Source organism: Cryobacterium cheniae (genome assembly GCF_004403395.1).
In the GTDB taxonomy this organism is placed as follows: domain Bacteria; phylum Actinomycetota; class Actinomycetes; order Actinomycetales; family Microbacteriaceae; genus Cryobacterium; species Cryobacterium cheniae.
In genome coordinates this window covers 56,361-112,932 of sequence record NZ_SOGN01000041.1, presented here as the reverse complement: position 1 = coordinate 112,932, position 56,572 = coordinate 56,361, and the positions used below count along the sequence as shown (strand labels likewise).

General features: G+C 69.3%; 52 protein-coding genes (1 of these 52 running past the window's edge). 30 read left to right on the top strand and 22 right to left on the bottom strand.

The window, feature by feature from the left end; translation table 11 throughout:
• Nucleotides 1–57 precede the first annotated feature (57 nt).
• The 3 genes from E3T23_RS09195 (at nt 58) to secA (ending at nt 4,453) form a co-directional block, all read left to right on the top strand.
• Nucleotides 58–738 carry a ComF family protein gene (locus E3T23_RS09195; RefSeq protein WP_134370072.1) on the top strand — a complete coding sequence of 227 codons (681 nt, stop codon included), beginning with the start codon at nt 58–60 and terminating at the stop codon, nt 736–738.
• 99 nt (nt 739–837) lie between these two features.
• Entirely contained in the window at nt 838–1,542 is a 705-nt protein-coding gene (hpf, locus tag E3T23_RS09190) for a ribosome hibernation-promoting factor, HPF/YfiA family (protein WP_134370071.1), read from the top strand.
• 100 nt (nt 1,543–1,642) lie between these two features.
• Nucleotides 1,643–4,453, top strand: a complete 2,811-nt coding sequence (secA, locus tag E3T23_RS09185) for a preprotein translocase subunit SecA (RefSeq protein ID WP_134370070.1) — start codon at nt 1,643–1,645, stop codon at nt 4,451–4,453.
• Nucleotides 4,454–4,465: 12 nt separating this feature from the next.
• Here the strand turns inward: secA and E3T23_RS09180 are convergent, their stop codons facing one another.
• Entirely contained in the window at nt 4,466–4,906 is a 441-nt protein-coding gene (locus E3T23_RS09180; RefSeq protein ID WP_241977799.1) for an Rv3235 family protein, read from the bottom strand.
• Nucleotides 4,907–5,147: 241 nt separating this feature from the next.
• Here E3T23_RS09180 and E3T23_RS09175 point away from each other — a divergent pair, with 241 nt between their 5' ends.
• Nucleotides 5,148–5,738, top strand: coding sequence for a hypothetical protein (locus E3T23_RS09175; RefSeq protein ID WP_134370069.1), 591 nt, complete (start codon nt 5,148–5,150; stop codon nt 5,736–5,738).
• A 35-nt stretch (nt 5,739–5,773) separates the two neighbouring features.
• On the opposite strand, the gene E3T23_RS09170 is transcribed toward E3T23_RS09175, so the two are convergent.
• Nucleotides 5,774–6,106 carry a helix-turn-helix domain-containing protein gene (locus E3T23_RS09170; RefSeq protein WP_134370068.1) on the bottom strand — a complete coding sequence of 111 codons (333 nt, stop codon included), beginning with the start codon at nt 6,104–6,106 and terminating at the stop codon, nt 5,774–5,776.
• Between the two features lie 172 nt (nt 6,107–6,278).
• On the opposite strand from E3T23_RS09170, the gene E3T23_RS09165 reads away from it, so the two are divergent.
• Together E3T23_RS09165 and E3T23_RS09160 are read left to right on the top strand one after the other, a co-directional pair.
• Nucleotides 6,279–6,911, top strand: coding sequence for a hypothetical protein (locus E3T23_RS09165; protein WP_134370067.1), 633 nt, complete (start codon nt 6,279–6,281; stop codon nt 6,909–6,911).
• 2 nt (nt 6,912–6,913) lie between these two features.
• Nucleotides 6,914–8,170: a CpaE/TadZ family protein gene (locus E3T23_RS09160; protein WP_174843864.1), complete on the top strand. Its 1,257-nt coding sequence runs from the start codon at nt 6,914–6,916 to the stop codon at nt 8,168–8,170.
• A gap of 17 nt (nt 8,171–8,187) precedes the next feature.
• On the opposite strand, the gene E3T23_RS09155 is transcribed toward E3T23_RS09160, so the two are convergent.
• Both E3T23_RS09155 and E3T23_RS09150 read right to left on the bottom strand, forming a co-directional pair.
• Nucleotides 8,188–9,948 carry a DUF5671 domain-containing protein gene (locus E3T23_RS09155; protein WP_241977797.1) on the bottom strand — a complete coding sequence of 587 codons (1,761 nt, stop codon included), beginning with the start codon at nt 9,946–9,948 and terminating at the stop codon, nt 8,188–8,190.
• Nucleotides 9,885–10,349, bottom strand: coding sequence for an LpqB family beta-propeller domain-containing protein (locus E3T23_RS09150; RefSeq protein WP_134370066.1), 465 nt, complete (start codon nt 10,347–10,349; stop codon nt 9,885–9,887). Before E3T23_RS09150 ends, E3T23_RS09155 begins: the two co-directional genes overlap by 64 nt.
• Before the next feature lie 65 nt (nt 10,350–10,414).
• Here E3T23_RS09150 and E3T23_RS09145 point away from each other — a divergent pair, with 65 nt between their 5' ends.
• On the top strand, nt 10,415–11,908 hold the full coding sequence (locus tag E3T23_RS09145) for a sensor histidine kinase (RefSeq protein WP_134370065.1): 1,494 nt from the start codon (nt 10,415–10,417) through the stop codon (nt 11,906–11,908).
• A gap of 81 nt (nt 11,909–11,989) precedes the next feature.
• On the opposite strand, the gene E3T23_RS09140 is transcribed toward E3T23_RS09145, so the two are convergent.
• Nucleotides 11,990–12,238 carry a WhiB family transcriptional regulator gene (locus E3T23_RS09140; protein WP_035837005.1) on the bottom strand — a complete coding sequence of 83 codons (249 nt, stop codon included), beginning with the start codon at nt 12,236–12,238 and terminating at the stop codon, nt 11,990–11,992.
• Nucleotides 12,239–12,422: 184 nt separating this feature from the next.
• Here E3T23_RS09140 and E3T23_RS09135 point away from each other — a divergent pair, with 184 nt between their 5' ends.
• Nucleotides 12,423–12,875 (top strand): hypothetical protein, encoded by a 453-nt coding sequence (locus tag E3T23_RS09135; protein WP_241977796.1) that lies wholly within the window; start codon nt 12,423–12,425, stop codon nt 12,873–12,875.
• 135 nt (nt 12,876–13,010) lie between these two features.
• Here E3T23_RS09135 and bcp read toward each other — a convergent pair whose 3' ends face one another.
• The 3 genes from bcp to aroA are packed head-to-tail and all read right to left on the bottom strand — an operon-like array spanning nt 13,011 to nt 15,905.
• Nucleotides 13,011–13,490 (bottom strand): thioredoxin-dependent thiol peroxidase, encoded by a 480-nt coding sequence (gene bcp / locus E3T23_RS09130; RefSeq protein ID WP_134370064.1) that lies wholly within the window; start codon nt 13,488–13,490, stop codon nt 13,011–13,013.
• 10 nt (nt 13,491–13,500) lie between these two features.
• Nucleotides 13,501–14,550 carry a ribosome small subunit-dependent GTPase A gene (rsgA, locus tag E3T23_RS09125; RefSeq protein ID WP_134370063.1) on the bottom strand — a complete coding sequence of 350 codons (1,050 nt, stop codon included), beginning with the start codon at nt 14,548–14,550 and terminating at the stop codon, nt 13,501–13,503.
• Nucleotides 14,547–15,905: a 3-phosphoshikimate 1-carboxyvinyltransferase gene (aroA, locus tag E3T23_RS09120; RefSeq protein WP_134370062.1), complete on the bottom strand. Its 1,359-nt coding sequence runs from the start codon at nt 15,903–15,905 to the stop codon at nt 14,547–14,549. Before aroA ends, rsgA begins: the two co-directional genes overlap by 4 nt.
• 110 nt (nt 15,906–16,015) lie before the next feature.
• On the opposite strand from aroA, the gene E3T23_RS09115 reads away from it, so the two are divergent.
• Together E3T23_RS09115 and E3T23_RS09110 are read left to right on the top strand one after the other, a co-directional pair.
• Complete coding sequence (locus E3T23_RS09115; protein ID WP_194085927.1) at nt 16,016–16,624, top strand: sigma-70 family RNA polymerase sigma factor; 609 nt, start codon at nt 16,016–16,018, stop codon at nt 16,622–16,624.
• Complete coding sequence (locus E3T23_RS09110) at nt 16,621–16,863, top strand: zf-HC2 domain-containing protein (protein ID WP_134370061.1); 243 nt, start codon at nt 16,621–16,623, stop codon at nt 16,861–16,863. Before E3T23_RS09115 ends, E3T23_RS09110 begins: the two co-directional genes overlap by 4 nt.
• Here E3T23_RS09110 and E3T23_RS09105 read toward each other — a convergent pair.
• The gene (locus tag E3T23_RS09105) at nt 16,860–17,705 is read right to left on the bottom strand and encodes a VOC family protein (RefSeq protein ID WP_134370060.1); all 846 of its coding nucleotides are present in this window, start codon (nt 17,703–17,705) and stop codon (nt 16,860–16,862) included. The genes E3T23_RS09110 and E3T23_RS09105 overlap by 4 nt on opposite strands.
• Before the next feature lie 157 nt (nt 17,706–17,862).
• On the bottom strand, nt 17,863–21,672 hold the full coding sequence (locus E3T23_RS09100; protein WP_134370059.1) for a multifunctional oxoglutarate decarboxylase/oxoglutarate dehydrogenase thiamine pyrophosphate-binding subunit/dihydrolipoyllysine-residue succinyltransferase subunit: 3,810 nt from the start codon (nt 21,670–21,672) through the stop codon (nt 17,863–17,865).
• A gap of 130 nt (nt 21,673–21,802) precedes the next feature.
• Here E3T23_RS09100 and guaB1 point away from each other — a divergent pair, with 130 nt between their 5' ends.
• The 6 genes from guaB1 (at nt 21,803) to E3T23_RS09070 (ending at nt 28,542) form a co-directional block, all read left to right on the top strand.
• Nucleotides 21,803–23,242 (top strand): GMP reductase, encoded by a 1,440-nt coding sequence (gene guaB1 / locus E3T23_RS09095; protein WP_134370058.1) that lies wholly within the window; start codon nt 21,803–21,805, stop codon nt 23,240–23,242.
• Nucleotides 23,243–23,420: 178 nt separating this feature from the next.
• Nucleotides 23,421–24,878, top strand: a complete 1,458-nt coding sequence (locus E3T23_RS09090; RefSeq protein WP_134370057.1) for a hemolysin family protein — start codon at nt 23,421–23,423, stop codon at nt 24,876–24,878.
• A complete protein-coding gene (locus tag E3T23_RS09085; RefSeq protein WP_134370056.1) occupies nt 24,871–25,932 on the top strand; it encodes a hemolysin family protein in 1,062 nt (353 codons plus the stop codon). Before E3T23_RS09090 ends, E3T23_RS09085 begins: the two co-directional genes overlap by 8 nt.
• Nucleotides 25,933–26,052: 120 nt before the next feature.
• On the top strand, nt 26,053–26,913 hold the full coding sequence (locus E3T23_RS09080; RefSeq protein ID WP_134370055.1) for an ADP-dependent NAD(P)H-hydrate dehydratase: 861 nt from the start codon (nt 26,053–26,055) through the stop codon (nt 26,911–26,913).
• Between the two features lie 51 nt (nt 26,914–26,964).
• A complete protein-coding gene (locus E3T23_RS09075) occupies nt 26,965–28,203 on the top strand; it encodes a glycosyltransferase 87 family protein (RefSeq protein ID WP_166806260.1) in 1,239 nt (412 codons plus the stop codon).
• A gap of 3 nt (nt 28,204–28,206) precedes the next feature.
• Nucleotides 28,207–28,542 (top strand): thiamine-binding protein, encoded by a 336-nt coding sequence (locus E3T23_RS09070; RefSeq protein ID WP_134370053.1) that lies wholly within the window; start codon nt 28,207–28,209, stop codon nt 28,540–28,542.
• 70 nt (nt 28,543–28,612) lie between these two features.
• Here the strand turns inward: E3T23_RS09070 and E3T23_RS09065 are convergent, their stop codons facing one another.
• The 7 genes from E3T23_RS09065 to E3T23_RS09035 form a co-directional block, all read right to left on the bottom strand.
• Nucleotides 28,613–29,299, bottom strand: coding sequence for a response regulator transcription factor (locus E3T23_RS09065; protein ID WP_255570704.1), 687 nt, complete (start codon nt 29,297–29,299; stop codon nt 28,613–28,615).
• A gap of 51 nt (nt 29,300–29,350) precedes the next feature.
• Nucleotides 29,351–30,658, bottom strand: a complete 1,308-nt coding sequence (locus tag E3T23_RS09060) for a hypothetical protein (RefSeq protein WP_134370052.1) — start codon at nt 30,656–30,658, stop codon at nt 29,351–29,353.
• Nucleotides 30,655–31,824 (bottom strand): sensor histidine kinase, encoded by a 1,170-nt coding sequence (locus E3T23_RS09055; RefSeq protein WP_134370051.1) that lies wholly within the window; start codon nt 31,822–31,824, stop codon nt 30,655–30,657. The genes E3T23_RS09060 and E3T23_RS09055 overlap by 4 nt, the downstream gene beginning before the upstream one ends.
• Nucleotides 31,825–31,924: 100 nt before the next feature.
• On the bottom strand, nt 31,925–33,418 hold the full coding sequence (locus E3T23_RS09050; protein WP_134370050.1) for a DUF4389 domain-containing protein: 1,494 nt from the start codon (nt 33,416–33,418) through the stop codon (nt 31,925–31,927).
• A gap of 126 nt (nt 33,419–33,544) precedes the next feature.
• Nucleotides 33,545–34,771 carry a homoserine O-acetyltransferase MetX gene (gene metX / locus E3T23_RS09045; protein WP_134370049.1) on the bottom strand — a complete coding sequence of 409 codons (1,227 nt, stop codon included), beginning with the start codon at nt 34,769–34,771 and terminating at the stop codon, nt 33,545–33,547.
• 38 nt (nt 34,772–34,809) lie between these two features.
• Nucleotides 34,810–36,141, bottom strand: coding sequence for a bifunctional o-acetylhomoserine/o-acetylserine sulfhydrylase (locus E3T23_RS09040; RefSeq protein ID WP_134370048.1), 1,332 nt, complete (start codon nt 36,139–36,141; stop codon nt 34,810–34,812).
• A gap of 117 nt (nt 36,142–36,258) precedes the next feature.
• Nucleotides 36,259–37,428: an acyltransferase family protein gene (locus E3T23_RS09035; RefSeq protein WP_134370047.1), complete on the bottom strand. Its 1,170-nt coding sequence runs from the start codon at nt 37,426–37,428 to the stop codon at nt 36,259–36,261.
• 26 nt (nt 37,429–37,454) lie between these two features.
• On the opposite strand from E3T23_RS09035, the gene E3T23_RS09030 reads away from it, so the two are divergent.
• The gene (locus tag E3T23_RS09030; protein ID WP_134370046.1) at nt 37,455–38,234 is read left to right on the top strand and encodes an SDR family oxidoreductase; all 780 of its coding nucleotides are present in this window, start codon (nt 37,455–37,457) and stop codon (nt 38,232–38,234) included.
• A 79-nt stretch (nt 38,235–38,313) separates the two neighbouring features.
• Here E3T23_RS09030 and E3T23_RS09025 read toward each other — a convergent pair whose 3' ends face one another.
• The 3 genes from E3T23_RS09025 to E3T23_RS09015 all read right to left on the bottom strand — a co-directional run bounded on the left by E3T23_RS09025 (nt 38,314) and on the right by E3T23_RS09015 (nt 42,321).
• A complete protein-coding gene (locus E3T23_RS09025) occupies nt 38,314–39,957 on the bottom strand; it encodes a solute symporter family protein (RefSeq protein ID WP_134370045.1) in 1,644 nt (547 codons plus the stop codon).
• A complete protein-coding gene (locus E3T23_RS09020; protein WP_134370044.1) occupies nt 39,954–40,313 on the bottom strand; it encodes a DUF485 domain-containing protein in 360 nt (119 codons plus the stop codon). The genes E3T23_RS09025 and E3T23_RS09020 overlap by 4 nt, the downstream gene beginning before the upstream one ends.
• Before the next feature lie 73 nt (nt 40,314–40,386).
• Nucleotides 40,387–42,321, bottom strand: coding sequence for an AMP-binding protein (locus E3T23_RS09015; protein WP_134370043.1), 1,935 nt, complete (start codon nt 42,319–42,321; stop codon nt 40,387–40,389).
• Nucleotides 42,322–42,407: 86 nt separating this feature from the next.
• Between E3T23_RS09015 and E3T23_RS09010 the strand changes: the two genes are divergently transcribed.
• The 10 genes from E3T23_RS09010 to E3T23_RS08965 are packed head-to-tail and all read left to right on the top strand — an operon-like array spanning nt 42,408 to nt 51,302.
• Nucleotides 42,408–43,145: a GntR family transcriptional regulator gene (locus E3T23_RS09010; protein ID WP_134370042.1), complete on the top strand. Its 738-nt coding sequence runs from the start codon at nt 42,408–42,410 to the stop codon at nt 43,143–43,145.
• 24 nt (nt 43,146–43,169) lie between these two features.
• Complete coding sequence (locus E3T23_RS09005) at nt 43,170–44,705, top strand: MmgE/PrpD family protein (protein ID WP_134370041.1); 1,536 nt, start codon at nt 43,170–43,172, stop codon at nt 44,703–44,705.
• Nucleotides 44,705–45,616, top strand: coding sequence for a methylisocitrate lyase (gene prpB, locus E3T23_RS09000; protein ID WP_134370040.1), 912 nt, complete (start codon nt 44,705–44,707; stop codon nt 45,614–45,616). The genes E3T23_RS09005 and prpB overlap by 1 nt, the downstream gene beginning before the upstream one ends.
• Nucleotides 45,617–45,661: 45 nt before the next feature.
• Complete coding sequence (locus tag E3T23_RS08995) at nt 45,662–46,792, top strand: bifunctional 2-methylcitrate synthase/citrate synthase (RefSeq protein ID WP_134370039.1); 1,131 nt, start codon at nt 45,662–45,664, stop codon at nt 46,790–46,792.
• A gap of 36 nt (nt 46,793–46,828) precedes the next feature.
• Nucleotides 46,829–47,392, top strand: coding sequence for a phosphoribosyltransferase (locus E3T23_RS08990; RefSeq protein ID WP_134370038.1), 564 nt, complete (start codon nt 46,829–46,831; stop codon nt 47,390–47,392).
• The gene (locus E3T23_RS08985) at nt 47,389–48,108 is read left to right on the top strand and encodes a Type 1 glutamine amidotransferase-like domain-containing protein (RefSeq protein WP_134370037.1); all 720 of its coding nucleotides are present in this window, start codon (nt 47,389–47,391) and stop codon (nt 48,106–48,108) included. The genes E3T23_RS08990 and E3T23_RS08985 overlap by 4 nt, the downstream gene beginning before the upstream one ends.
• A 7-nt stretch (nt 48,109–48,115) precedes the next feature.
• Nucleotides 48,116–48,802: a uracil-DNA glycosylase gene (locus tag E3T23_RS08980; RefSeq protein WP_134370036.1), complete on the top strand. Its 687-nt coding sequence runs from the start codon at nt 48,116–48,118 to the stop codon at nt 48,800–48,802.
• Nucleotides 48,803–48,827: 25 nt separating this feature from the next.
• Nucleotides 48,828–49,406, top strand: a complete 579-nt coding sequence (locus E3T23_RS08975; protein WP_134370035.1) for a GNAT family N-acetyltransferase — start codon at nt 48,828–48,830, stop codon at nt 49,404–49,406.
• A gap of 55 nt (nt 49,407–49,461) precedes the next feature.
• Nucleotides 49,462–49,824, top strand: a complete 363-nt coding sequence (locus E3T23_RS08970) for a hypothetical protein (protein ID WP_134370034.1) — start codon at nt 49,462–49,464, stop codon at nt 49,822–49,824.
• Nucleotides 49,825–49,865: 41 nt separating this feature from the next.
• Complete coding sequence (locus tag E3T23_RS08965; RefSeq protein ID WP_134370033.1) at nt 49,866–51,302, top strand: amidase; 1,437 nt, start codon at nt 49,866–49,868, stop codon at nt 51,300–51,302.
• 60 nt (nt 51,303–51,362) lie between these two features.
• Here E3T23_RS08965 and E3T23_RS08960 read toward each other — a convergent pair whose 3' ends face one another.
• Nucleotides 51,363–53,429: an MMPL family transporter gene (locus E3T23_RS08960; RefSeq protein WP_134370032.1), complete on the bottom strand. Its 2,067-nt coding sequence runs from the start codon at nt 53,427–53,429 to the stop codon at nt 51,363–51,365.
• 61 nt (nt 53,430–53,490) lie between these two features.
• Between E3T23_RS08960 and E3T23_RS08955 the strand changes: the two genes are divergently transcribed.
• The 3 genes from E3T23_RS08955 to E3T23_RS08945 all read left to right on the top strand — a co-directional run bounded on the left by E3T23_RS08955 (nt 53,491) and on the right by E3T23_RS08945 (nt 56,094).
• On the top strand, nt 53,491–54,015 hold the full coding sequence (locus E3T23_RS08955) for a MarR family winged helix-turn-helix transcriptional regulator (protein ID WP_241977794.1): 525 nt from the start codon (nt 53,491–53,493) through the stop codon (nt 54,013–54,015).
• A gap of 76 nt (nt 54,016–54,091) precedes the next feature.
• Entirely contained in the window at nt 54,092–54,601 is a 510-nt protein-coding gene (locus E3T23_RS08950; protein ID WP_241977792.1) for a Fur family transcriptional regulator, read from the top strand.
• Nucleotides 54,598–56,094, top strand: a complete 1,497-nt coding sequence (locus E3T23_RS08945; protein WP_134370031.1) for a catalase — start codon at nt 54,598–54,600, stop codon at nt 56,092–56,094. Before E3T23_RS08950 ends, E3T23_RS08945 begins: the two co-directional genes overlap by 4 nt.
• Nucleotides 56,095–56,197: 103 nt before the next feature.
• Here E3T23_RS08945 and E3T23_RS08940 read toward each other — a convergent pair whose 3' ends face one another.
• Nucleotides 56,198–56,572 carry the 3' portion of a hypothetical protein gene (locus E3T23_RS08940; RefSeq protein WP_134370030.1) on the bottom strand. Its footprint extends 345 nt past the window's final position, so only the last 375 of its 720 coding nucleotides appear in the window; the start codon falls outside the window, past its right edge; its stop codon occupies nt 56,198–56,200.

Below are 56,572 nucleotides of genomic sequence, written 5' to 3'. Positions count from 1 at the left end.
GCACCGGTCTCCGCCTCGCGGCCGGGCCGGCCGGGCCTTGACCCCCACGATGGCGGGATGCGCCCGCCACATGGTCTCTCCCGAGCCGCCCTCGACGCGTGGGCGGTGGTGATGCCCACCGAGTGCAGCGGCTGCGGACTGCCCGACCGCGCCCTGTGCGGGGTCTGCCTGGCCGGGCTGGCACCTCAGGTGCACGGCTCCGAACGAGCGGGCGTGCTGGTGTGGTCTGCCCTGGACTATTCCGGGGTGGCCCGCCGCGTCCTGGGGGCGTTCAAGGACGGTGGCCGAACGGATGCCGCCGGCGCGCTGGCCGCTCCGCTCCGGGCCGCCGTGTCCGCGGCGCTGGAACCGGTCCTGGAGGGTGCCGGCGTGCACCTCGTGACCGTCCCCTCGTCCCGGCAGGCGTGGCGCATCCGGGGCTATCACCCGGTCAACCTGCTGCTCGGCCACTCCGGGCTCCGGGCGACCCCGGTGCTCCGGCCCGTGGGCCAGACGCAGGACCAGGTCGGCCTGGGCAGCGCGGAGCGGGGGCGGAACCGCACCGGTTCGCTGGTCGCTCTCCGTCCGCTCCACGGCTTCCGTGCGCTGGTGGTCGACGACATCCTGACCACCGGGGCCACGATCCTCGAGGTGCGACGCGCCGTGCTCGCTGCGGGCGGCGAAGTCGTCGGCGTGGCCACTCTGGCGGAAACACGGCGTCGTTTCCCCGTCGCCAGACGTTCATCGGAAACAGATTGACAAAAGGCTGTGACTTATCCCTCGCACACGGCTACGGTGGTCGTGAAGGCGCGTAATAATCGCCCAGATACGGGCGGTTCGCCAGATCTGGAGGTCGTCATGGAAACTAACATCGTTGGACGAAACCTAGGGATCACTGATCGTTTCCGGGAGTACGCCACCGAGAAGGCCGAGAAGGTCGCCGGCCTCGCCGACAAGGCGCTGGCTCTCGAGATCAAGCTGAGCCGCCACCGTGAGAAGAACGGTGCCACGGGCAACGACCGGGTCGAACTGACCCTGATCGGCAAGGGTCCGATCGTGCGGGCCGAAGCCGACGGCTCCGACAAGTACGCGGCGTTCGACGTCGCCCTGGGGCGGTTGCTCGAACGGGTGCGCCGCGCGAAGGACCGCCAGAAGCTGCACCGTGGCGGGGCCCACCGGCCCATCTCCCTGCACGACGCGGCATCCGTCGACTTCAGCGTGGTCGACATCACGCCGGCCGACGCCGAGGTCCTCGAGCGGGTGCGCACCGGTGCGATCCCCGTCGTGAAGTCTGAAGCGCCCGCGGCCGAAGAAACGGACGACGTCTACAACCCGGTCGTCATCCGGCGCAAGGTGTTCGCGGCGGCCCCGATGACCGTCGATGACGCCCTCTACTTCATGGAACTCGTCGGTCACGACTTCTACCTGTTCCAGGATGCCGTCACGAAGCGCCCGAGCGTCGTCTACCGCCGCAAGGGCTGGGACTACGGCGTGATCGAACTGGACGAGAACGCCGATGAGGCCGGGGAAGCCGTGCCGCCCTCCCGGGAGCGCAGCAACTGACCATCTAGCCTTGTTATAGTTGCCGCATGCCGGACGCTGTGAGCGTGCGGCAACGACGACAGGCGTGTGCACACGCCGTGACGACTAGTGGAGTGCATTCGTGGCCTCAATTCTGGAAAAAGTACTTCGTGTCGGTGAAGGACGCCTACTGCGTCGTCTCGAGCAGTATGCGAAGGCCACCAACGCGCTGGAAGATGATTTCAGCCACCTCACCGATGAGGAACTGAAGAACGAGACCGTGGTGCTGCGTGAGCGCTACTCGGGTGGTGAGTCGCTGGACGACTTGCTGCCCGAGGCGTTCGCCGCCGTGCGCGAAGCCTCGACCCGAACCCTGGGGCTGCGCCACTTCGACGTGCAGCTGATGGGCGGGGCGGCCCTGCACCTCGGCAACATCTCCGAGATGAAGACCGGCGAGGGCAAGACCCTCGTGGCCACGACGGCGGCATACCTGAACGCCATCACCAGCCGCGGCGTGCACATCATCACGGTCAACGACTACCTCGCCAGCTACCAGAGTGAGCTGATGGGGCGCGTGTTCCGCGCCCTCGGCATGACCACCGGCTGCATCCTGTCCGGGCAGACGCCCGCCCAACGCCACGAGCAGTACCTGGCCGACATCACCTACGGAACGAACAACGAGTTCGGCTTCGACTACCTGCGCGACAACATGGCCTGGCAGGCCTCCGACATGGTGCAGCGCGGCCACTACTTCGCCATCGTCGACGAGGTGGACTCGATCCTGATCGACGAGGCTCGCACGCCTCTGATCATCTCCGGTCCCGCATCCGGCGAGGCCAACCGCTGGTTCACCGAGTTCGCGAGCCTGTCGACCAAGCTGATCCCCGACGTCGACTTCGAGGTCGACGAGAAGAAGCGCACCGTGGGCGTGTTGGAACCCGGCATCGAAAAGGTCGAGGACTACCTCGGCATCGACAACCTGTACGAGTCCGCGAACACCCCGCTGATCTCCTTCCTGAACAATTCGATCAAGGCCAACGCCCTGTTCAAGAAAGACAAGGACTACGTCGTGATGAACGGCGAGGTGCTGATCGTCGATGAGCACACCGGGCGCATCCTGATGGGCCGTCGCTACAACGAGGGAATCCACCAGGCGATCGAAGCCAAGGAGGGTGTCGCGGTCAAGGCGGAGAACCAGACCCTGGCGACGGTCACCCTGCAGAACTACTTCCGGCTCTACTCGAAGCTGTCCGGCATGACCGGTACCGCGGAGACCGAGGCCGCCGAGTTCATGAGCACGTACAAGCTCGGAGTGGTGTCCATCCCCACGAACAAGCCGATGAAGCGCATCGACCAGTCCGATCTGATCTACAAGAACGAAGAGGCCAAGTTCGGCCAGGTCGTCGAGGACATCGTCGTCCGGCACGAGAAGGGCCAGCCGGTCCTGGTCGGTACGACGAGCGTCGAGAAGAGCGAATACCTGTCGCGACTGCTCGCCAAGAAGGGCGTGCGCCACGAGGTGCTCAACGCCAAGAATCACGCCAGGGAGGCCGCAATCGTCGCGCAGGCCGGACGCCTGGGCTCGGTGACCGTCGCCACCAACATGGCCGGTCGAGGCACCGACGTCATGCTCGGCGGCAACGCCGAGTTCCTCGCCGTCGCCCAGATGAACGCGAAGGGCCTGAGCCCGGTCGAAACCCCCGAAGAGTACGAGATCGCCTGGGACGACGTCTTCGACGCCGTCAAGGCGGAGGTCGCCGTGGAAGCCGCGAAGGTCGTCGATGCCGGAGGCCTCTACGTGCTCGGCACCGAACGGCACGAGTCCCGCCGCATCGACAACCAGCTGCGCGGTCGCAGCGGACGCCAGGGCGACCCGGGTGAGAGCCGCTTCTACCTGTCCCTGACCGATGACCTGATGCGACTCTTCAACGCGGGCGCCGCCGAAAGCCTGATGGGCCGCCAGGGGATTCCCGACGACATGGCGATCGAATCCAAGGTCGTCAGCCGGGCCATCCGCAGCGCGCAGGCGCAGGTCGAGGGCCGCAACGCCGAGATTCGCAAGAACGTGCTCAAGTATGACGACGTGCTGAACCGCCAGCGCGAGGCGATCTATGGCGACCGCCGCCACATCCTGGAGGGCGACGACCTGCACGAGCGCACGCAGCGCTTCCTGGAAGACGTCGTCGACGAGGTCCTCGAGGTGCACACGGGTGAGGGCAACGGCGACGACTGGGACTTCGACGCCCTGTGGACCGAGCTCAAGACGCTGTACCCGGTGGGACTGACCATCGACGAGGTTGTCGCCGAGGCCGGCAACCGCGGCAAGATCAACCGCGACTTCATGCGCCGTGAGATCCTCTCGGATGCCAAAGTCGCCTACCAGCACCGGGAAGAGTCGCTGGGTTCCCCGGCGATGCGTGAACTCGAGCGCCGCGTCGTCCTGTCGGTCATCGACCGCCGCTGGCGCGAGCACCTCTATGAGATGGATTATCTGAAGGACGGTATCGGCCTGCGCGCCATGGCCCAGCGCGACCCGCTGGTGGAGTACCAGCGCGAGGGTTTCGTCATGTTCCAGCAGATGATGGGTCAGATCCGCGAGGAAACCGTCGGCTTCCTGTTCAACCTCGAGGTTGAGGTCAGCCAGGCGCCGGGCGCCGTCGCCGGTCCCGTCGTCGCCGCCAAGGGGCTCGCCCCGTCCGCGGCCCCCGAGGAGAAGCTCAGCTACACCGCCCCGAGCGATTCGGGGGGCGTCGAGGTGCGCAACCAGCGCGGGCAGATCCAGCAGGCCGCCACGGACCGTGCCCGCCGGGCGAGCGCTCCGGACCCCGTCGATGAGGCGGAGCCGGACGTGGCGGCCGGACCGCCCCAGCGCGGGACATTCGGCCAGCGCGGTGACGCCGCGAAGCCCGCTCCGGCCAATCGCTCCGAGCGGCGCGCGCAGGGGAAGAAGTAGCGGGGCTGCCGGTCACAACACGTTGATGGCGCTCGCCCGCCAGCGCTGGTCCAAACCCTCCAGGCGCAGGGCCACGGCGCGCACGCGCACCTTGCTGTGCACCATCACCACGGCCTCGATCACACCGTCCCGGGGCTCGGAAATCGTGACCCGGCCGATCGTGAAAGCCGGGCGCTGGGCCCTCTGACCCTTGACGGAGCGCGCCCGAGCCGAGAGCACCACCCGTTTCAGCAGGTGCCGGTAAACGTCGTCACTGACCCACCGGGCGAGCTGGTCGAGCTCGCGGGCGCCGGCGAGCACCTCGATCACGCAGCGGGTGAGGTTGATCAGCAGCGGTTCCGGGTCCGGCAATTGGTCCCGGGTGCTGGGCTGGTGGCCGAAGAAATCGTCCTCGACGAACTTGTTGTCCCGTGAGCGGGGTTGGCGTGCCGGGGTGGCGGCTGGATCGCTCATGACTCCTCCGAGGTGCGTGAATCCGCTGTCAGTGGCAGACCTGCCGTGGCATGCGGGTGGCTCAAGGGTTCGGGTGGATCAGGGGTGCGGCGGAGCAGGTGACGGTGAGCCGGGGCACCCCCATCTGGGGGTGCCTGAACGCTGATCGACACTCAACCAGCCCGGGCCGGCGGTGTCGAGTGTTTATAAGGCCTGTGGATAACCCGGGCAGGGTCTCGGCGGGGCGGGCTAACTTCGGGATGTGCGCTGGGACAACCTGTTCGACGACCTCGAGGGGCAGCTCGAACACGAGTTGCGCGCCGAGGAGATCGACCTGCGCGCAGAGGAAGAGCGGCTGCGGCTGGGTCGGCTGTCCCTGCGCAACCGCTTGACCGGTCTCGCGCGTGCGCCCGGCACGGGAGTGCTGCGAATCGTGCTCGCGCTGGGGGAGACGATCACCGTGCGCCCGACCACCTTCGGGCGGGACTGGCTCGCGGGCGATCTGCTGGATTCCCCCTCCACCGGCTCCCAATGCGTGCTCCCGCTGTCCGCCGTGGCCGGGGTCGTCCTGCGCCGGGGGGAGATCCCCGTGTCGCTGGGCACCGAGCCGGAATCCGCCGCCCGGGTCGTGGACCGCATCGGCCTGGCATTCGTGCTGCGGGACCTCTGCCGGCGGCGTTCGAACGTGGAGGTGCACACCCGGGCCGGCGTGCTTCCCGGCACCATCGACCGGGTCGGACGGGACCATATCGACCTGGCCCTGCACGCTCCGGGCACCCTGCGGCGCGAAGCGGAGGTGCACCAGTACCGCATCGTGCCGGTGGCCGAGATCCAGCTCGTGCGGCTGCCCTGACAGCGGAAGCGCGGGCCACCGGCCCCTGGGCCGGGTCAGTCGTCGGGACGGATGATCGTGCCGCCGGACAGCTCGGGGATGTTTCCGAAGTCAGACTGCTGCCACAGCGACATGCGCCGGGCCTCCTCATACTTGGCCTCGATGAAGGACTCGAGCACGATGCGTTCGACCCGCCACACACCCGCGCCGCCGGCACCGATCGTGCCTGACTCGCCCGCCCGGGTGCTCTGGGTGCCGAGCCGGATGGCGGGCAGCTCGCCGGTGCGCACCAGCTCCAGCACCTCGGCCGCCGTCAGCGACAGGATCTCCGCGGTGTCGGCGAGGGTGAGGAACCGGCCCACGCCGGAGGCAGCCTCGGAATCGTTCATGAATCGATTATCCGTCGGTGGGCGGCCCCGCATCCGACTGGAATGAGGCTGTGGATAACTTTCCCGCGTGGGGGCGGAGACGGTCACGATGGAGTTCGAGACGAACTCTCGAGCAACGAGTCAGTACCGACGAGGCAGCATCAACGACTGAGTACGGGGGAGGCAGGCGACCGTGAGCAAGCCGGCAAGGAACACACGACGCAGATTCTGGTTCGACCCCCGTTTCGCCATCGGGCTGGCGCTGGTGGTCGCTGCCGTCGGGGGCGTCTACCTGATCGTCTCCGCCAGCGACCAGACCACGGCGGTCTTCACCGCGCGCTCGGCGCTCGCCGTGGGGGACCGGGTGGAGGCGGCCGATCTGGTCCCCACGCAGGTGCGTCTCGGCGGAACGGGAGACCTGTACGTGACGCCCGACCGGCTGCCGGACGACGGGTTGGTCGTCACGCGCACGATCGCTGCGGGGGAACTCGTTCCGGCCTCGGCGGTCGGGCGCACCACCGGCACCGAGGTCACAAGCGTCGTGGTGGAGCTGACCAGTGGCCTGGCCGCGAACATCGGCCCCGGTTCCGTGGTCGATGTCTGGTCCGCACGCAAGACCGACCCGAACACGTTCGGGCCCCCGACGGTGCTCGTCGACCAGGCCGCGGTCGTGCGCCTGGTCGAGCCGACCGGTCTCGTGGCGGGAGGCGGCATCCGAACACTGGAGATTCTGGTGCCCAAGGACGCCGTCGCCGCGGTGCTCGAGTCCATCGCGAACCGCGACGCCATCGCCGTCGTGCCCGTCAACGAACCGCTGGAGCAGTGATCGTGGCCACCCTCGCGCTGGCTCTCGACCGGCACACGGAAGACCGGCTGCTGATTGACATCATCGAGCAGGGCCATGTGATCGTGGCGCGCTCGGCGACGGCGGGCGACGTGATCCTCGCCCTGCGGCAGAGCTCACCCGAGGTGGTGATCGTCGGTGCAGGCCGCGCCACGCTCACGGCCGAACTGATCACCGCCTGCGACGCCCACGGCGCCCGGGTGATCGCGCTCGCCGCGAACGACCAGGACCGGCGGAATGCGGCCGGGCTCGGGCTCTTCGACGTGGTGGACGCCGCCGCCGACTGGGCCGAAACCGAGGCGCTGATCGGCGCCGGGTTTGCCATTCCGCTGCGGGTCGGCGATCCCGCGGGCTCGCCCGGGGCGCGGCGGCAGGCCACGGTCATCGCCGTCTGGGGTCCCGCGGGAGCCCCGGGCCGCACCACCCTGGCGATCAACATCGCGGCGGAGATCGCCGCCGCCGGGCACACCGTCGCCCTGGCGGACATCGACACCTACAGCGGTTCGGTGGCGCCGAGCCTGGGGATGCTCGACGAGGCGCCGGGTTTCGCGGCCGCGTGCCGCCTGGCGGGCTCGGACAGCTTCACCCGCTCCGAGTTCGAGCGCATCGCCCAGCGCTACAACTCCCCGCAGGGAGCCTTCTGGGTGCTCACCGGCATCGGGCGGCCGTCCCGTTGGCCCGAGCTCTCCGGCGAGCGGGTGACGCGCACCATCGACGCACTGCGCAACTGGGTCGACTATGTCGTGCTCGACACCGGGTTCAGCCTCGAAAGCGACGAGGAGATCTCCAGCGACCTGTTCGCGCCACGCCGCAACGCCGCCACCCTCACGGGCCTCGGACTGGCCGACCACGTCGTCGCCTGCGGGCTCGCAGACCCGGTCGGGATGGCCCGGTTCCTGCGCGCCTGGGTGGACCTGGCCGATGTGGTCACGACCGCCCAGGTCAGCGTGGTGATGAACCGGGTGCGCCGGGGCGCGGTCGGGCTGGACCCGAACGGGCAGGTCGTGTCGGCGCTGCGGCGGTTCGGCGGCATCGAGTCACCGATCCTGGTGCCGCAGGACCAGCCGTCCACGGATGCGGCCATCGTCGCCGGGCGCACGCTGCGGGACGCCGCGCCGAAGTCCCCGGCGCGCACCAGCATCCGTCGCTTCGTGCGCACGGAACTGCTGCCGGTGCCCGCGCCCGCCACAGGGCGACGCCGCCGGGAATCACGATGGCGGCGGCCCGCCGTGGCCACCTGAGCGGGCCGGCGGTGACGCTAGTCCCGAAGCGGAATCACCTCGACCCGGTCGCCGGGGCCGGTGACGACCAGCACCCGTTTTCCGGTCACGCCGGTGAGGGCCCGGGTGAGCTGCTCCGGCGTTGCCGCGGAGCCGGCACCGTCGGCGCGCTTCAGCACGGAGACGGCCGCGCCGCCGGTGGCCGCGCCGATCGCCTGGCTCAAGGGTTCCGGGTCGGCATCCGTGACCAGGATCACCCGGCCGACGGTGCGCGCCGGCTGCGGGGCCGCCGCGCTCACCGAGCGGTCGCGTCGCCAGACGGCGAAGTGGTAGCCGGCAACGAGGCCGGTGGCCACCAGCAGGCCGAGCGGGGCCCGCACCCGGTCGACCAAGCTGTCCCCGGTGAAGTCGCCGAGGGCGAATTCGAAGAGCCGGTAGCCGATCACCAGGAGGGTCACGATCGCGACGACCGCGCTCACGCCGAACACCAGGATGAGATAGACCCTCCGCCCCGTGGAGTGGACCTCCGCGGGGGAGAGTTGCTGCGTCGGCTGCCAGGCCAGCCACCAGACCGGGCCGCCGACCACGAGGGCGCTGATGCCGCCGAGCAGGAGGGACCGGGCGTCCGAACCGGCGAGCGGGGTGGTGGTGGTGGCGAGGATGGCGTTCACCACCACGCCCAGCCCGGTGGCCGCGGACACGAGACCCACGCCGGAGGTCACCAGCTTCGTCGCCAGTCTCGTCGGTGGCGACCGGCCCAGGGTCAGTCCACGGTGGTAGCTCCAGACCAGCGCGCCGATCACGGCTGCGGAGATGCCGAAGCCGAGGAGGCCGACGATGTCGGTGACCGGGTCGGTGCGGTCGAAGGCCAGCCTGAGCAGCACGAACAGCACGGTTCCGGCCCCGCTCAGTGTCAGGATGGCCGCCCCGGCCACGCCCACGGCCACGAGCGCCAGATCGGCGAGGCCTCCGCGCAGATCGCGGGCCCGGCCCCGGATCCAGTGCCACCACCAGACGACCAGCCCGCCGGCGAACCAGATCAGCGCCTGGAGGGTCAACCGCCACCAGGGGTCGCCCTGGGTGAGGCTCGGCGCGAAGGCGTCCACGGCGGCGTCGAGCAGGGAGCTGATCGCCGTGACGGCGCCGCCCACCGCGATCACGAGACCGAAGACGGAACCGAGGATCGGGGCCACGGTGACGAGCCGGGTGGGACTCTTCTCCCGGTCCCGGGACATCCACACATGCCAGACCCACACGCCGGCCCAGACCACGCCGGTGGCGAAGAGACGCGGCCGCCAGTCCCCGCGCACGAGCACGGCCGCCGTGGTCAGCAGGGCGGTGCTGAAGGTGACCAGGGAGACCGTGGACATACCGGCCAGATAGAGGCCCCAGGCGATGGATGACCGTTCCGCACCATCCATCCGGCGCCACAGCACCCACCAGAGCACCGCGGCGAACGGGCCGGCGATGAGGGTGAACGCGAGCGAGCGGGCGAGCCCGGAGACGTCGCTGGAGGCGAGCGCGTTGCCGGCATCGAGGAGGCGCCCGAGCAGGCCGCTCACCCCGATGGCGGCGATCACGACCAGGGCGAACAGCAGGACGAACACGATCACCCGGCGCACCGTGGGCTGGGCCGCGCTCTCCCCGTGCGGGGACGATTTGCGCACCGCGATCACGATGCCGGCGATGCCGCCGCCGATCACCAGGACGGCGACCAGCAGCACCACGCCGACCATCAGGAGCCGGCCTTCGGGTTCGGGCAGAAGCTGAGCTCGTAGGGGGCGTCCTCGATCAGCCATGTGCCGTCGGCAAGAACCAGGTCGAAGACGCCCTGGGTCTCATACTCGTCGGCGCCGAAGGGGCCGCTGCCGTAGGAGGTGACGATGGACACCTTCACGTCGGCGGACTCGGCGCGAACGGTGGTCGAGACGAGGGTGACCCGCGGGTTGTCGGTGGGCCCCCGGTCGAAGTCCTCGCACCCCTCGAACGCGCCCTCGGTGAGGTACTCGCCGGCGGCCTGCTCGTCGCCGTCGATGATGGCCGCGGTGTAGGCCTGGACGACGCCTTCCGGGGTGTCCGGGTCCAGCTTCTCGGGTTCGCCGCCGGTGAAGACGACGAGGAGGGCGATGACGACCAGCGCTCCGATCACGGACAGAAGGACCACCAGGGTCCGATCGGGTTTCCCGCTTGCTGTGCTCATAGGCTCAGCTTGGCCCAATCCGCCTTGAGGCACCATCACGCGTGCGGGGGCCTAGGCTATGAACCGTGTCGACGCTCAGTAACCTCGTACTCGCCCAGGGCCGCAGCAGCGCGGAGGATGTGGATTGGCTCCATATGCTCGTCGCGGACGGCCAGCTCCTGGCGGACCTCGCCTTCGCCGACATCGTGGTCTGGGTGCCCAGCAGCACCGGCGGCTTCGTGGCCGTGGCCCATGCCCGGCCGTCGAGCGCCGCCACCCTTTTCTATCGGGACTTCGTCGGGCAGAGCATCAAGGTCGAGTGGCGCCAGCAGGTCACCGAGGCCTACGAGACGGCGAAGATCATCGACACCACGGCTCCCGACTGGTACGAGGAGACCCCCACCCGGGTGCGCGCGATCCCGGTGCGGCGGCGGCTCAGCTCCAGCGGCTCGCAGATCTCGGACACGCCGGTGGCGGTGCTCACCCGGCACACGAACCTGAGCGAGGCACGAACGCCGAGCCGGCAGGAACTGACCTTCAACGACTGCGCCAATGACCTCTTCGCCATGATCGCGTCCGGCGATTTCCCCGATCTGGGCGCGCCCACCGGCCCGAGGCGCGGCGCCCCGCGGGCCTCGGACGGGCTCATCCGTCTCGACGTCGACGGTGTGACCACCTTCGCCAGTCCGAATGCCCTCTCCGCTTTCAATCGGATGGGATTCGCCGACGAGCTCGAGGGCGAATCGCTCGCCGAGGTGACCACGAGCCTGCTCACCGGAACGGCGGTCGTCGACGAGACCCTGCCGCTCGTGGTCACGGGCCGGGCGCCGTGGCGCACCGACGTCGAGGCCAGGGGCGTGACGGTTTCGCTGCGCGCCATCCCGATCCGCAACCGGGGCCAACGGATCGGGGCCATCGTGCTCTGCCGGGATGTCACCGAGCTGCGACACCAGGAACGTGAGCTGATCACGAAGGATGCCACCATCCGGGAGATCCACCACCGGGTCAAGAACAACCTGCAGACGGTGGCCTCGCTCCTGCGGATCCAGGCCCGCCGCACGCATTCCGACACGGCCAGGGAAGCGCTCAACCAGGCGATGCGGCGCGTGGCCGCCATCGCCGTGGTGCACGACACGCTGTCCGAGGGGCTCAGTCAGAAGGTCGACTTCGACGTGGTGTTCGACCGGGTGCTGCTGTTGATCATGGAGGTGGCGTCCGCGCACAACACCACGGCGCATCCGAAATCGTCCGGCAGTTTCGGCATCCTTCCCAGCGCCTACGCGACCCCGCTCGCCCTCGCGCTGACCGAGCTCGTGACGAACGCCGTCGAGCATGGGCTGGCCGGTCGCGAGGGGGAGGTGTCGATCGAGGCCGAGCGCAACGAGGAGACCCTCACCGTGCGGGTGCGCGACAACGGCACGGGCCTGCCTGAGGGCAAGGTCGGGTCGGGACTCGGCACCCAGATCGTGCGCACCCTGATTCAGGGGGAGCTCAGCGGCAGCATCGATTGGCACACCATGATGGGCAGCGGCACCGAAGTGACCATCGAGATCCCGTTGCGGTACATGCGCGAGGCGTAGCACCGCGCCGGACCACACAGTGAAAGGCCCGGCTCTTCAGCCGGGCCTTTCACTGTGTTGCTGTGCCGCGGGGGCGCCGCGTCAGGACGCGCGCCGGGCGCGGGCCGCGCGGCGCTTGAGCGCGCGACGCTCGTCTTCGCTCAGTCCACCCCAGACTCCGGAGTCCTGCCCGGTTTCAAGGGCGTACTGCAGGCACACCTCGGTGACGTTGCAGCGAGCGCAGACCGACTTCGCCTTCTCGATCTGGTCCACGGCGGGTCCAGTGTTACCGACGGGGAAGAAAAGTTCCGGGTCAGCGGTGAGGCAGGCAGCTTTGTCGCGCCAGTCCATAGGGGGTGCTCCTTGATTGCGGGGATGCCTGGCCGATTGGCCGAAGATGAGAGGCTGCCGGTTGCAGGAAAGGTAATGGATCTACTTGTTCAGATCGACTCACGTCCCTGTGAGCGTCAACCGGGCCTCAAATATGGTCGCATAATGGTGGAGTCAAATCAATAGTTTTGAATGGGATATCTCTGTGAATGCACGGTCAGACCACAGCGGCGACGAGAATCGGGGCGGCACGGTGCGTCGGCCACGGGCCGTGCTGCTCCTCGCCGCAATCCTCTACGCGGAGGCCGCCCTCCTCTGGGCCGCGGTCCTCTGGCTCATTCTCGAGCTGCTGACCGCTACGCCGACCTCTCTGGCCACGGCTCTCGCCGTCCTGGTGCTGGTACTCATCGGCGCGTCCTGGGTGACCGCCATCGCGGTGAACTCGCTGCGGCGCCGGTCCTGGATCCGGGGCGCGGCCGTCACCTGGCAGCTGGTGCAGATCGCGGTTGCCGTCGGCTCCTTCCAGGGGCTCTATGCCCGGCCCGACCTCGGCTGGGCGCTTCTCCTGCCCTCGGTCGTGGTCCTCGTGCTGCTGTTCCAGCCGCGGGTGATCGCGGAGACGACATCGGCGCATTCGGAGGACGGAGCGCCGCAGTAGCGCCGCCGCAGCGCCGCAGTAGCGCCGCTGCGGCGGTGGCAGACGCACGGTGGAGCCGAGGCGCGCTCCGCTTCGACGGAGGGCGCCACGGGCGTCCTGAGGCCCGTGGGGGCCGGGTGCCGGCATCCGTTTCGGTCAGGCAGGCAGGCCGAGCTTCTTGCGCAGGCTTGCGACGTGCCCGGTGGCCTTCACGTTGTAGAGGGCCAGCGCGATCGTGCCGGCCTCGTCGATCACGAAGGTGGACCGCAGCACGCCCGTGACCGTCTTGCCGTAGAGGTTCTTCTCGCCCCACGCACCGTAGCTCGTGTGCACCGCGAGGTCGGGGTCGCTGAGAAGCGGGAATGTCAGCCGCTCGGTCTCCCGGAATTTTTGCAGCTTGACCTGGGTATCCTTTGACACGCTTAGCACCCGGTAGCCGGCCGCCGCCAGCGGGTCGAGGCTGTCGCGGAAGTCGCAGGCCTGCTTCGTGCAGCCGGGCGTCATCGCCGCCGGGTAGAAGTACAGGACGACCTTCGAGCCGGCGAAATCGGCCAGCGAGACGGTGCTCCCGTCCTGGTCGGACAGGGTGAACCGGGGGGCCTGGTCGCCGGCGGCGAGCCGGGTGGAATCCGTCATGACCCCCACGCTAGTGGGTGGGGGCGGCGGCGAAGGTGGCGAGCAGGCGCTGCAGCGAGTCCAGGCGCACCTTGCCGGTCTCGCCGAGTTGGCCGGCGGCGACGGCCTCATTGATCGCGCAATCGGGGGCGTCCGGCAGGTGGGTGCAGCCGCGCGGACATTTCTGGGAGATCAGGGCCAGGTCGGTGAACGCCTTCAGAATATTGTCCGTGTTGATGTGGCCGAGACCGAAGGACCGCACGCCGGGGGTATCGATCACCCAGCCGCGGCCGGCATCCGTCTGCAGACGCAGCGAGATGGTCGACGAGGAGGTGTGCCGGCCGCGTCCGGTCACCGTGTTGACGACGCCGACGGCCCGATGGGCGTCGGGCACGAGGGCGTTGACCAGGGTGGACTTGCCGACGCCGGAGTGCCCGACGAAGACCGTGTCGTGGCCGACCAGCGCGTCGGAGATCTCCGCCAACGGCATGGCGTCGTCGCGGCTCTCGAAGACGGGGAAGTCGAGGCCGGCGAAGTTGCGCAGGAATGCGGCGGGGTCGGCCAGGTCGGTCTTGGTGATGCAGAGGATGGGTTTCACCCCCGCGTCGTAGGCGGCGACGAGGTACCGGTCGACGAGGCGGATACGCGGCTCCGGGTTCGCCGCGGCCACCACGATCAGCATCTGGTCGGCGTTGGCGACGATCACACGCTCCACGGCGTCTGTGTCGTCCGCGCTGCGGCGCAGCAGCGTCGCGCGCGGCACGATCCGCACGATCCGGGACAGGCTGCCCGGCGCTCCGGTCGTGTCGCCGACGATGTCGACGCGGTCGCCGGTGACGACGGCCTGCTTGCGCAACTCGCTCGCCCGAGCGGCGGTCACCCGGCGCTCGGCGGGCAGGTTCTCGTCGAGCATGACGGTGTACCGGCCGCGGTCGACCGAGAGGATGCGCCCGGTCAGCGCGTTCTCATGGTCGGGTCGGGTCTTGGTGCGCGGCTTGCTGCCCTTGCGGTTGGGGCGCACGCGCACGCTGGACTCGTCGAAGTCGGGCTCATCGTCGTCGGCACTCGCCCACCACGTCACGACCGGACTCCGGAGACGACGCTCTGCCAGAGCTCGGTGAACTGGGGGAGGGTTTTCGCGGTCGTGCCGATGTTCTCGATCAGCACTCCGGGCACACGGAGGCCGATCAGGGCGCCCGCGGTCGCCATGCGGTGGTCGTCATAGGTGTTCCACGGCCCGCCCTGCAGCGGGCGCGGGTCGATCCGCAACCCGTCGGGCAGCTCGGTGACGGCACCGCCGAGCCCGTTGATCTCCGCGGCGAGGGCCGCCAGCCGGTCCGTCTCGTGGTGGCGGATGTGCCCGATCCCGGTGATCGTGCTCGGGGACTCGGCCAGGGCGGCCAGGGCCACGAGGGTGGGGGCGAGTTCCCCGCCGGTCGACAGATCGAGTTCCACGCCCCGGATGCGCCCGGTCCCGGTGACCGTGAGCCGGTCGCCGTCCCGGGAAACCACGGCGCCGAAGCGAGGCAGCAGGTCGGCCAGGTCGGCGCCGACCTGGGTGGTGATCTCGGGCCAGCCGGTGATGGTGACGCTGCCGCCGGCGACGAGGGCCGCGGCGAGAAACGGTGCGGCGTTCGAGAGATCGGGTTCGATGTCGATCTCGGCACCCTGGATCGGGGCGGGGGCCACGACCCACTCGCCGACGGCGGGGCTGTGCACGGTGACGCCGCGCCGGGCCAGCGTGGCGATGGTCATCTCGATATGCGGCAGGCTCGGCAGGCGCTCGCCGGAGTGGCGGAGGTGCAGGCCCTGCTCGAAGCGGGGCGCGGCGAGCAGCAGGCCGGAGACGAACTGGCTCGACCTGGACGCGTCGATGGTGATCTCCCCGCCGAGAAGAGCGCCGGTGCCGTGCACGGTGAAGGGCAGAGCCCCGCGGCCGTCGTCGTTGATGTCGGCGCCGAGCGCCCGCAGGGACGAGATGGTGGTGCCCATCGGGCGGCGGCGGGCGCCGGCATCACCGTCGAAGGTGGTCGGGCCGAGGCCGAGCGCCGCGACCGGCGGGAGGAAGCGCATCACGGTGCCGGCGAGACCGCAGTCGACGGTCGTCGAGCCGAGCAGCTCACCCGGCGTGATCCGGAGGTCGGGCCCGAACTCCCCGTCACCGGGGACCTCCTCGATGACGGTGCCCAGCTGACGCAGCGCCGCGACCATCAGGTCGCTGTCGCGCGAGTGCAGCGGGGCACGCAGCAGGGACGGATGCGCGGCAAGGGCGCTGAGGACCAGCTCCCGGTTGGTCAGCGACTTCGACCCCGGCAGGGACAGGGACGCGTCGAGGTGGCCGGCGGCCGTCGGCGCGGGCCAGCGGGCATCCGTCACCTCGGGCGAGGTGTCGCCGTAGGGATCGAACTCAGGCTTGGAATATCTCGAGATCAACATCGGTTATCAGAATAGTCGGTGATGAAAGAGAGAGGGAGGTCCGAGTGACACTGTCCATGGTGCTCGAGCGACCCGTGGTCGTTCCACGCGACGGATTAGAATCGTCCGTGATGACAACCGATGCGATCGAAATGCGAGACCTGTTCGAAGAACAGGCACTGCCCTTTATCGACCAGCTGTACGCCGCAGCCATGCGCATGACGCGCAACCCCTCCGACGCGCAGGACCTGGTCCAGGAAACGTTTGTGAAAGCGTTCGCCGCGTTCAAACAGTTCGAGCAGGGCACCAACCTCAAAGCCTGGCTCTACCGCATCCTGACCAACACGTTCATCAATACCTACCGCAAGAAGCAGCGCGAGCCGTTCCAGGGCACCATCGACGATCTCGAGGACTGGCAGCTCGGCGGCGCCGAATCACGCACCGCGATGACCAACCGGTCGGCGGAGGCCGAGGCCATCGACCACCTGCCGGACAGCGCCGTCAAGGACGCGCTGCAGTCCATCCCGGAGGACTTCCGGCTGGCCGTCTACTTCGCCGACGTGGAGGGGTTCTCCTACCAGGAGATCGCCGACATCATGAAAACACCCATTGGCACCGTGATGAGCCGCCTGCATCGTGGCCGGCGTCTCCTGCGTGACCTGTTGGCCGGCTACGCCCGGGAGCGCGGGCTGGGAACAGGGGCTGCGGACCAGACTCGAACCGGGAGCACACCAGCATGACCGATTGCGGCTGCGAGAAGGCCAAGGCCGAACTCGAGGAATACCTGCACAATGAACTGTGCGGCGAAGACGCGTCCGACATTCAGGAGCACCTCGCCCACTGCAGCGACTGCAGCAACGAGCACCTGGTCGGGCGTACCCTGACCGAGGCCGTGCAGCGCGCGTGCCGGGAGATGGCCCCCGAAGACCTGCGCGACCAGGTGCTGCTGAAGCTGCGCACCATCCAGTCCGGTCACTAGCCGATCGGCAGGTCGGCGTCCGGCTCCCCGGTGCCGTCCTCCTCGGTGCCGGCCTTTTCGGCGGCGGGCGGCTCGTCGACCGAGCCGATCACGAACAGGGCCCCGGTCGGGTCGGTGACCAGCGCGAAGGTGCCGAACTCCGCCGTCCACGGTTCACGGATGACTGTGCCGCCGAGCTCCGTCACGGTGGCGGCGGTCGCGTGCACGTCGGGCACCCCGAGGTAGAGCTGCCAGTGCGAGGAGACGCTGTCGGGCAGGTGTCCCGCGGCGTCGAAGACGCCCGCGACCATGTCGTCTTCCGGTCCGATCGTGCTGTAGCGGAAATCGTCCGTGTCGCTGAGGACGACCGGCTTCCAGCCGAACACGCGGGTGTAGAAATCGAGGGCGGCGGCATAGGAACGGGTGTTCAGCTCGTGCCAGACCGGCGTGCCGGCGTCGCCGAAGGCACCGAATCCGGTGAATTCGTCGGCCTGCCACACGCCGACAGGCGCACCCGTCGGGTCCATCAGGATGGCCATCCGGCCCATGGTCCCCACCTGCATCGGTTCGGCCAGCACCTCTGCACCGGCCGCGCGGGCGGCGGCGACGGCGGCGTCGGCATCCGTCACCGCCAGGTAGGTGGTCCACGCGTCGGGCAGCTCGGACCCCGCCTCGTGCGCGCCCATGCCGGCGACGTCCGCGTCGCCCTTCCGGAAGGTGACGTAGTTGCCGTACTCTGACCCGGAATCGCTGGCCGTCCAGCCGAACAGGCGGGTGTAGAACTCACGGGCGCGCGGCAGATCCGAGGTCATCAGATCGGCCCAGCAGGGTTCACCGGTTCTTTTCGCGTGGGGGTGAGGCATGACGGGTCTCCTTGTCGCTGGGCACCGCAACGGGCGGTGCTGTCAGCCTAGGACCGGCGGCCGACCCCGACAATGACACAGCGACAATGGAGACGCAGGACGGGCCGCACCGAAAGGTGCGGCCCGTCCTGTCGTGCGGTTCTGTTGTCGACGCGGGTTACAGCGTGAGCGCCTGGCGCAGCAGCTCGGCCTGCTCGGCCGCGTGACGTTTGGCCGATCCCGCCGCCGGCGATGCCGACGCCGCCCGGGAGAACAGGGTCACCGGGCGCGGGCCCAGCTTGTTCGTCTCGAGGTAGAAGAACGGCCAGGCACCCTGGTTCTCCGGTTCGTCCTGCACCCAGGCCAGTTCGGCGTCGGGGTACTGGTCGGCGACGCGCTTGAGTTCGACGGCCGGCAGCGGGTAGAACTGCTCCATCCGAACCAGGGCGATCTCGGGGTTGGGGTTCTTGTCGAGTTCGGCGATCAGGTCGTAGTAGAGCTTGCCGGCCAGGAACAGCACCCGCTTGACGCGCGACTTGTCGGTGATCCGGGCGTCATCGATGACCGGCTCGAACTTGCCGGTGGTGAAGTCGGCCACATCGCTGGTCGCGCCGCGTAGGCGCAGCATCGACTTCGGTGTGAAGACGATCAGCGGGCGCCGCGGACGCATGTAGGCCTGACGGCGCAGCAGGTGGAAGTACGACGCGGGCGTCGACGGGCGGGCCACGGTCATGTTGTTCTCCGCGCACAGCTGCAGGTAGCGCTCGATCCGGGCGGACGAGTGGTCCGGCCCCTGGCCCTCATAGCCGTGCGGGAGCAGCAGCACGACGGATGACCGCTGGCCCCACTTCTGCTCGGCGGAGGAGACGAACTCGTCGATGACCGTCTGGGCGCCGTTCGCGAAGTCACCGAACTGCGCCTCCCAGAGCACCAGGGCGTCGGCGCGTTCCACCGAGTAGCCGTACTCGAAGCCCATGGCAGCGTATTCGCTGAGCAGCGAGTCGTAGATCCAGAATCGGGCCTGGTCCTCACTGAGGTTGGCGAGCGGCAGCCATTCCTGGCCGTTGACGCGGTCGTGCAGCACCGCGTGACGCTGCACGAACGTGCCTCGGCGGGCATCCTGGCCGGCGAAACGCACCGGGGTGCGCTCGACCAGCAGGGAGCCGAGGGCGAGAAGTTCGCCGAAGCTCCAGTCGATTTTGCCGCTGCGGCTCATGTCGTGGCGCTTCTGCATCAGCTGCTGCAGCTTGTTGTGCACGGTGAAACCGGCGGGCTTGTTCATGAAGGCGTCGCCGATCAGGTGCACGACCGCCTCGGGCACCCCGGTGGTGGCCGGTTCCCCGACCGCGTCGTCGTGCGTACCGGTCCCGTGTGTGCCGGCACCGTTTTTGATGATACCGAGGCCCTGCGGCGCGGAACCGGCCGCGCCGACGATCGGTATCGACGAGGACTGCGCCGCGTGCGTCTCCATGAACGCACGCTCGAGGCGGTCCTGGAAGTCGGCGTGGGAGGCCTCGTATTCCTCCTGGGTGATGTCGCCACGCCCGACGAGAGCCTCCGTGTACAACTTTCGGACGGAGCGCTTGGCCTCGATCAGGTTGTACATCAGCGGCTGGGTCATCGAGGGGTCGTCGCCCTCGTTGTGCCCACGACGGCGGTAGCAGACCAGGTCGATGACCACGTCCCGCTTGAATTCCTGGCGGTAGGCGAAGGCGAGCTCCGCGACCCGCACCACGGCTTCGGGGTCGTCCCCGTTGACGTGGAAGATGGGCGCCTGGATGGTCTTGGCGACATCCGTCGAGTACACCGAGGTGCGCCCGTCGCCGGGCAGCGTGGTGAAGCCGACCTGGTTGTTGACGACCAGATGGATGGTGCCGCCGGTGCGGAACCCGCGCAACTGGGACATCTGGAGAGTCTCCAGGACGATGCCCTGGCCGGCCATCGCGGCGTCGCCGTGCACGAGGACCGGGAGGGTGGAGAAGGTGCCGATCGGCTTGCGATCCTGCTTGGCGCGCACGATGCCCTCGAGGACGCCGTCGACGGCCTCCAGGTGGGACGGGTTCGCGGCGAGGTAGACCGGCATCTCCGTGCCGTCGGTGGCCCGGAACGTGCCCTCGGTGCCCAGGTGGTACTTGACGTCGCCGGAGCCCTGCACGGTGCGGGGATCCTGGGTGCCCTCGAACTCGCGGAAGATCTGACCGTAGGTCTTGCCGGCGATGTTGGTCAGCACGTTCAGGCGGCCGCGGTGGGCCATGCCGATGCAGACCTCGTCGAGTCCGGCATCCGCGGCACCCTGCAGGATGGAGTCGAGCAGCGCGATGGTGGACTCGCCGCCCTCGAGGCTGAACCGCTTCTGGCCGACGTACTTGGTCTGCAGGAAGGTCTCGAAGGCCTCGGCCTCGTTGAGCTTGCCCAGGATGCGCATCTGCTCGTCATGCGTCGGCTTGACGTAGCTCTTCTCCATCTTTTCCTGCATCCACTTGCGCTGGGCAGGATCCTGGATGTGCATGTACTCGATGCCGGTCGTGCGGCAGTAGGAGTCGCGGAGCACACCGAGGATGTCGCGCAGGAGCATCAGGCGTTTGCTGCCGAAGCCGCCGGTGACGAATTCGCGGTCCAGATCCCAGAAGGTCAGCCCGTGGTTCGAGATGTCCAGGTCGGGGTGCGACCGCTGCGTGTATTCGAGCGGGTCGATGTCGGCCATCAGGTGGCCGCGCACGCGGAAGGCGTTGATCAGCTCCTGCACCCGGGCGGTCTTGTCGACGGCGCTGGCCAGGTCCACGCTGATGTCCGGCGCCCAGTGGATCGGGTCGTACGGGATGCGGAGGGCCGAGAAGATGTCCTCGTAGAAATTGTGCTGCCCGATCAGGAGTTCGTGCACGATCTTGAGGAACTCGCCCGAACCGGCACCCTGGATGACCCGGTGGTCGTAGGTGCTGGTCAGCGTGATGGTCTTGGAGATGGCAAGGCCGGTGAGGGTCTTGCCGCTGGAACCCTGGAACTCGGCGGGGTAGTCGAGGGCGCCGGCGCCGATGATGCAGCCCTGGCCCTTCATCAGACGCGGGACGGAGTGCACGGTGCCGATGCCGCCGGGGTTGGTGAGGGAGACCGTGGCGCCGGAGAAGTCATCCGCCGTCAGCTTGCCCTTGCGGGCCCGGGTGACGAGGTCTTCGTAGGCGGAGAGGTACTCGCCGAAGGCCATCGTGTCCGCGCGCTTGATGGCCGGGACCATGAGCGAGCGGGTGCCGTCGGGCTTGGGCAGGTCGATCGCGATGCCGATGCCGACGTGTGCGGGGGCGATCACCGAGGGCTTGCCGTCGATCTCGTTGTAGTAGACGTTCTGGCTGGGGAACATCTTCAGCGCCTGGATCAGCGCCCAGCCGATCAGGTGCGTGAACGACACCTTGCCGCCGCGGGAACGCTTCATGTGGTTGTTCATCACGATGCGGTTGTCGATGAGGAGCTTCGCCGGGATGGTGCGCACGCTGGTGGCCGTGGGCACGGTCAGGCTGGTCGCCATGTTCGCCGCGAGGCTCTTGGACATGCCGCGGAGCGGGGTGACGACGTCGACCTCGGTGGCCTCGGCGGCGCTCGTCTGCGGGGTCATGATCGGCATGTCGGCCGGCACCGGGACGGGCTTGGGGGCGCTGGAGGTCGTGCGCGCGGTGCGCTGCCCGCCGACGACGGGGATGGACGCCGTGATCGGGGCCGGTTCGGCCGCTGCCGCTGCCGGTTCCGTGGCCGGGGTTGCGGGCGTGCTCGCTGCGGGAGCGTCGCCGGCCGGGGTGCTCCTCACCGCAGCACTGGAATCGCCGCTACGGTTGGTCGCGGTCTGGTGGTAGCTCTCGAGGACGGGCCACCAGGACTCGTCCACCAGGTTCTTGTCGACGAGGTACCGTTCGTACAGTTCGTCGACGAGCCACTCGTTCGCTCCGAATTCACCCGACGTGGTCTCGTCGGATCCACTACCGGTCAACTGGCTTGACACAGCCGATTCCCACTCTCTACGTTGATTTTGAATGTCCCGGGGGTCGAAGTGCCCGGTGCGGTCTGCCCGTCCAGCCTAATCCCATCGGGCATGGCTGCGGGCATCCGCGCGGGACGCTAGCGTTATTTGCATGCAGTTCTATGGAGCGGTTCCCAGCCACGACCTCACGTATTCCGACGTCTTCCTCGTTCCGAGTCAGTCAGAGGTCAGCAGTCGCCTCGACGTCTCCCTCGCCCCGGGCGACGGGAGCGGTGCCACCATCCCCATCGTCTCGGCGAACATGAACTCGGTCACCGGGCCGCGTCTGGCGGCTGCGCTCGCCCGCCGCGGCGGGCTCGGCGTGCTGCCGCAGGACATGCACCTGCAGGACCTCGACGCCGCGATCCGCTGGGTCAAGGACCAGTCCACCCGCTTCGACACCCCCTTCAACTTCGCCCCGGGGGACACCGTGGCGCTCGCCCTGCGGCAGGTGCCGCCCGTGGCCGGCCAGGGTCTGGTCATCACCGACCCGAACGGTGACTATCTGGGTGCCATCGACGCGTCCCGCCTGGTGACCGCGCTGCCTGACGCACTCCTCGGAGACCTCCTGCACGGCGCGATGACCTCCCTCGACGCCGATGACATCGAAGGCCCGCGGCGCGCGTTCGATGTGATGACCGCGGCCGACCTCGACTTCGCCACCGTGCAGCACCACGGCCGGGTGATCGGCACCCTCAGCCGCAAGAGCGCACTGCGCTCCACCCTGTATCAGCCCGCGCTCGACGAGCAGGGCCGGCTGCGCGTCGCCGCGGCGGTCGGCATCAACGGCGACATCGCGGCCAAGGCCCGGGCGCTCGTCGCCGCGGGGGTCGACGTGCTCGTCATCGACACCGCGCACGGCCACCAGGGCGGGATGACGCGGGCGATCAAGATCGTCGCAGATCTCGGCCTCGGCATTCCCATCGTGGCCGGCAACGTCGTGACCGCGGATGCCGTGGGCGACCTCGTCGGCGCCGGCGCCACCATCGTGAAGGTCGGGGTCGGCCCCGGCGCCATGTGCACCACGCGCATGATGACGGCGGTCGGCCGCCCCCAATTCTCGGCCGTGCTCGAGACCGCCGCCGCCGCACGGGAACTCGGGGCGCACGTCTGGGCCGACGGCGGGGTGCGCTACCCGCGCGACGTGGCGCTGGCGCTGGCCGCCGGCGCGGCATCCGTCATGATCGGCTCCTGGTTCGCGGGCACGATCGAGGCACCCGGTCAGTTGGACCGGGACGCCTCCGGCGGCATTTACAAGGAGAGCTGGGGGATGGCCTCCACCAAGGCCGTGCGCCAGCGGTTCGACCGCCTCGATGCGTATGAGCTGGCCCGCAAGACGCTCTTCGCCGAGGGGATCTCCAGCTCGAAGATCTACCTGGACCCCCTCCGGCCGTCCGTCGAGGACCTGCTGGACATGATCACCTCCGGCGTGCGCAGCTCGTTCACCTACGCCGGCGCGACCTCGGTCGCGGAGTTCCACACCCGTTCGCTGGTCGGCATCCAGTCGGCGGCCGGCTACGAGGAGGGCAAGGCCCTGCCCGTCTCCTGGTAGCGGATCCGGGGCCGGTCCCGGGACCGCTGCGAAGCATCGGCGCCGGGCGGTAGACTGGGCGGAATAATGGACGACCCTCCTCCTGCGCATTCGCCCGCTTCTTCGCCCGGCATTTCTTCCCGTCACCCGAACGACGCCTCGGCCGTGACCCCCGGTGCTGCCCGGGGCGGGGTATGCCATGTATGAGGTGATCATGCTCACCGTGGGGCTGCTCCTCACCGTCGGCACCGGCCTGTTCGTCGCCAGTGAGTTCGCCCTGGTCAACCTGGACCGGTCGGAGCTCGAGGCCCGCCGCGACCGGGGAGAGACCCGTCTCGGCCTGACCATCGCCGCACTCCGGATCACCTCGACGCACCTGTCCAGCGCCCAGCTGGGCATCACTCTCACCACCCTGCTCACCGGTTACACCATGGAGCCGGCCCTGACGGCGCTGCTGACCCCGCCGCTGACCGCCCTGGGGCTCTCCCCGGCGGTGGTGCCGGTCGTCGCGGTCGCCATCGCGATCATCGTCGCCACTCTCGCCTCGATGATCATCGGCGAGCTGGTGCCGAAGAATTTCGCCCTCGCCCTGCCCGTGCAGACCGCAAAGCTGGTCATTCCGTTCCAGACGATGTTCACGACCGTGTTCAGGCCGGCCATCGTCGTGCTCAACGGCAGCGCCAACGGGGTGCTGCGGTCGATCGGGATCGAGCCGAAGGAGGAACTCTCCGGGGCACGCACCGCCGAGGAACTGTCCTCCCTCGTGCGGCGCTCGGCCAGCGCCGGGCTGCTGGAGAAAGACACGGCCACGCTGCTGCACCGCACCCTGCTCTTCTCCGGGCACACCGCCTCGGATGTGATGACGCCCCGCCCGCGGGTGGCCAGCATCCAGCGCACCGCCTCCGCGCAGGCCGTGATCGACCTCACCCGCCAGACCGGGTACTCCCGCTTCCCCGTCGTCGACGAGGGCGTCGACGACATCGTCGGGATCGTACACGTGAAGCAGGCCGTGGCCGTGCCCCGGCGCCGCCGGGCGGATGTCCCGGTGTCGGCCCTCCAGTCGGAGGCCATCCGGGTGCCAGAGACCATGAAACTCGACGGCCTGCTGGTCGAGCTGCGTGGTCGCGGCTACCAGATGGCCATCGTCGTGGACGAATACGGGGGCACGGCCGGCGTGGCCACCCTCGAGGACCTGGTCGAGGAACTCGTCGGCGAGGTCGCCGACGAGCACGACCGCGCCCGCGCCGGTGTGGTGCTGTCCACGGATTCCCTGACCTTCCCCGGCATGCTCCGCCCGGACGAGCTGCTCGAACGCACCGGCATCTCCGTTCCGGAGGACGGCCCCTACGAGACCGTGGGCGGGTTCGTGATGAGCGAGCTGGGGCGCCTGCCCGTGATCGGCGACGCCGTGCCGCTGGCCGGCGGCGCTCTGTCCGTGGAACGCCTCGACGGGCGCCGGATCGACCGGCTGCGCTTCACGCCCTTCGTCGAACCCGAGGAACCGGCCCCGCCGGCCGAGCCTGCCGAGAGTGACCGCGGCACAGTGAACGACACGGAGCCCGCCAAGAAGAGTGGCAAGAAGCCCGCCGACAAGGGTGGCAAAAAGGGTGGCCGCAAGAAAAAAGGAAAGCAGAGCGAGGTGAGCGACCATGAATGACTGGGCAGGGCTGGTCTGGCTCGTTGTGCTGCTCGCGGCCAACGCGTTCTTCGTCGCCGCGGAATTCGCGGTCATCTCCGCGCGCCGGTCCCAGATCGAGCCTCTCGCCGAGGCCGGCAAAAAGCGAGCGATCACGGCGCTCTGGGCGATGGAGCACGCCACGCTCATGCTGGCCACCACCCAGTTGGGCATCACGGTCTGCTCGCTGCTGATCCTGAACGTCTCCGAGCCGGCGATCCACCACCTGCTCGAGATCCCGCTGGGCCTCACCCCGCTGCCGGAGGAGGCCATCGGGGCGATCGCCTTCGTGATCACGCTGCTGCTGGTCTCCTACCTGCACGTCGTGTTCGGGGAGATGGTGCCCAAGAACCTGTCGTTCTCCATTCCCGACCGGGCCGTGCTCGTGCTCGCCCCGCCGCTCGTGTTCTTCGGCCGCCTGGTCAAGCCCGTGATCGTGGCGCTCAACGCCACCGCCAACCTGGTGCTGCGGATGTTCGGGGTGCAGCCCAAGGAAGAGGCCACCAGCACCTACACGCTGGACGAGGTGGCGACCATCGTGTCCCAGTCGACCAGGGAGGGCGTGCTGCGGGACGGCACCGGGGCGCTCAGCGCCACGTTCGAATTCACCACCCGGAAGGTGCGGGACGTCGCGGTGAACCTCGCGAACCTGATCAGCCTGCCCGAGGCGGCCACCCCCGCCGACGTGGAGAAGGCCGTCACCAAGCACGGCTTCTCCCGGTACGTGCTGGTGAACGAGTCCGGCGAACCGACCGGTTACGTGCACCTGAAAGACGTCATCGACCTCGACGGCGACGCCGCCACCTCGGCCGGGCAGGGCAGTTACGCGGAGCCGATCCCGGGCAAACGCATCCGTCAGCTGGTGTCGATCTTCGAGGACACCGACCTGGAGGACGCCCTGGCCACCATGCGACGCTCGGGAGCGCACCTGGCACGCTCATTCACCCCGACCGGGGAGACGGTCGGAGTGCTGTTCCTCGAGGACATCATCGAGGAGCTGGTCGGCGAAGTTCAGGACGCGACCCGCCGCCTGTAACCGGCCTCAGGCGGCCGGCCACCGGGCGCGAAGGTACTGCGGTGGTGATCAGCCCGACAGAGTCGGCGCCGGCGGGCATCCGGCCGGCCCGAAGCACTCAAAACAACCTATCGTGAGTGCATGAGCGAAACACGGGGATGGCTGGACTGGGACGACGCCCGGGCGCGGGAATGGATCGCGGTTCCCGGGGCGGACGACGACAAGTACCGCCGGGGCGTGCTGGGCGTGCGGACGGGCTCGGACGAGTACCCGGGCGCCGCGGTGCTCGGAGTCGAGGCGGCTCTCCGCACCGGCGTCGGCATGGTGCGCTATCTCGGCCCGAGGCGACCGTCCGAGCTCGTGCTGCACCGCAGCCCGGAGGCCGTCACCGCCGCCGGGCAGGTGCAGGCCTGGCTGCTCGGCTCCGGCCAGGACGCCGCCGCGCGTGACCGGGTGACCGAGGCCGCGCTGCTCGGCGCCCTGGCCGAGGGGCTGCCCACGGTCTGCGATGCCGGAGCGCTCGACCTGGTCGGCCGGGCGACCGGGCCCGTCGTGATCACCCCGCACTATCGCGAACTGGCGCGTCTCCTCACCGGGCTGCGCTCCCCACAGGGCGAGTCCGTGGCCGGCTCCGAGGTGGCCGCGGCGCCGGGGGAGTGGGCCGTACGCGCCGCGACCGGCCTCGGCGTGACGGTGCTGCTCAAGGGCAGCGTCACCTGGATCGCGGCGCCCGACGGCACCCGGCTGACGGTGTCGAAGGCGCCCTCCTGGCTGGCGACGGCCGGGTCGGGGGACGTGCTCGGCGGCATCCTCGGCGCCCTGCTGGCCACGCATTCCCGGACCATCCAGACGGATGTCTCCGCGCCGGCCCGTCTTGCGGCGACGGCCGCCCTGGTGCACGCCCGGGCCGCGGCCCGGGCCTCCAACGGCGGCCCGATCACCGCGCTGGACATCGCAAGCGCGGTGCCGGCCACGATCGCGGACCTGCTCGCCCCGCGCTGACCGCGGGCGGCGGTGCGGCGGCGGAACGGCGGCGGTGTGGGAAGGTGGAGCGTGCCCGAATCCGTCGTAGACCGCCGGGGCGCCGGCCACGGGGTGCCGGTGCCGCGAACGCTGCTGTGGGCCGGCTTCGCGCTCGTGCACGGTGTGCTCTGGTGGCTCTGTTTCGCGTCCCCCGGTTGGCCGCTGGGCGACGTGGAGGTCGTCTACCTCGGCTGGGCGACCGACGCGGCGTCCGGTGTCGACGTCGTGGGCATCACCACCGGCTTCGTCTACCCGCTGCTGGCACTCCTGCCGGTTTTGGCGCCGCTCGCTTTCGGCCCCGACCTCTACGCCGCCGCCTGGCTCGGCCTGGTGACCCTGCTGAATGCGGGGGCCTTCGCGCTGCTGCTCGGGCGGGGCCAAGACCGGCGGGGCCTCGGTGCGGCGGCCTGGTGGCTGGGTTTCCTGCTGCTGCTCGGTCCCGTCGCCCTCGCCCGGATCGATGCGGTCACCGTGCCGCCGGCGATTGCCGCACTGCTGATGGTCGGCACCCGCCCGGTCTGGGGCACCGTGATGCTGACCCTGGCCACCTGGGTGAAGATCTGGCCGGTGGCCCTGATCCTGGCGCTGTTCTCGGTGTCGAAAGACCGCTGGCGGGTGCTGGCCGCGGCAACCGGGACCAGCCTGGTCATCGTCCTGGTGGCGCTCGGCCTCGGCAGCGGACCGAACGTGCTCAGCTTCGTCAGCGCGCAGACGAACCGCGGGATCCAGATCGAGTCCCCCGTCGCCGGCATCTGGATGTGGCAGGCGGCCTTGGGGATGCCGGGCAGCTACCTCTACTACGACCAGCAGATCCTCACCTTCCAGATCGTCGGCACCGGCACCAACGTCGCCATCGCGGCGATGACCCCGCTGCTCGCCCTCAGCGTGTCGGCCGTGCTGCTGCTGGCCTGGCAGAGGGTGCGCGCGGGCGCCCGGGCGGCCGACCTGTTCCCGCCGCTGGCGCTGGCTCTGGTCCTGGTTCTGATCGTCGTCAACAAGGTCGGCTCACCGCAGTTCACGACCTGGCTGGCCGCGCCCCTCATCCTCGGGCTGTTGGTGCGGGGGAGCGGCTGGCGGGTCCCGGCCGTGCTCGGGCTCGTCATCGCGGCCCTGACCCAGCTCGTCTACCCGCACGTCTACGACTTGCTGCTCGCGGCAGACCCGGTCATGGTACTGGTGCTGACCGTGCGCAACGCGCTCGAGGTCGTGCTGCTCGGTTGGGCCGTGTGGCAGATCCGGTTTCCATCCACCCTCGATCAGAAGGAGTAACCCATGCTGGTTGCATTCTCCGTCGCCCCGTCCGGCACCCACGATGACGACGGGTCCCTGCACGACGCGGTCGCCGCGGCCGTGCGCATCGTGCGCGCATCCGGGTTGCCCAACCACACCGACTCGATGTTCACCACCATCGAGGGTGATTGGGACGAGGTCTTCGCGGTGGTCAAGGCCGCCACGGAAGCCGTCGGCGCCTGGGGGCCGCGGGTGTCCCTGGTGCTCAAGGCTGACATCCGGTCCGGCCGCAGCGGGGAGCTGACCGGGAAGGTCGAGCGCCTCGAGGCGGCCCTGGCCGGGCCCGCGTCATCGCCCGCCGCCACCCCTGCCCCGTAATCCGGCGGCGGCCGTGCCGCGTTCAGCAGCCGGGGCCGTTCATTCGCCGGGTCGTTCCGGAGTGCGGGCGTCAGTCGGTCTGGAGCAGGATGCCGTCGTGGATGGCGCGCTTGCGCAGTGCGACTTTGGTGCCCACGTCGAAGCCCGCCAGGCGGTACTTCTCACGGATCCGCTTGAGGTAGCTCTTCGCGGTCTCCTCGGAGATGCCGAGCTGGTGCGCGACGGCCTTGACCGGCTCGCCCGCGCCGTAGAGGGCCATCACCCGGCGCTCCTGCGCGCTGAGGCGGGGTGAACCTCCGTTCGCGCCGTTGTTGAGGGCCTCGTCCAGTTCGGCCGAGATGAAGGAGTCGCCGTCGTGGGCCGCGCGGATCGCTTCGACGATCATGGTCGCCTCTTCGCTCTTGACCAGGTAGCCGAGTGCGCCGGCGGCCAGCGCCTCGCGCACGAGCCCGGGCTCGGAGTAGGTGCTCATCAGCACGGTCTTCACGCCGGCCGTCTTGAGGGTCGAGATCTTCAGTGAGACCGGGATGTTGTCTTTGAGGTCGAGGTCGAGGAGCACGACGTCGACGGGGAATTCGGGGTGGGTGAGCAACTCGGGCCAGGTCGTGACGGCGGCGACCATGTTGATGTCGTCCGCGGCCCCCCGGATCCACTCGGTGAGGGCCCCCAGCAGCATGCGGTGGTCGTCGACGAGGGCCAGCCGGATGGGGTTGTCCCTGCTCGGTGCATCGACGCTCAATGTGGTTGTGTTCGTCACTTCTGTCTCCTTGTGCTTCTGGCCCCGACTGAGAAGCTCAACGGCGTCGTTCTACGGAGCCGAGGCGTCCGCCGGATTATCGATACTGCATTCGATTTCCACGTGCAGACTTCCGTCCCGGTTGGAATCGACGTGAGGGCCGACTATTCGGATAGCTTGCCACGTCTCGGGGTCCACTCGACGCCGTGGCACACCCGTCGTGGTCAATTCGATCGGAAATCGTAACTTCTGCCGAGCCGTGACGCCGTGCGTGGGTCGGATCGGGCCGAGAGAGAGCGAAACGGATGCCTCGGCGCGGGTTGTGTCGCTGATCAGCAGCCAGATCGTGCGAAGAAGGGCATCACGCTGGTCCGGGTCGAGCATGCCGGCCAGTCCCGACGGATCGTGGAGGTCGACGGACGGTCCGAGGAACTCGGACTCCGTGATCGCGTGGTGCAGCCAGGTCTGCCGTCGGCCTCGGATCAGGTGCAGGCGCAGCTGCGTGGCCAGGGCTGCCGCCGTCGTCGACTTCTCGGCGCTCAGCGGCAGCGCCGTGCGTCCCTTCGCAACATCGTCGAGCAGGGTCTCCGCGTCGAGGTCGATGCGGGCGAGTTCCTCGGAGGCGAACATCCCCACCGCGAACTGAGGCTGGGAGATGGTGCTCTGCACCAGCACCAGGTCGAGCTCGCGCTGGGCCATCCGGCGGAAACCCCGCACCGTGGCGACGCCGAGCAACGGAGGCAGGACGGCGAGGCTGATCGTCAGGAGGTCGGGAGCGAAGGTGAGCGGGTCGGCTCGTTCTGCGGTGAGGGCCCCGAGGACGAGCACCAGGCCGAGCGCCAGCGCGGCCGAGACGAGGTCCCGGCCCCGGCGCACCGTGGCCAGGGAAATGAGCAGGGTGCCGACGGCGGCGGCGGCCGTCGGATGGATGCTGGAGTCGGCTTCGCCCCACGAACCGCTCAGGTCGAGCGCCACCACGGCGGCGCCGCAGGCGAGGGCCGTGGCGAAGAGCCAGTCCGGCATCCGGGCGGAGAGGCGCTGCACGGTGATCAGGGACAGTACCGTGATCGTCATCAGGACGGCCCAGGCGATCAGGCTGGGCGTCGGGTCGGAATACTCGAACAGCTGCACCGCGAACTGCCCGAACAGGAACAGGGCGATGAAACCGCCGCTGAATGACAGGCCGATGCCGAGGTGGCGGCCACCCAGGCCGTTCTGGTTGGCCCGCGTGGTCTGCTCGGTCCGTTCGGGGCGGCGGAAACTGCGCCGGCGTTCCCGGCGCCCGTGGCGGGCCTGGTCGCCCGGCTGATCGGACCCGCCCGCCGGCGCTTCCCGGCGCACGTCGCCGCGGAGGCCATCGAGGATGCTGGGGCCGCTCACTTGGGAACCTCGAGCACGACCGTGGTGCCCGAGCCGGGGGAAGAGAACAGGCGGGCGTTGCCGCCCACGTCGCGCAGGCGGGCCACCACGGACTCGGCGAACCCGAGTCGTTCGGCGCTGACGCCGCTGAGGTTGAAGCCGACCCCCGCGTCGGTGACCATGGCGCGCACGGTCGTGTCGTCATCCGTGATCGTCACGTCGGCGCGGTCGACGCCGGCATGACGTCGCACGTTCTCCAGGCACTCGCCGAGGGCGAGGAGGAAGGAGTCGAGCACCTCGCTGGGCAGGAGGACCTGCCCGGAGCCGTGCCAGTCCACGGCGAGGCCCATCCGCCCGAATCTCTGCTTGACCGATTCGAGGGTGCTGCCGAGCGTTGACTCGGTGGCCGGCTCGAGCGTGTACACCCCGGAACGGCGCGGGGCAGGGAGTCCGCCGAGCCGCAGCTGCCGCAACAGCCGGGCGTCGTCGCCGGCCTGCTGGCGCAGCGCCGCCGGGCTGACGCCGACGCCGGAGTGCGCGAGGAGGGTGAGGGTGGCCAGCACGGTGTCGTGCAGCAGCCGGGCATCCTGCCGTCGTTGAGCGTCGAGCTCGCTGGCATGGCGCTCGGCCAGGTGGGCTCGGCCGATGAAGGCGATGCGCTGCATGACCCGCGGCACGCTTTCGGACAGCCACCAGGCGACCAGGGCGATTGCGAGCCAGACGCACACCGTGAGCAGAAGCGGCACCGTTGCGTCGTCCGAGGCGCGGGTGGCGGCCAGCACGCTGGCCACGGTCGCGCTGAACGCGGTGACCAGCACCAGCAGACGGGAGGCGCTGACGACGAGAACGAGGGCGACGCAGCTGAGGGCTCCGGCGGCGATGCCGCCGATGACGGCCTGCTCGACCAGATTCAGCCCGGTGGCCCGCTGGCTCGACCAGCCCACCAGCAGGATCACGGCGATGCCGGAAACCAGGATCAGGGCGACCCAGCGCATCCGGCCGGACCGGCCGAGCAGGTACTGGCCGGCCACGAGCAGAAGGAGGAGCGGCAGGCACCGGGCCAGGGTGCTCACGGTCAGGCCGCCCGGGACGAGCATCGCGAGAAGCGCGGCGGCCGAGCCGGCGAGACCGCAGAGACGAGCCGCTCTACGGAGCAGACGGTCACGTTCCTTGTAGATCCGTTGCATAGCGGTCGACTCACCCCCCGATACCCTCTACACAGCACCCTACCGGCCCGGTGCTTGTTCCCCAGCGTGGCCCGCGGTATCCACCGGCGCCGGGAGAAGGTCAGGACGTGCTTGCCGGTGCAACAGCAGGGGGTTCGGCGGGCGCCGCGGGGGTGACCGCGGCGGGAGCGTGAGCATCGCCGCCGCCCTGGTCGAGGCGGAACGGCGGGTACTCGTCGCGGAACAGGGAGGTGTAGACGGCCACCCGGAAGATCCAGCGGTCGATGCCGAGGATCAGATCGAACAGGCTGCGCCGGTACCGGCCGGTGAAGAGGAGGATGACGGCGGCGATCAGCACCAGCACCCCGATCAGCGAGGGGACGCTGTTGGAGACCCAGGCGCCCTCGGCGTACCGCCAGGTGGTCGCACTGCCGGTGAAGGCCGCCACGATCAGCAGGTGCGGAATCGCCAGCAGCCACCACTTGACCAGCACGAGTCCGTTCGAGAGGCGCTCCGGGTAATCGACCTGCAGGTCGGCCGGGTAGGCGTCCGACGACGCCAGGCTGAACGGCGGGTACCGGTCGGTGCCGAGCGCCGAGTAGGCGTAGAAGGACACCCGCCAACTCCAGCGCAGCACGCCGACGTTGTAGTGGAACAGGGACCTCGGGTACCGGCCGGTGAACAGGATCGCGAACCCGGCGACGATGGTGGAGACGAAAAACCCGAACCAGAGGAACAGCAGCACCACCACATGCGGGAAGATCAGGATCCACTTCACCAGCCAGAGCCAGCGGGACAGCCCCTCGTCGAGGGTCCCGGTCAGCCGGGCGGGGAATGTCCGATCACCGGGATAGGCGGGCGCCGCGGCGACCCCGGGCGGTCCTCCGACCGCCGGTCCGGCGGGTATCGCTGCTCCGACGGAGACGCCCGGTGCCGGGCCGGGCCGGGCCGCGGGCGAGGTGCCCCGGCCCAGCCCGATCGCGCCGAGCACGGTCAGCACCAGGCCGATGAGGAGGATGAACAGCCCGAGCAGCAACAGACCCACGGCCAGCGGGCCGAGGAACCCGAAGCGCACCCCGGCCTGGAGCGCGACCGAGACGCCGGGACTCGCATCCGCGTTCATCACGACGATGGCCCAGTTGCCGCTGGTCAGGTCCCAGTCGATTTGCTGAGTGCCGGGGCCCTCGGCGGCGGAGGCCCAGAAGTCCTGGTCGCCCGGGGCTGCGGGGGCGCCGCTGCCGGGGATGTCGCGGTACACCGCGCGGAAGGGGCTGACGCGCAGGCTGCGCAGCTCGGTGTGATTCACCCCGGCCAGGTAGCGGTCGACGTCGGCCTGCGGGGCGACGCCGATGAAGACGTCCTGTGCGGAGGTGGAGGCCGCGCGGAGCCGGAGGCTGCCGATGTTCGCGGGGACGTCCTGGATCTCGATCGGGCCCATCCGGGGCGAGGTGAGCGCGTACGACTGCACGGAGAACGAGCGGGCGGGGCTGGTGAGGTAGCCGTCGTCGCCCTGCGCGTTGACCACGGCGGTCGTCGCCCCGGCCAGGGCCAGCGAGAAGCCGAGCAGGGAGAGGATCGTGCCGAAGATCAGCAGGATGACGGAACCGGGTTTCATGGCGAGTGTCCTCTCATCGGGTACGTCTCGATTCAGGGTACGTCTCATTCACGGGCACGACACGGTGCTCTGCTGTGCCTTCGTTCCGTGGCCTGCCTGTCAAAGTCGTCTTGATCCGGGACGGTGTCAAGCCCGACGCGGGGGAGCCGGCCGGGTCAGGACGCGCAGGAGCTGCGAGCCGATGGCCTCGTTCTCGATCAGAAAACCGTCGTGGCCGAAGCCGGAGCGCAGCGTGACGGCATCCGTGTCGTCGATGTTGCCCGGCAGGTGCCGGGCGATGACTTTCTGGCCCTCGAGGGGGAAGAGCCGGTCGCTGTCGATGCCGACGATGACGCTCACCGCGGTGATGCGGGCCAGGGCGGCTGCGACACCGCCGCGGCCGCGGCCGATATCATGCGAGTTCATCGCTTCGACCAACACGATGTAGCTGTTCGCGTCGAAGCGCCGGGTGAACTTGTTGCCGTGGAAATCGAGGTAGGACTCGACGGCGAACCGGCCACCCGCGCCGACGGGGCTGATCTCGCTCTGCCAGCCGCGCTCGAAGCGCAGGTTCAGTTCCTCGGGGCTGCGGTAGTTGAGCAGGGCCATCCGCCGGGCCAGGGCGAGGCCGCGGGTCGGGCCGTCGCCCTCGGCGGCATCGTAGTAGTCGCCGGACTGGAAGAACGGGTCGCTGCGGATCGCTTCGATCTGCACCGAATTCAGCGCGATCTGGTCGGCGGTCGTCACCGGCGGTGCCGCGAGGATGGCCAGGCGGGACACCCGGGAGGGGTGTTCGATGGCCCACTCGAGCGCGTGCATCCCGCCCATCGAACCGCCGACGACGGCGGCCCAACGGTGGATGCCGAGGAGATCGGAGAAGGCGACCTGGGCGGCCACCTGGTCGCGAATGGTGAGGTAGGGGAAGCGGATGCCCCATTCGGAGCCGTCGGGTGCGAGGGAGGCCGGACCGGTGCTGCCCTGGCAGCCGCCGATCATGTTCGGGGCCACCACGAACCAGCGGTCGGTGTCGATGGCCAGGCCGGGGCCGACGATCCCGCTCCACCAGCCCGCGGTCGCGTGGCCGTCGCCGGCCGGGCCGGCCAGGTGACTGTCCCCGGTGAGGGCGTGCAACACGAGCACCGCGTTGTCGCCGTTCGGGGACAGCTCGCCCCACGTCTCGTAGGCGACCCGCACGGCACCGAGGCTGCCGCCCGCCTCGAAGTGCAGAGGGCCGACGTCGAGGAAACGGCGGTTCCCCACGGGGTCGCCGTCGCGCCACGCACCCGTCGCCGGGGGTTTGCCGAGCAGCGATCGCGCCTGGGCTTCGGTCACGAAACTCGACGGGACGGTGTCTGCCGAATATTGCCAGTCCATAGGCCCCTATTCTGCCGGGTGAACGGCCACCAACCGGTCTAGGCGTTGGCGCGGGATGCCTGCACGACCGCCCGGGCGGCCGCCAGCCCGGTCTCGAGGTCGGCCGTCAGGTCGGCGAGGTTCTCGATGCCGACGGAGAGGCGCACCAGGCCCGGCGTCACACCGGCCGTGAGCTGCTGCTCCGGGGTGAGCTGCGCGTGCGTGGTCGAGGCCGGGTGGATCACGAGCGACCGCACGTCGCCGATGTTGGCCAGGTGGCTGAACAGGGAGAGGTTGTCGACCAGGGCGCGGCCGGCATCCACCCCACCCTTCAACTCGAACGACAGCACGGCGCCGACGCCGCGGGGCGCGTACGTGTTGGCGGCGGCGTACCACGGGCTCGACGGCAGGCCCGCGTAGTTGACCGAGGCGATGTCCGGGTGGTTCTCGAGCCACTCGGCGATGTTCTGGGCGTTCTGCACGTGGCGTTCGATGCGCAGGCTGAGCGTCTCGATGCCCTGGATGAGTTGCCAGGCGCTCGCCGGGGCGATCGCGGAACCGAGGTCGCGCAGCAGCTGCACGCGCGCCTTGACGATGTAGGCGATGCCGTCGCCGACCGCGCCCGTGTAGCTGACGCCGTGGTACGACGGGTCAGGCTCGGTGAGACCGGGGAATTTCTGCACGTTCTGGGACCACTCGAAGTTGCCGCCGTCGACGATGACGCCGCCGATGACCGCGCCGTGGCCGCCGAGGAACTTGGTCGCCGAATGGATGACGATGTCCGCGCCGTGCTCGAACGGGCGGATCAGGTAGGGGGTCGCGATGGTGCTGTCGACGATGAGCGGAACCCCGCCGGCGTGCGCCACATCGGACACCAGGCGGATGTCGAGCACGTTGATCTTGGGGTTGCCGATGGTCTCGGCGAAGAACAGCTTGGTGTTGGGGCGCAGCGCCCGGCGCCACTCCTCGGGGTCGTCCTGGTCTTCGACGAAGGTCGTCTCGATGCCCAGCTTGGCCAGCGTGTACTTGAACAGGTTGTAGGTTCCGCCGTAGATCGAGCTCGACGAGACGATGTGGTCGCCGGCCTGGGCGATGTTCAGCACCGCGAAGGTGGAGGCGGCCTGGCCCGAGGCGAGGAGCAGGGCAGCGGTGCCGCCTTCGAGGGCGGCGACGCGCTCCTCGACGACGGCCTGGGTCGGGTTCATGATGCGGGTGTAGATGTTGCCGGGTTCGGCCAGCGCGAACAGGTCCTGCGCGTGCTGGGCGTTGTTGAACACGTAGGACGTGGTCTGGTAGATCGGGGTGGCCCTGGCGTTGGTGGCCGGGTCGGGCCGGGCACCGGAGTGCACCTGCTTGGTTTCGAACTTCCAGTCTGCAGCGGTGTCGCTCATGAGGTGGTCTCCCGGGTGTTCCTCGACGAGCGTGGACCCTCCAGCGCTCTGAATGCGAGTTTAGGCAGGGGGTCGCCGGCGCGGCAACGGACTCCGAAACACAGCGTCACGAAGCGGTCAGCGCGGTGCGTCCGGCGGCGTCGCAGCGGGCGGGGTGACGGGCGGCGGCTCGGGTGTTGGTTCGACGATCGGCTCCAGGTGCGGCAGGACGATCGTTCCCGTGTCCGTTCGCGCCTCCTTACGGAACAGCCACCGGGCGCGCGGCTCGACCAGCGGGTGGAACACGGTGCGCACCACCCGCTGCGAGAGGGCGATGGAGATCAGCACGCTGAACACGATCATCGCGGGCAGCACCCAGCCCGGCTGGGGTCCGCCGAGCACCCCGGTCTCCCGGAGAGGGAACAGCACGAAACTGTGCAGCAGGTAGATGTACATGGTGGCCGCGCCGAAGGTCGTGAACCAGGTGCGCCGCCGGGGGATGAGCAGCAGGAACGCCACGATGAGGGCGAACGCGAGCAGCATGAGACCCAGACGGATGCCACCGGCCCACAGCTGGTCGTAACCGAACGTGGGGTAGGCCTCGTTGTAGAGCAGGAACTGGCGGACCTGCGCCTCGCGCAGGGAGTCGATGTTCGCCACGATCACGCCCAACAGCGCCGTGAACAGCGTGATCGCGCCGATCCGCCAAATCCCCACTGCGGAGGCGTGCAGCCCCAACCAGCGGTCGGTGATCTTCCACTGGCGCAACTGCCAGCCGAAGACGAAGAACGGCAGCAGGCCGAGCGTGCGGGACAGGGCGAAGGTGCTGTCGATCGACGCGAAGTAGCCGGCCCCGACGGAGATGATCATGCTGATCATCACCGGATGGCGCAGCAGCACGAGAAAGGGCAGGGCCAGGCGCCAGACCAGGATGGCGATCAGGAACCACAGCGTCCAGGAAGGGGTCGAGTAGTCCAGCCGGAATTCGCCGCCGAGCAGCCAGCGCACCACGGTCCAGATCGTCTCGAAGATCAGATAGGGGAGAACGATGTCGGTGACCAGCCGGTGCAGTTGGCGGGTGCCGAGCGGCCCCGACCTGGCGAAGTAGCCGCTGACGGCGACGAACAGCGGCACGTGGAAGGCGTAGACGAACAGATAGAACTCATAGGCGACATCCGACTCGGAGATCAGTTTCAGGATGGCGTGTCCGACCACCACCAGGGTGATGGCGATCCACCGCGCGTTGTCCCAGAGCGGCACCCGTTGTTCCGGCGCGGGCGGTGTTTCGGTTGCGCGTGGATTCGTCATGCTGCGTCTCCGACCAGAATGGAGCCATGGGTACAAAAAGAGTCGTTGTGACCGGTGCGAGTTCGGGGATCGGCGCCGCCACGGTGCGCCTGTTCCGCCAGCGGGGCTGGGATGTGGTGGGGGTGGCCCGACGCGCCGACCGCCTCGCGGCGCTGCAGGCGGAGACCGGGGCGCGGGTCTTCACGGCCGACCTCACCCGGCAGGCCGACGTGGACGCCCTGCGCGACTTTCTCGCGTCGTCCGGGCCGGTGCACGCGCTGGTCAACAACGCTGGCGGCGCGGTGGGGCTGGACACCGTCGAGGACTCGAAGGTCGAGGACTGGGCCTGGATGTTCGAGATCAACGTGCTCGCGGTCAAGCGGGTCACGAGTGCCCTGCTGCCGCTGCTGCGCGCCGCCATTCGGGCGGAGGGCGGCGCCGCCGACATCGTCACGGTCACGTCCATTGCCGGTCATGTCGCCTACCTCGGAGGTGGAGGGTACAACGCGGCGAAGTTCGCCGCGCACGCCCTGATGGAAGTATTGCGCCTGGAATTGAATGGAGAGCCGATCCGGGTCATCGAGGTTGCCCCCGGGATGGTACAGACCGAGGAATTCGGGCTGGTGCGCTTCAACGGTGACGCGGAGAAGGCCGCCGCGGCCTACGCCGGGGTGCCGAATCCGCTCACCGCCGAAGATATTGCCGAGACGATCGTGTCGAGCGTCGAACGCCCGGCCCACGTCAACCTGGACCTGATCGTGATCAAGCCTCTCGCGCAGGCGGCCCCCACGAGAATCACGCGGGAACCGCTGGCTCCCAAAAACTGACGCGCGGACGACACTACTCCCCCCGGCTGGGGTACAGCCGAGGGGAGTGGTGGTCGTGCCGGTCGGTCTCTGTGTGCGTCTAGTGCTCGGAGGCCTTCTCGGCGCCGAAGCCGGTCATGGACCGCACCGACATCTCCGCAGCCAGCAGCGGGTCTTCCTTGCGGGTGCTGGTGACCGAACCGAGCCAGCCGAGGAAGAACCCGACCGGGATGGAGATGATGCCGGGGTTGCTGAGCGGGAACCAGGCGAAGTCGACGCCTGCACCGAACATCGACGTCTCCGTGCCGGAGAAGACCGGCGAGAAGATGATCAGCCCGACGGTGACCGCGAGGCCGCCGTACATGCTCCACACGGCGCCGCGGGTGGTGAATCCGCGCCAGAAGAGCGAGTACAAAATGGTCGGCAGGTTGGCGCTCGCCGCGACGGCGAAGGCCAGGGCCACCAGGAAGGCGATGTTCTGCCCCTGGACGCCGATGCCGCCGGCGATCGAGAGGATTCCGATCACGACGACGGTGCGGCGAGCAACCTTGACCTCGGCGTCAGGGTCACCCTTGCCCTTTTTGATCACGCTCATGTAGATGTCGTGCGCGAAGGAGGTGGCGGCGGTGATCGTGATCCCGGCCACCACGGCCAGGATCGTGGCGAAGGCGATGGCGGAGATGAAACCGAGCAGCAGCGGTCCGCCGAGGGCGAGGGACAGCAGCGGCGCGGCCGAGTTCACGCCGCCGGGAGCGGCGAGGATGGTGTCGGCTCCGACGAGGGCGGCGGCACCGAAGCCGAGCACCAGGGTGAACAGGTAGAACGCGCCGATCAGCCAGATCGCCCAGACGACCGAGCGACGGGCTTCCTTGGCGCTGGGCACCGTGTAAAAGCGCATCAGCACGTGCGGCAGGCCCGCGGTGCCGAGCACCAGGGCGATGGCCAGCGAGACGAAGTCGAGCGGGTTCTCGCCGTACTTCAGGCCGGGCACCAGGATGGCGTCGGCCGGCACGCTCGTGGAGGCCGCGATGGCCGAGTCCAGAAGTGCCGAGAAGTTGAAGCCGTTGATGGCCAGCACCCAGACGGTCATCGCGAACGCGCCGATGATGAGCAGGAAGGCCTTGATGATCTGCACCCAGGTGGTGCCCTTCATCCCGCCGATGAGCACGTACATGATCATCAGGCCGCCGACGACGGTGACCACGACCGACTGGCCGATCTTGTCGTTGATGCCGAGGAGCAGTGACACGAGGCCACCGGCTCCGGCCATCTGGGCGAGGAGGTAGAAGAAGCACACGGCCAGGGTGGTCGTCGCCGCGGCCACGCGCACGGGGCCCTGCCGCAGACGGAAGGAGAGCACATCCGCCATGGTGTACTTGCCCGTGTTGCGCATGAGCTCGGCCACCAGCAGCAGGGCGACGAGCCAGGCCACGAGGAATCCGATCGAGTACAGGAAGCCGTCATAGCCGCTGACCGCGATCGCCCCGACGATGCCGAGGAATGACGCCGCGGAGAGATAGTCGCCGGCGATGGCGAACCCGTTCTGCGGTCCGGTGAAGGACCGGCCGCCGGTGTAGTAGTCGGCCGCGGTCTTGTTGTTGCGCCCGGCCCGGATGACGACGATCAGCGTCACGGCCACGAAGGCCAGGAAGATCGAGATGTTCAGCACGGGGTTGTTCTCCGTGGGTTCGACCGCCTGGGCCAGCCGGCCCGGCAGCGACTGCAGAATGCTGGGTGCGATCATTTCTTGTCCATCTCCTCAAGCTCGGCACGCAGCTCGGCCCCGAGGGGGTCGAGACGGCGGTTCGAGTACGACACGTACCACATGGTGATGGCGAAGGTGGTGACGAACTGGCCGAGTCCGAGCACCAGTCCGAGGTTGAACTTGCCGAAGACGGGGATCGCCATCACCTCGGGCAGGTAGGCGGCCACGAGCACGAAGGCGAAATACCAGATGAAGAAGAACGCGGCCAGCGGCAACACGAATCCGCGCCGCTGCTTCTTCAGCTGGATGAACTTCGGCGTCTTCTCATACGCGACGTAGTCGATGGTGGACGGTTCTACTCCGTCCGAGAGTTTGTCTTGCAATGATTCCGTCATGCGGGCTCCTTTGCTCCGGTGAAGGTGCGCTGTGTGGGATGGTGCGGGGTGATCTGTGGGGGTGACGGATGATTCAGGGGTGCGGGCGGACGCCGTGCACGGCCTGCTTCAGGGCGTCGAGGACTGTCGGGTCCTCGATCGTGGGCGGCACCGTGTAGGGCTCGCCGTCGACGATCTGCCGGATGGTCTTGCGGAGGATCTTTCCCGACCGGGTCTTCGGCAGTCGATCCAGGATAGTCACGTCCCGGAACGCGGCCACCGGCCCGACATGGTCCCGCACCAGCGCGATGAGCTCCGCGGCGAGGGTGTCGTGATCGATCGTGGCCCCGGCCTTGAGCGTGACGAAGCCTGCCGCGCGCTGCCCCTTGAGCGGGTCGTGCACCCCGAGTACCGCGCACTCGGCGACCGCCGGGTGCAGGGTGAGCACCTCCTCGAGCGAGCCGGTGGACAGCCGGTGCCCGGCGACGTTGATCACGTCGTCGGTGCGGCCCATCACGTAGAGGTAGCCGTCGTCGTCGAAGTGGCCGGAGTCCCCGGTGGCGTAGAACCCGGGGAACGCCGACAGGTAGGCGCTCTGGTAGCGGTCCTCACTGCCCCAGACCCCGAGCAGGGTACCGGGCGGCAGCGGGAGGCGGATGGCGATGTTGCCGTCCGTGCCGGTCCGCTTGACCGGTTTTCCCTTGGAATCGAGGATGACGATGTCGTATCCGGGCACCGGGAACGTGGCGGAGCCGGGCTTGGTGGGGATGTCGGCGAGGCCGCGCGGGTTCGCCGCAATCGCCCAGCCGGTCTCGGTCTGCCACCAGTGGTCGACCACGGGGCAGTGCAGGCCGTCATTGGCCCAGTGGTATGTCTCCGGGTCGAGGCGTTCGCCGGCCAGGAACAGGCCGTGCAGGCTGGAAATGTCGTGCCTGGCCAGTTCGACCAGGTCAGGGTCGACCCGGCGGATGGCGCGGATGGCCGTGGGTGCCGTGAACAGGACCGACACCCGGTAGTCCTCCACCACGCGCCAGAATGCCCCGGCATCGGGGGTGCCGACCGGTTTGCCCTCGTAGATGACCGTGGTGGCGCCGGACAGCAGCGGTGCGTAGACGATGTACGAATGGCCGACCACCCAGCCGACGTCCGAAGCCGCCCAGAATACGTCGCCGGGCTTGATGTTGTAGATATTGGCCATCGACCAGGCCAGCGCCACCGCGTGGCCGCCGTTGTCACGGACGATCCCCTTCGGGCTGCCGGTCGTGCCGGAGGTGTACAGGATGTACAGCGGGTCTTCGGAGCGCAGGCTGACCGGCGCCGCCGGAACCGCCTCGTTCTCCTCGTGGGCCCAGTCCAGCCAGGCCACGTCACCGGTGTCGGCGTAGTCGGCGGCGCAGCCGGGGATCATTTCCCGGTCGCGCACGATGACCGTGCGCACCGATCCCTTGCTGCGAGCGAGGGCGCGTTCGACCAGCGGCAGGTATTCGACCGCCCGGCCCGGTTCGAGGCCGCCGGAGGCGGTCACGATCACGGTCGGCCGCGCATCGTCGATCCGTACGGCGAGCTCGCTGGCGGCGAAGCCGCCGAAGACGACGGAGTGGATGGCGCCGATGCGGGCACACGCCAGCATGGCGACGATGGCTTCCGGGATCATCGGCAGGTACACGATCACCCGGTCGCCCTGGCCGACGTCGTTGGCGCGGAGCACCCCGGCGAAGCGCTCGACGCGCCCCAGAAGTTCTCGGTAGCTCAGACGTACCCGGGTGCCGGACATCGCCGAGTCGTAGATGACGGCCGTCTGGTCGCCGCGGCCGGCGAGAACGTGACGGTCGAGCGCGTTGTAGCTGGTGTTGAGTTCGCCGTCCGGGAACCAGCGCCAGGCGCCGGGGGAGCGCTCCTCCATGGCCACCGTCGGAGGCAGGGTCCAGTCGATCGCCTGCGCCGCCTGCAGCCAGAATGCCGAACGAGTGTGGACCGCGACGCTCTGCTGCCAGAGGTCGTGATATCCCGCTGCCGCTTCCCTTGACATTCGAACCTCCCCGTTGAAGCCCTATGTATACATAGAATTGCTGAAGTCTTGCATAGAACCGGCAAGAAGGGAATAACATGTGATCTGTGTATACAGAAACCCCAACGACGGGGAGCACCGGCCCGGTTCGCGCGAGTGAACGCGCCTACCGACAGCTCCGCGGAGAGATTCTCGACGGGCTCCTGGTGCCCGGCACCGGGCTGCTCGAGGTGGAGCAATCGGCCCGGATCGGGGTCTCGCGTACCCCGCTGCGCGCGGCGATCGCCCGGCTGATCGCCGACGGGCTGGTGGCCGGCCGCCCCGGCCGCGGTTTCATGGTCACCGAGATGAGCGTGGACAGCATCCGGGAACTCTACGAGGTGCGCCGGGCCCTGGAAGAACACGCCGCCCGCATCGCCGCCGAACGCCGTGACCCCGCGGTCTTCGAGGCCCTGCGCGCGCAGTTCGTTGCGGCCCCGGAGCTGCTCCGGCACGGCGACGCGGGGCTGCGCCGCTACTACGAGCTGATCGATGAATTCGACCTCGCCCTCGACGCGGCCGTCGCGAACCCCTTCCTCGTGGGGGCGCTCGCCGGGGTGCGCACGCACCTCGCCCGCATCCGTCGCCTGGCCCGGGACAACCCCCACCGGCTCCGCAGCGCCGCCGCCGAGCACCTCCTGATCGTGGATGCCGTGCTCGCGGGCGACTCGTCGCTCGCCGCCCACGCCACGCATGTGCACCTTCACCAGAGCCTCACTAGCGTTCTCGGGACGCTCGGGGAGGCCGGAGTCGTTCCGGCCGGCCCGGCGCCGCGCTCGGCGCATCACTCGCACTCACCGAACTAATCGACCTAATCGAAGGGATCCACCGTGCAGCTTCACCACGTTCGCGTTCACCGCAGCGACGAGAACCTCGCCCGCACCGACCAGCTCGCCTGGAAGATCGCCTTGTGCGCCGCAGACCCGGTCGAGGTGACCGACGAGGTGACCGAGATGATCATCAACCGGGTGATCGACAACGCCGCGGTCGCCGCGGCGTCGTTGACCCGGCGGCCGGTGGTGTCGGCACGCACGCAGGCGCTGGCGCATCCGCGCTCGTTGAACGGCATCGGGGCGACCGTGTTCGGCGAGCAGCTCTCCCGCCGGGTGTCGCCGGAATGGGCGGCCTGGGCCAACGGCGTGGCCGTGCGCGAACTGGACTACCACGACACGTTCCTCGCCGCGGAGTATTCACACCCCGGCGACAACATCCCGCCGGTCGTCGCGGTCGCCCAGCACCTCGCCACCGCCCGCGGCCTGACCGGTCGCGACCTCGTGCGCGGCATCGCCACCGGCTACGAGATCCAGATCGACCTGGTCAAGGGCATCAGCTTGCATGCGCACAAGATCGACCACGTCGCACACCTCGGCCCGTCGGCCGCCGCCGGCATCGGCACCCTGCTCGGACTCGACCCCGAGACCATCTTCCAGGCCGTGGGGCAGGCCCTGCACACCACGACGGCCACCCGGCAGTCGCGGAAGGGCGAGATCTCCAGCTGGAAGGCGCACGCCCCGGCCTTCGCCGGCAAGATGGCGGTGGAAGCGGTCGACCGCGCGATGCGCGGCGAAACCAGCCCCACCCCGATCTACGAGGGCGAAGACGGCGTGATCGCCTGGCTGCTCGACGGCCCCGCTGCCGCCTACGAGGTGTCACTGCCCTCGGCCGGTGAAACGAAGCGGGCCATCCTCGACAGCTACACGAAGGAGCACTCGGCGGAGTATCAGGCGCAGGCCTGGATCGACCTGGCCCGGAAGCTGCACCGGGAGCACCCGGCGTTGTCCGACCCGGCCAACGTCGCATCCGTCGTCATCCACACCAGCCACCACACCCACTACGTGATCGGATCGGGCGCGAACGACCCGCAGAAGTACGACCCCACGGCCAGCCGGGAGACGCTCGACCACTCCATCCCGTATATCTTCACGGTCGCCCTGCAGGACGGCAGCTGGCACCACGTGGACTCCTACCGGCCCGAACGCGCCGGCCGGGCCGACACGGTCGCCCTCTGGAACAAGGTGACCACCACGGAGGACCCGGAGTGGACCCGCCGATACCATTCGCTGGACCCGGCCGAGAAGGCCTTCGGCGGTCGCGTCGAGATCGAGCTCACCGACGGCAGCCGGATCGTGGACGAGATCGCCGTCGCCGACGCCCACCCGCTCGGAGCGAAACCGTTCGGGCGGGCCGAATACGTGAACAAGTTCCGCACCCTCGCGCAGGGAATCGTCGAGGAGGGCGAGATCGTGCGCTTCCTCAGTGCGGCCGAACGCCTACCGCGGCTCGGAGCCGGGGAGCTCGGCCAGCTCACCATCGTGGCCCACAACGGGCTGCTCGCCTCGCTCCCCACCGCGAACGGAATCTTCTGATGCTGTACTCGACGCTCACCCCCGCCGCCAAACGGGCCGCGTTCCGCGCGGACCTGGCGAGCGGACGGCTGCTGCGCTTCCCCGGCGCGTTCAACCCGCTCTCGGCCCGGCTGATCGCGGCCAAGGGCTTCGAAGGGGTGTACATCTCCGGTGCGGTGCTCTCGGCCGACCTGGGACTGCCCGACATCGGCCTGACCACCCTCACCGAGGTGGCCGGCCGGAGCCAGCAGATCGCCCGGATGAGCGACCTGCCCACGATCGTGGACGCCGACACCGGCTTCGGCGAACCGATGAACGTGGCGCGCACGATTCAGACCCTCGAGGATGCCGGCCTGGCGGGTATGCACATCGAGGACCAGGTCAATCCGAAACGCTGCGGTCACCTGGACGGCAAGCAGGTCGTGGACGACGGAACGGCGGCCAAGCGCATCCGGGCGGCCGTCGATGCCCGGAGGGATCCGAACTTCCTGATCATGGCGCGCACGGACATCCGTGCCGTCGACGGCCTGGCCGCCGCGGTCGACCGGGCGAAGAAGCTCGTCGACGCCGGGGCCGACGCGATCTTCCCGGAGGCGATGGCGTCCCTGGCCGAGTTCGCGGCCATCCGGGCCGCCGTGGACGTGCCGGTGCTGGCGAACATGACCGAATTCGGCAAGGGCGAGCTCTACACGACCCAGCAACTGGCGGATGTCGGAATGAATATCGTCATCTTCCCGGTGTCCCTGCTGCGCCTGGCGATGGGGGCGGCCGAACGCGGCCTGGACACCATCGAGGCGTTGGGGTCCCTGACCAGCCTGCTGCCGGAGATGCAGCACCGGGCGAGGCTCTACGAACTGCTCGACTACGAGTCGTACAGCCACTTCGACTCCGGCGTCTTCAACTTCACCCTCAACCCGGATGTTGCCTCGTAGCACCCGGCTTCGCACGCAGATCCAATCTCAACGCAAGGGAGCGACATGAGTCAGAACGAACCGACCATCTACAAGGGCCTGGCCGGCGTCGTGGTCGACCGCACGCAGGTGTCCAAGGTCAACCCCGACACGAACTCGCTGCTGTACCGCGGCTACCCGGTGCAGGAGCTGGCGGCGCAGAAGAGCTTCGAGGAGGTGGCCTACCTGCTCTGGCACGGCGAGTTGCCGACCGATGCGGAGCTCGGCGAATTCGAGGAGCAGGAGCGCTCGCTCCGGCACCTGACTCCCGCCGTGAAGCGCGTCATCGACGAGCTGCCGATGACCGCGCACCCGATGGACGTGGTGCGCACGGCGGTCAGCCTGATCGGGGCGAACGACCCCGATGCGGCGGATGCGTCACCGGCGGCCAACCGAGCCAAGGGCCTGCGGCTCTGGGCCCAGATGCCGGCGATCGTGGCCTACGACCAGCGCCGCCGGAACGGCCTCGAACCGATCGAACCGCGAAGCGACCTCGGCTACTCGGCCAACTTCCTGTTCATGACATTCGGAGAGGTGCCCGAGCTCGTGGTCGTCAACGCGTTCGACGTGTCGATGATCATGTACGCGGAGCATTCCTTCAACGCGTCGACGTTCACCGCCCGGGTGATCACCTCGACCATGTCCGACCTGCACTCCGCGGTCACCGGGGCGATCGGGGCGCTCAAGGGCCCTCTGCACGGCGGGGCGAACGAGGCCGTGATGCACATCTTCGATGAGATCGGGCTCGGCCTGGGGGCCGGGGAACGCGCCGAGGCCTGGCTGAACGAAACCCTCGCCGCCAGGCGCAAGGTGATGGGCTTCGGCCACCGGGTGTACAAGCACGGGGACTCACGGGTTCCGACCATGCGGACCGCGCTGGTCACTCTGGTCGAGCACTACGACCGGCCCGACCTGCTGGAGCTCTACGAATCCCTCGAGGCCGGGATGACGAAGCGCACCGGCATCCTGCCGAACCTGGACTACCCGTCGGGGCCGGCGTACAACCTGATGGGATTCGACACCCTCACGTTCACGCCGATCTTCGTTGCGGCGCGGCTGACCGGGTGGACGGCGCACATCATCGAACAGACGGCATCGAATGCCCTGATCCGGCCGCTTTCGCTCTACAACGGCCACGAAGAGCGGCACCTGGCCTGACCCGGCGGTGGCCGTGCCGTGACCTACCATTGGGAGATGGGATTCGACGCGGACGACGCTGCAAGTAATGTGACCGGTATTGAGCGGGAAGTGCTGGGCTGGGACGTGTTCGCGGACGCGTCTCGCCAGCTGTCCTCGATGGTGCTGGCGAGCGGTTTCCGGCCGGATGTCGTGATCGCCATCGCCCGCGGCGGCCTGCTGCTCGCCGGCGCGATGTCCTACGCGCTCGGCACCAAGAACTGCGGCAGCATCAACGTGCAGTTCTACACCGGCGTCGACGAGCGCCTGCCCGAACCGGTGCTGTCGGGACCGATGCTCGACGCGCCGTCGCTGACCGGCCTGCGCGTGCTGCTCGTCGACGACGTCTCCGACTCCGGGCACACGCTCGCGATGGTCGTCGCGCTGCTGCGGGAGACGGCCTGCGAGGTGCGCACCGCCACCCTGTACACGAAGCCCCGCACCGTGCTGGTGCCCGACTTCACGTGGTGCGAAACGGATGCCTGGATCGTGTTCCCCTGGGCGTCGCTGCCTCCCGTGGCGGAAAGCCTCGCCGGCGCGACCCTGCCTGCCGACACCCTGCCTGCCGCGAGCCTGCTGTGAGCGTGCACCTGGTCGGTGGCGGCTGGAATGCCCGGACCGACGCGGCCGTCTTCGGCCCCTTCCTGGCCGAGGCCACGGCGCGCGGAGCCGCCTCCGGTCGCGCGGAGCCGCTCCTCGCGATCCTCGTGGTGCGTGACGGTGACGGCGCCGAACACGCCGCGAGCCTGGTCGCCGCCGTTGCCGCGGCCGGCGTGTTCGAGTCGAAGGTCACCGTCGTGGCCCCGGGCGACGTCTTCGCCCTGGCCGCTCTCTCCGAGGTCGACGGCATCCTGGTCGGCGGTGGGGTCACCCCGGCGTACCTGGCCGCCGTGACCCCGATTGCCGGTGAGATCCGCCGCCAGGTGGCTGCCGGCATCCCCTATCTCGGTTTTTCCGCCGGCGCGACGATCGCGGCCGAGCGCGCCCTGATCGGCGGCTGGCGCATGGGCGGCGTCGAGGTCAGCGGCGAGCACGCCGCCGAGGGGCTCGACGAGATCGCCATCGAACTTGGCATCGGACTGCTCGACGTCACCGTCGAGGTGCACGCAGCCCAGTGGGGCACCCTCTCCCGGCTGGTCGCGGCCACCGAGGCCGGCCTGATCGACGGCGGACTGGCCGTCGACGAGAACACCGCGCTGGTCGTGGGCGAGGGCGCGCTCGGCGTCGTCGGAGCAGGCAGCGTCTGGCGCGTCAGCCAGTCCGATGGCGGCGTGCTGGTGAGCACCTTCGGGGCCTGAGCCGGGCATGTCCTCCTCCCTCGCGGCGCTGGCCGCCGGCCGGGCCGTCGATCCCGGTTGGGCCCGGGCGCTGGCGCCCGTGGCTCCGCAGATCGATGCGCTGGCGGAGTTCCTCCGCGCCGAGACCCAGGCCGGCCGGGACTGGCTTCCCGCCGCGGAAAACGTCTTCCGCGCCTTCGCCGAACCGTTCGACGAGGTCAGGGTGCTCATCGTCGGCCAGGACCCGTATCCGAGCGCGGGGCATCCCATCGGGCTCGCCTTCGCGGCCGAGGCGCACGTGCGGCCGCTGCCGCGCAGCCTGGCGAACATCTTCCGGGAGCTGCACGACGACGTGGGTGTCACCGGCATCACCGGCGACCTCTCCCCGTGGTCGCAGCGCGGCGTTCTTCTGCTCAACCGCGTGCTCACCGTGCAGGCCGGCCTCGTCGGGTCGCATCGGCGCCGTGGCTGGGAATGCGTGACCGAGCAGGCCATCCGTGCCCTCGTCGCCCGCGAACGGCCGCTCGTGGCGATCCTCTGGGGGAAGGATGCCGGCACGCTGCGGCCGCTGCTCGGGGACACCCCGGTGATCGAGTCCGCGCACCCGAGCCCGCTCTCGGCCCGGCGCGGGTTCTTCGGTTCGAAGCCGTTCAGCCGGGCCAACGAGTACCTCGTCCGCGCCGGGGCGGCGCCGGTGGACTGGTCCCTCGGGTAATCTGGAGGCTCTGAAGGAGTCAGCTGTGCTTGAAGAGGAATACCAGCCGCGCCGGCAATTGCCCCGGCATCTTCGACCGACGCCCACGGAAGAGGCGCCGTTCGGATTCACCCTGCGTGAGGCCCACATCACCGATCTGCCCTATATCCGGGAGATCTACAACTACTACGTCGCCAACAGCACGGTCACCTTCGACGTCGATCCGATGACCCTGGCCGAGTGGCGCAGCAAGTTCTACTACCTGGGCAAGCTCGGGATGCCGTTCATCGTCGCCGTCTCCCCGGCCGGCCAGCTGCTCGGCTACGCCCTGGTCAGCCCGTGGAAGCAGAAACGTGCCTACCGGTTCACGGTCGAGAACTCGATCTATCTCGGCGCGGCGTCCACCGGCAAGGGACTGGGCAGGATGCTGCTCGGCGAACTGATCGAGCGCTCCAAGGCGGCCGGGCTCAAGGAGATCATCGCGGTCATCGCCGACCAGGGCGCCGACGCGTCGATCAAGCTGCACCGTGACTTCGGCTTCGAGGAGATCGGCCGGATGGGCAAGGTCGGCTTCAAATTCGACCGCTGGCTCGGCACCGTGCTCCTGCAGAAGAGCCTCAAATAGGCCGGTGCGGCACCTGGATTCAGGCCGGCGGCCACGGGACGCCTAAAATCGAGGGATGACGGATGCCCTTCCAGCCCTGCCCGAGCACCACACCGTGTTGCGCTCCTTCGCAGGCCACCTCGATGCCGGTCCCGACGCCGTGTTCAACCGGCTCGTGGTCGCGATGGCCGCGGGGGCCGCCGGAGGCGGGAATGTGTACACCGACCGGGACCGGCGCATGGTCGTGCTGCGGCGCGGCTGGTGGTACCGCGGGGAGTACCAGGTGCTGCCCGAGGACGAGACCGGGTCACTCGTGCAGTACGAGATCGTCAACGTGGCGCAGGTGGCGCCGTGGGCCGGGTCGTGGGCGGCGGCATCCGTTCTGCGGGCCTCGCCGCGGGCCTTCCAGACGCTGCTGACCGGCCTGTCCCACCCCTGACCGGCACGCCGCCCGGCTGCCTTGCTGACTAGGCTCGGGGGATGGCCGCTCCGCATGAACTGACCGCTCTCGAACAGTGGCAGGCGCTGCAGCGCGGTGAGCTCAGTCCCACCGAGCTGACCGAGCACTACCTGGGCCGGATCGAGGCGCAGGACCCCGGACTCGGCGCGTTCGTGACCGTGACGGCGGATGCCGCGCGCGAGCGGGCCCGCTTCGTCGAGCAGAACGTGCCGCGCACCAGGCCGCTCTGGGGTCTGCCCTTCGCCGACAAGGACCTGCAGAGCCGCGCCGGGGTGCCCGCCCGGTTCGGTTCCCGGCTGTTGCAGAACAACGTGCCGGCCGAGTCCGACGATCTCGTGCTCGCGCTCGACACGGCCGGCGGGGTGAGCCTGGGCAAGACCAGCACGCCCGAATTCGGGCTGCCGTCGTACACCGAGACGCTGGCCGGACCGCCCGCGCGCAACCCGTGGGACCGCACCCGTGGTGCCGGCGGCTCCAGCGGCGGGGCGGCGGTGGCCGTCGCCGCCCGGCTGCTTCCCTTCGCGCCGGGCTCCGACGGCGGCGGCTCGGTGCGGATCCCCGCGGCGGCCTGCGGCCTCGTGGGCGTGAAGCCGTCACGTGGCAGGGTGCCGTCGGGCTCCGGGATCGACGCGCTCGGCGGCCTCAGCGTGGCCGGGCCGCTGGCACGGACCGTGACGGATGCCGCCCTGCTGCTGGACGCCATGATCGCGCCGCGGGGCGGGCATCCGCAGCACCTGTTCTCGCTGAGGGCCCCCGCCGACGACGCCCCCCTGCTGGCCGCCGCCGTGCGCGGCGAGGGGCGGTTCCAGCTCGGCGTGATGACGACCTCCGCCTGGGACGACTCCTACCCGATCGCGCTCTCTCCCGAGGCGCTGGCGGCCCTGAGGGTGGCCGTCGACGAGTTCGCGGCCCTGGGTCACGGTGTGGAGGAGACGGCGCTCGAACCCGACGACAGCTATGTGCCGGCCTTCCGCACGATCTGGCAGGCCGGGGCCGCGGGCATCCCCGCCGACACCCCGGAGCAGGAGCAGCTACTCGAACCGCTCACCCGGTGGCTGATGCACCGCGGTCGGGAACTCTCGGCCAGGGACCTGGCCCAGGCGCTCGCGGCCCTGGCCGCCTACGAGCGGTCCTTCATCCGCCAGCTGTCCCGGTTCGACGCGGTGCTGACCCCGGCCCTCGCGCTCACGCCGCGCCCGATCGGCTGGTACGACGCGGTCGACGGGGAGCGCAATTTCGCCCAGCAGGTGCAGTACACGCCGTTCACGTCCATGGTGAACGTGAGCGGACTGCCCGCGATCGTGCTGCCCGTGGCCGAAACCGCTGCGGGACTGCCGATGGGGGTGCAGCTGATCGGCCGCCCCGGTGGCGAGGCCACACTGCTGGCGCTCGGCGCCCAGCTCGAACGGAGGCTGCGCTGGCAGCACCGCACACCGCCCGAGGCCGATCCGCGGTAGACCGCAGCAGAGCTGGATTGCGGCAGCGCCAGACCGCGGCAGCGCCAGACCGCGGCAGCGCTAGACCCGCGGGGCCTTCGCGGCCGGACGCGACGGCCACCAGAAGCGGTCGCCGGTGAGGAAGACCAGCGCCGGCACCACGAGGGTGCGCACCACGAGCGTGTCGAGCAGCACGCCGATGCAGACGATGACACCGATCTGGGTGAGTGCCACGACCGGCAGCACGCCCAGTACGGCGAAGACCGCCGCGATCAGGATGCCGGCGCTCGTGATGACCGCACCCGTCGACGACAGGGCGCGCACCATGCCCTCCCCGGTGCCGAACCGGATGCCCTCCTCCCGGGCCCGGGTGGTGAGGAAGATGTTGTAGTCCACCCCGAGTGCCACCAGGAACAGGAACGCGAACAGCACCACGTTGGTGTTGAAGGCAGGGAAGCCCATCAGATTCTGGAAGATCCAGTTGGAGGCGCCGAGACTGGCGAAGAAGGTCGCCAGCACACTCAGGATCAGCAGCACGGGCGCCACCAGGGAGCGCAGCAACAGGGCGAGGATGGCGAACACGATGGCCAGGATCATCGGGATGATCAGGGCCTGGTCCGCCTGGGCGCTTGTCTTGTTGTCGAAGGCCGTGGCATCGCTGCCGCCGACCAGCGCCTCGGACACGTCGCCCGACGCATCGGCATAGGTGCCGCGCAGGGTGTCGATAATGAAGAAGGTCTCGTCGCTGCCCGGCTCGCTGGCCAGGGAGAGGTCCAGCCGGGTGAGGCCGTTCGCGCTCTCGCCCGGCAGAACGGACTCGATGCCGGGCGTCTCGGCGGCGAGCTTCGTGGCCTCGATTGCGGCGGCATCCGGAACCAGCACGATGGTCTGGCTGGTCAGGCCGGCCGAGAAGGACTCCTCCACGATGGCCTGCGCCTGCACCGACTCGGGCTTGCCGAGGAGCTGGTCGGCCTGCGACAGCCCCACCGAGGCGCCGATCAGCCCCAGGCTGAGGGCGGCGATACCGGCGACGGATGCCGCGATGACCACGATCGGACGGCGCTGCACGCCGCGGCCGAGACGGGTCCAGAAGCCGGGGCGCAGCGCGGTGCCGGAGCCCGGCAGGTAGCGGGGGATGAACGGCCAGAACAGGCCGCGGCCGCAGACCACCAGTGCGGCCGGCAGCACGACCAGGGCGAAGATGATGGCGATGACCACGCCGATGGCGCAGGCGAACCCGAGCGCGCGGTTACCCGACAGCTCGGCGAACAGCAGGGTGAGCAGGCTGAGCGCGACCGTGCCGCCACTGGCGGCGATGGCCGGGCCGGCGCCGCGCACCGCGGCCAGCATGGCGTCGTTGCGGCTCTCGGTGCGGAGCAGCTCCTCGCGGTAGCGGGCCACGAGCAGCAGGGCGTAGTTCGTGCCCGCTCCGAAGACCAGCACGGACTGGATGCCGGCGACGGAAGGGTCGAGGGTGATGCCGAACGGTTCGGCCAGCGCGCCGACGACGACGCCGGACAGGCCGTCCGCGATGCCGACGACGACGAGCGGAACGATCCACAGGACGGGGCTGCGGTAGGTGACGATCAGCAGCACGGCCACGACGATCACGGTGACCAGCAGCAGTCGCACGTCGGCGCCGGCGAAGGCGTTCGTGATGTCGGACTGGAAACCGACGGCGCCGGTGACGTAGGCGTCGAGGCCCGTCGGCAGACCGTCGGACGCGGTGTCCCGGATGTCGGTGGCCGTCTGCCCGATGTCGGCGTTGGCCTCGTCCGCGTCCAACGGCACGATGCTGATGGCGGCCTGCCCGTCGTCGCTGAACCGCGGCGTGGTGGCCCGCGGGGCGATCGATTGCTCGGCGAGGGCGGCGGCGCGTTCGGTGATGGCCGCGATGTCCGCCTGGGTCAGCTCGCTGCCGTCCCGGGTCCAGACCACGATTGCGGAGGTCTGCTCGGCCGACGGGAACTCGGCGAGGAGTGCGTCGACCTGTGCGGCCTGGCTGGAGGTGGGCAGCCCGGAGGTGGGGAACTCCTCGGAATCGTCGGAGGGGAGAAGGGCGAAGAGCAGGCCGACGGCGACGATCGTCGCGACCAGGACGATCCAGGCCGTGCGTCGACCGGTGATGAACCGTTGAATCGCGAGCACAATTCCTCCAAGAAGCCTGATTGCTAGGCGTCCTAGCAATATTCGTAATAGTATGTCGTTTATGGAAGAGCGTCGCAAGTTCACTCCCGGTGCCGAGGCCGGGGTTGCCGGCACGCCCGGGAGCGGCGAAGACCGTGATTCCGGCCTGCCGGATTCGGGTGCGATCGGCTTCCGGCTGCATGAGATCGTGCATCTCTCTCGCGCCTTCGAGCGCCAGGTCGGAGCGGCCCTCGCGGTGAACACCACCGACCTGTCCGCCATGGAACACCTGATCCAGGAGGGATCGCTGACCCCGGGCGAGCTGTCCCGACGCCTGGACATCTCCACGGCGGCAACCACTCTCGTGGTCGACCGGCTGGTGGCCCTCGGCCACGCGCAGCGGCATCCGCACTCTTCGGACCGACGCAAGGTCGTCGTGGTGCCGGCTCAGGAGTCGGTTGCGCGCGCGTTCCAGCAGCTGTATCCGGTGATCGGGGGAGTGGCGGCGGTCACCCAGGAGCTCTCCGACGACGAGCGGCAGGTCATCGAGGCCTTCCTCGCCCGGGTCGTCGGCGTCTACCATTCGGTGCTGGGTTCGCCGGCCTGACTTTTGCGACTGCCTGCGCCACGCCGACGGGGTCTGCTGTTTTGATTGACTCAAAACAACTGTTAGCGTGGGGCCCATGACGGAAACTGAGCGGATGCGGGCGGATGAGCCGCCGCGCACGCTCGCCGACAGCATCCGTGCCGCGGGGCTCAAGGTCACCGCGCCCCGCCTGGCGGTGCTGCGGGTTCTCGACCAGGCCCCGCACTCGACCGCCGAGCGACTGTTCGCCACGGTTCGAGCCGAACTGCCGAGCACCTCGCTGCAGGCCGTCTACGGCGTGCTCGCGGCCTTCACCGCTGCCGGGATCGCGCAGAAGATCGAGCCGGCCGGTTCCCCGGCCCTGTTCGAGCGCCGGGTCGGCGACAACCACCACCACATCGTCTGCACCCGCTGCAGCGCGGTGCACGACGTCGACTGCGCCGTGGGGCAGGCACCCTGCCTGACCCCCGCGCATGCCTCCGGATTCGCCGTGCACACCGCCGAGGTCACCTATTGGGGTCTCTGCCCCGACTGCCAGGCGGCCACATCCGCCTCACCGTCCCTACTTTCCGCACCTGCACCGCTGTCGAACAAAGGAGCACGATGACTATCAAGCCCACCACCACGCAGACGGGAACGCCCGTCGCCAGCGACGAGCACTCCCTCACCGTCGGAACCGAGGGAGTCACCGCCCTGCACGACCGGTACCTGGTCGAGAAACTGGCCCAGTTCAACCGGGAGCGCATCCCGGAGCGCATCGTGCACGCCAAGGGCGGCGGAGCACACGGCCAGTTCGTGGTGACCAATGACGTGTCCCAGTACACCCGCGCGGCCGTGTTCCAGCCCGGCGCGACCACCGAGACGATCCAGCGCTTCTCCAGCGTCGCCGGCGAGCAGGGCAGCCCCGACACCTGGCGCGACGTGCGCGGTTTCTCGGTGAAGTTCTACACCTCCGAGGGCAACTACGACATCGTCGGTAACAACACCCCGGTGTTCTTCATCCGCGACGGCATCAAGTTCCCCGACTTCATCCACTCTCAGAAGCGCCTGCCGGGCTCCGGCCTCCGCGACGCGACCATGCAGTGGGACTTCTGGACGCTCTCCCCTGAGTCCGCGCACCAGGTCACCTACCTGATGGGCGACCGCGGCCTGCCGCGCTCGTGGCGTGAGATGCCCGGCTTCGGCTCGCACACCTACCAGTGGATCAACGCCGCCGGCGAGCGCTTCTGGGTGAAGTACCACTTCACCTCCAACCAGGGCAACATCGAGATGGAGGGTTCGGAGGCCGAGCTCATCGCGGGCGCCGACGCCGACTATTACCGTCGCGACCTGCACGACGCGATCGAGGCCGGCGATTTCCCGTCCTGGGACCTCTCCGTGCAGGTCATGCCCTACGAAGACGGCAAAACGTACCGGTTCAACCCGTTCGACCTCACCAAGGTCTGGCCGCACGCGGACTACCCGCTGATCAAGATCGGCACGCACACCCTGAACCGCAACCCGGAGAACTTCTTCGCGGAAATCGAGCAGGCGGCCTTCTCCCCGGCGAACTTCGTGCCCGGCATCGCGGCGAGCCCCGACAAGATGCTGATGGCGCGCATCTTCTCCTACCCGGACGCCCAGCGCTACCGGGTCGGCACCAACTTCGCCGAGCTGCCGGTCAACGCTCCGAAGTCGCCGGTGAACAACTACTCGCAGGACGGCGCCGCGCGCCACCACTACAACCCGCCGACCGCGCCGAACTATGCCCCGAACTCGTTGGGCGGCCCCGTGGCCGATCCGCTGCTCGCGGTCGAAGGCGGCTGGGAGAACGACGGCGAGCTGATGCGCGCCGCGGCGAAGCTGCGCAGCGAGGACAGCGACTTCGGCCAGGCCGGAACGCTGTACCGCGACGTCTACGACGACGACGCCAAGGCGCGCTTCCTCGACACCATCACCGGTGCCATCAGCGGGGTGCAGCGCCCCGAGGTGACCGAGCGCGCCATCGCGTACTGGACCGCCGTCGACGTCGGCCTCGGCATCAAGCTGCGCGCGAACCTTGCGACCTGGGCCGAAGCCGACATGCTGGCCGAGGCCGCATCCGGTTACCCGGTCGAGTAGCAGCACCGCCCGCACCGCAGAACGCCCGGCCTCCTCGGAGGCCGGGCGTTCTCGTGTCCGGCTCTCGTGTCGGGCCCCTATCCGGTGTGCCGGTGAACCGGCGTCAGCAGTAGAAGGCGCGCGTCGTGTCGGGCGCGACGATCGCGGTCACGACACCGCCGGGCTGCAGGAGGGCCACGCCGCCGAAGGCGGAGCCGTCTTCACCCCAGGGGGCGCCGTCAGCCACCTTGTCGTAGACGAACGGGCCCGAGCCGTCGTTGTATTCATCGTGCGCCTGGTCCTCCGGGAGCGCGTCGAAGAAGGCCTGGGCATTGTCGCCGACCGCGAATCCACCGCTGCTCTGCAGGGCTATCCCGGCAACGGCGGGGCCGCTGAACTTGACCGTGAACCCCGTCGACGCCACGGAGAGGCTTGCGTCGTCCCAGTCGTAATGGGTCGAGGGGGCGTCGCAGGCCTCATCCTGCGTCATCTCCGTCTG

What these genes read in the sequence shown, in the direction of transcription:
- E3T23_RS09195 (WP_134370072.1), top strand. Translation starts at nt 58, where the DNA reads ATGCGCCCGCCACATGGTCTCTCCCGAGCCGCCCTCGACGCGTGGGCG.
- hpf (WP_134370071.1), top strand. Translation starts at nt 838, where the DNA reads ATGGAAACTAACATCGTTGGACGAAACCTAGGGATCACTGATCGTTTC.
- E3T23_RS09180 (WP_241977799.1), bottom strand. Translation starts at nt 4,906, where the DNA reads ATGAGCGATCCAGCCGCCACCCCGGCACGCCAACCCCGCTCACGGGAC.
- E3T23_RS09170 (WP_134370068.1), bottom strand. Translation starts at nt 6,106, where the DNA reads ATGAACGATTCCGAGGCTGCCTCCGGCGTGGGCCGGTTCCTCACCCTC.
- E3T23_RS09155 (WP_241977797.1), bottom strand. Translation starts at nt 9,948, where the DNA reads ATGGCTGATCGAGGACGCCCCCTACGAGCTCAGCTTCTGCCCGAACCC.
- E3T23_RS09150 (WP_134370066.1), bottom strand. Translation starts at nt 10,349, where the DNA reads ATGAGCACAGCAAGCGGGAAACCCGATCGGACCCTGGTGGTCCTTCTG.
- E3T23_RS09140 (WP_035837005.1), bottom strand. Translation starts at nt 12,238, where the DNA reads ATGGACTGGCGCGACAAAGCTGCCTGCCTCACCGCTGACCCGGAACTT.
- bcp (WP_134370064.1), bottom strand. Translation starts at nt 13,490, where the DNA reads ATGACGGATTCCACCCGGCTCGCCGCCGGCGACCAGGCCCCCCGGTTC.
- aroA (WP_134370062.1), bottom strand. Translation starts at nt 15,905, where the DNA reads ATGTTGATCTCGAGATATTCCAAGCCTGAGTTCGATCCCTACGGCGAC.
- E3T23_RS09115 (WP_194085927.1), top strand. Translation starts at nt 16,016, where the DNA reads ATGACAACCGATGCGATCGAAATGCGAGACCTGTTCGAAGAACAGGCA.
- E3T23_RS09110 (WP_134370061.1), top strand. Translation starts at nt 16,621, where the DNA reads ATGACCGATTGCGGCTGCGAGAAGGCCAAGGCCGAACTCGAGGAATAC.
- E3T23_RS09105 (WP_134370060.1), bottom strand. Translation starts at nt 17,705, where the DNA reads ATGCCTCACCCCCACGCGAAAAGAACCGGTGAACCCTGCTGGGCCGAT.
- guaB1 (WP_134370058.1), top strand. Translation starts at nt 21,803, where the DNA reads ATGCAGTTCTATGGAGCGGTTCCCAGCCACGACCTCACGTATTCCGAC.
- E3T23_RS09090 (WP_134370057.1), top strand. Translation starts at nt 23,421, where the DNA reads ATGTATGAGGTGATCATGCTCACCGTGGGGCTGCTCCTCACCGTCGGC.
- E3T23_RS09085 (WP_134370056.1), top strand. Translation starts at nt 24,871, where the DNA reads ATGAATGACTGGGCAGGGCTGGTCTGGCTCGTTGTGCTGCTCGCGGCC.
- E3T23_RS09080 (WP_134370055.1), top strand. Translation starts at nt 26,053, where the DNA reads ATGAGCGAAACACGGGGATGGCTGGACTGGGACGACGCCCGGGCGCGG.
- E3T23_RS09070 (WP_134370053.1), top strand. Translation starts at nt 28,207, where the DNA reads ATGCTGGTTGCATTCTCCGTCGCCCCGTCCGGCACCCACGATGACGAC.
- E3T23_RS09055 (WP_134370051.1), bottom strand. Translation starts at nt 31,824, where the DNA reads ATGCAACGGATCTACAAGGAACGTGACCGTCTGCTCCGTAGAGCGGCT.
- E3T23_RS09050 (WP_134370050.1), bottom strand. Translation starts at nt 33,418, where the DNA reads ATGAAACCCGGTTCCGTCATCCTGCTGATCTTCGGCACGATCCTCTCC.
- metX (WP_134370049.1), bottom strand. Translation starts at nt 34,771, where the DNA reads ATGGACTGGCAATATTCGGCAGACACCGTCCCGTCGAGTTTCGTGACC.
- E3T23_RS09040 (WP_134370048.1), bottom strand. Translation starts at nt 36,141, where the DNA reads ATGAGCGACACCGCTGCAGACTGGAAGTTCGAAACCAAGCAGGTGCAC.
- E3T23_RS09035 (WP_134370047.1), bottom strand. Translation starts at nt 37,428, where the DNA reads ATGACGAATCCACGCGCAACCGAAACACCGCCCGCGCCGGAACAACGG.
- E3T23_RS09030 (WP_134370046.1), top strand. Translation starts at nt 37,455, where the DNA reads ATGGGTACAAAAAGAGTCGTTGTGACCGGTGCGAGTTCGGGGATCGGC.
- E3T23_RS09025 (WP_134370045.1), bottom strand. Translation starts at nt 39,957, where the DNA reads ATGATCGCACCCAGCATTCTGCAGTCGCTGCCGGGCCGGCTGGCCCAG.
- E3T23_RS09020 (WP_134370044.1), bottom strand. Translation starts at nt 40,313, where the DNA reads ATGACGGAATCATTGCAAGACAAACTCTCGGACGGAGTAGAACCGTCC.
- E3T23_RS09015 (WP_134370043.1), bottom strand. Translation starts at nt 42,321, where the DNA reads ATGTCAAGGGAAGCGGCAGCGGGATATCACGACCTCTGGCAGCAGAGC.
- prpB (WP_134370040.1), top strand. Translation starts at nt 44,705, where the DNA reads ATGCTGTACTCGACGCTCACCCCCGCCGCCAAACGGGCCGCGTTCCGC.
- E3T23_RS08995 (WP_134370039.1), top strand. Translation starts at nt 45,662, where the DNA reads ATGAGTCAGAACGAACCGACCATCTACAAGGGCCTGGCCGGCGTCGTG.
- E3T23_RS08990 (WP_134370038.1), top strand. Translation starts at nt 46,829, where the DNA reads ATGGGATTCGACGCGGACGACGCTGCAAGTAATGTGACCGGTATTGAG.
- E3T23_RS08980 (WP_134370036.1), top strand. Translation starts at nt 48,116, where the DNA reads ATGTCCTCCTCCCTCGCGGCGCTGGCCGCCGGCCGGGCCGTCGATCCC.
- E3T23_RS08970 (WP_134370034.1), top strand. Translation starts at nt 49,462, where the DNA reads ATGACGGATGCCCTTCCAGCCCTGCCCGAGCACCACACCGTGTTGCGC.
- E3T23_RS08965 (WP_134370033.1), top strand. Translation starts at nt 49,866, where the DNA reads ATGGCCGCTCCGCATGAACTGACCGCTCTCGAACAGTGGCAGGCGCTG.
- E3T23_RS08955 (WP_241977794.1), top strand. Translation starts at nt 53,491, where the DNA reads ATGGAAGAGCGTCGCAAGTTCACTCCCGGTGCCGAGGCCGGGGTTGCC.
- E3T23_RS08950 (WP_241977792.1), top strand. Translation starts at nt 54,092, where the DNA reads ATGACGGAAACTGAGCGGATGCGGGCGGATGAGCCGCCGCGCACGCTC.
- E3T23_RS08945 (WP_134370031.1), top strand. Translation starts at nt 54,598, where the DNA reads ATGACTATCAAGCCCACCACCACGCAGACGGGAACGCCCGTCGCCAGC.